The following is a 54,828-nucleotide window of genomic DNA, read 5'->3' on the forward strand; positions in this document are numbered from 1 at the left end:
TGAGACGGGAGCGTTCGGTAACCAGCCGGTCCGCCGTATCGGGTCGTACGGCGATGAGTTGCTCGGTCAGAATCATCAAGAAGGCTTGCGCCCGGTCGTCCTGCACATTCACTCCTGAAGCCTGAATATCCTCTGCCTGCGTGTGCCTGCCTGTGGGTACCGATGCTGGCCCCGGGCCCTGTAGTCCCGGTTGCGCCGACCGGCGCGAGCGGTTGCGCGTGCGGTACGGGTCAGGCCGTGGCCTGGCTCTCCCGGAAGCGGTCGACCAGTGCCCAGAGCGTCGCGGGGGACGTGAAGACCTCGGGCTCCAGGTCGTCGTCGGGGATGCTGATGCCGTAGGTGTTCTCGACGGTCATCAGCACCTCGACCATGGCCAGCGAGTCGAGACCCACCGCCTTGAGGCTGATGTCGGGCCCGACCTCGCCGCGCTCGGCCAGCCTGGGCAGGATCTCCTTCAGCAGGCCCTCGAACGCCGGGTCCCAGTGCTCACTCATGTCAGCTCCTTCGTTGTCGTTCCGGCCGTCCGGCGGGACGGCCCGGTGTCCGGCGCGACCTGGTGCCGGTGCAGGGCGAGGCGGGTGGCGGAGACCACGTCGTCGCCGTCGACGAGCACCTCGGCCGGCGTCCGGTGCCCGAGGAAGCCGAGCAGGCTGGCCGAGAGGCCGTACGCGCCGACGTTCGGGAAGGCGAGCACCGTGCCGGAGCGCACCCCGGCGATCTCCACCCCTCGGCCCAGCAGATCGGCCGGGGTGCACAGCGGGCCCGCCAGGGTGACCCGCTGGGCCGCCGCGTCGGGGTCGGTGTTCAGCGGCCGCGCCTTCATCGGCAGCAGCCGGCCGAGGCCGGAGAGCCCGCCGAGGTGGTTGATGCCCGAGTCGAGTACCGCGAAGCGGGAGCCCCGGCTGTCCTTGACATCGGTGACGGTGGTCAGCAGGGTGCCGCTGTCGCCGACCAGGTGGCGGCCGGACTCGAAGGCGATCCGGGGCGCGCCCTCGCGCCACCCGGGCAGGTGCTCGTCCAGGGCCTCGCTCACGGCGGCCCTCAGCCCGGGATAGCGGGGCCGTTCACCGGGCACGGCGTACGGTGCGGCGAAGCCGCCGCCGAGGTCGACCAGCCGCAGGTCGATGCCGAGCCGGTCCCGCAGTTCGGCGGCGGTCCGCACGGACTGGATGATCTCGGCACACAGCCCGGCCTCGTCGCGGGCGTTGGTCAGCGGGAAGAAGTGCAGCCCGACGACGCGTGCGCCCTCGGTCAGCAGCCGGTGCGGGGCGTCGAACAGGACGTCCAGGTCGAAGCCGAACTGCGAGGCGCTGCCGGTCATCCGCAGCCCCGCGTCACCCGGCGCGCCGGACGCGTTGATCCGCAGGACGCAGTCCAGGGTCACCCCGTGCGCGGCACCGGCCGCGCCGACGCGTTCGAGGTCGCCGAACGACTCGGTGGAGTAGGAGCGCACCCCGAGACGGACCGCCTCGTCGAGCTCGCCCGGCGTCTTGCCGGGGCCCGAGTACAGCAGCTCGTGGGGCGGGCAGCCCGCTTCGACGGCGGCCGCGAGCTCGCCGCGGGAGGTGATCTCCGCGCGGGCACCGGCCCGCGTCAGCTCGGCGACCAGACCGGGGTGCGGATTGGCCTTGAGCGAGTAGTAGAGGCGGGAGCCCTCGGGCAGGGCGGCCGTCAGGTCCCGGTAGGCCTGTCGCACCCGGTCCAGGTCGTAGACGTACAGCGGGCTGCCGTAGTCGCTCAGCAGCCGCCCGGCCAGCTCCTCGCCGGTGTCGGGCCGGGGGTCCCGCTGGTCATGCGTCACCGTCGGTCTCCTTCAGATACGCGATGAGCCGCTTGCGGTCGGTCTTGCCGTTGGGGGTCAGCGGCAGCGCCGGGAGTACGTGGCAGATCTCCGGCACCTTCGCCGGCTCCAGGCGTTCGGCGAGCCGGTCCACGGCCTCCTGCGCCGTCAGCTCACCGACCACGAACAGGACCATGTCGCGGTCCGTCTCCGGAACGAGCAGCGAAGCCTCCCGGACGCCTTCGACGTCCAGGGCGGCGGCCTCGATCTCGATGGCGCTCATCCGCAGGCCCCGCCGCTTGAACAGGTCGTCCCTGCGGCCCTGGAAGTAGAGGTGGCCGTCCTCGTCGAGCCGGCCGTAGTCCCCCGTGTGCAGGGTCGTCGTGCCGTCCGCCCCGGTGCGGAAGCGCAGTGCGGTGGGCTGCGGCGCACGCCAGTAACCGGCCATGAGGTGCGGCCCGCGCACCACGATCTCGCCCGTCTCCAGCGGCGGCAGCGGCCGGCCGTCCTCGTCCAGGATCAGCACCTGCGTGCCCGGCAGTGCGGGCCCGACCGAGCCGGGCCGGCCGATGTCGCCGTCCGGCTCCAGGATGGTGATGCGCTTGCACTCGGTGGTGCCGAACATCGCGGCCACCCGCGCGCCCGGGAACCGCTCGCGCAGTGCGGCGATCAGCGGGGCGTTGAGCGCGGCGCCCGTGTTGGTGAACAGGCGCACCTTCGTCGGCCGGGTGTCCCGGGTGGCGAGGCGGACCAGCAGTTCGCCGAGCGAGGGTACGAGCGGCACCACCGTCGCCCCGTTGTCGCGGGCGAAACCGAGCAGCCTGGCGTGCTCGTCGGCGTCGGAGAGCAGCAGTTCCGCCCCCGCGAGCGCGCAGAGCAGGGCCTGGTAGAGGCCGTAGTCGAAGGAGAGCGGCACCGCGGTGAGCACCACGTCGTCGGACCGGTAGCCGAGCCGGGCGGTGATCGCGCGGGCCGCGAAGGCGATCGGCGCGTGCGGGCAGGCCACGGCCTTGGGGGCCGCGGTACTGCCCGAGGTGTAGATGAGCAGGGCCAGCCGGTCGGCGGGCACCGGGCGGGCCGGGCCGTCCGCAGGGCCGGACGGCGTGTAGTCGATCTCGTCGAAGACCAGCACGGGTGTGTCCTGCGGCCAGGTCACCCCGTCCGCCGCGACCCGTTCCGCGCCGTCCACCACGATGAGGGACGGCCGGGAGTCGGCCAGTACCGGGCTCAGGTGGTACGCCTTCATCGCGGGGCTGACGGGCACGAGCGTGGCGCCGTGGCGCCAGGTGCCGTACAGCAGCGCGAGGAACTCCTTGACGCTGCCGATCCGGGTGAGCACGCGGTCGCCCGGACCGATCCCGAGCTCACCGAGGCGCTGCTCGAACCCCCGTGCCGCCCGGTCGAGTTCGGCGTAGCTCCACACGCCCCGGCGGTCGCGGACCGCAGGCGCGTCGCAGGCCGCGGCGACCGCGCGGCCCAGGAAGGTCTCGGCGACGTTCTCGATGTCGCTGGCCACGAAGGTGGTGTCGGGGAGCACCTCGGCGGGAGGGCTTGCGAAGGTGGTCACGGTGCCTCCGTGTGTCGCGTGCCGTCCTGGGGGAGCCACTGCGGCGCCTCGGTGATCTCGACCACCGCACAGGTGCAGCTGAACCCGGAGCCGCCGCCGACCAGCAGCACCTTGTCCCCCGGGGACACCTGTCCGGTCTCGACGAGGTGGTTGAGACCGGCGGCCTGGTCACCGGCGCCGAGGTGGCCGGCCCGGCGTGCGAAGTCCCAGCTGGACTTGGCGAGCGGGATGCCGAGCAGCGAGTCGACCTGCCAGTCCATCCGGCTGCGCCCGCTGGCCGGGACCACCACGCGTGCGATGGATTCCATGTCGGTGTCGGCGTCCGCGAGAGCCCGGCCCACCACGTCCCGCACGACGGCCGCGAGGCGCTCGGTCGCCGACCGGAAGCTCCCGGTGTTCTTGATGAAGTACTCGACCCGGCCGGGAAGATCGAGCGGTTCGGCGGTCGGGTGGGGCACGAATCCCGCACCCCGGACCACGGCTTCGAGGGAGTTGTCGGCGCCGGCGGCCGTCGAGAGCAGCCGGGCGAAGCCTCCCCGGCGCGAGAGCAGCAGGGCGCTCGCCCCGTCGCCGTAGACGAATCCGGGCTCGCTGCTCCACCGCTGGATCACCGGCTCGCCGAAGCGGTCGGCGGTGGTGACCACGGCGGCAGCCGTGTCCGGGCCCGACGCCACGTGCCTGGCGGCGACTTCGAGCGCGGCGAGGCCCGCGTTGCACTCCTGGCGCAGCCCGAAGGCCGGGATGTGCCGGCCGAGGGCCTGCCCGGCGATGTAGGAGGCGGCCGGCCACATCTCCACGCCCTGGAACCAGATGCTCGCGTGCACGAGCAGCTCGATGTCCTCGACGTCGACGCCGGACCGCTTGAGCGCGGTGGTCGCCGCGTGCACGGCCATATCCGGCGGTGCCATGTCATCGGGGGCGACCCGGACCTCGATCAGGTCGTCGGCGGCGCACTGCTCGGGGTCGTACCGGCCCGCCTCCACCGCCGAGCGGGCGGTGACCGGCCCTGGCAGCCAGACTCCGGCACCCGCCACATGAACGCTTTCCCAGCGCATGTTCCTCCCATCGTCACGTCGTTGCCGCCATCCGCCGGTACGAGAAAGCCTTCGTGACCGCATCCGGGCTGCGCCTGCATGCTCGGGGCCCCAGCTTTGGCCCTGCTAAAGACGACGGCGCCGTGAGCTCCGGGCGGGGGCTGTGCCTCCTGCTCAAGCGGGGCTTCAGCAGTCCCGGCGAAGGTGACGGACGGAGCGCACGCACGTGCCGCTGCCTTCACGACGGCAAGGGAAGGACCCCGATGCGGGAGTTGCGTACGGACAGGGGCTCGGCCGGCCCGGACCCGCGGCGTTGGCCGGTGCTCGGGATCCTCTCGCTCGCCCTCTTCGTGATCATCCTCAACAACGGCCTGCTCCATGTGGCGCTGCCCAGCCTGATGCGGGACCTGCACGCCGGAATCGGCCTGACGCAGTGGATCGTCGACGGCTACGCGCTGGTGTTCGCGGCGACGCTGCTGACCGCGGGCACCCTGTCCGACCGGTACGGCCGCAAGCGGGCCACGCTGTTCGGCGTGGCGCTCTTCGGGGCCGGATCACTGGTGGCACTGGCCGCGGACGGTGCCGGGCAGCTCATCGCGGCACGGGCGGTGATGGGGGTGGCCGCGGCGTTCGTCATGCCGGGCACGCTGTCGATCCTCGTCGACGTCTTCCCCGAGGAGGAACGGCCGAGGGCCATCGCCGTGTGGGGCAGCACCTCCGCGCTGGGCGTCGCCGCGGGCCCGGTCGTCGGCGGGGCACTCGTCCAGCACTTCTGGTGGGGCTCGGTCTTCCTGGTCAACCTGCTGCCGGTGGCCGCGGTGCTCGTCGCCGGAGCCGTCCTGCTGCCGGAGTCCGCGGCGCCGGTGCCCCGCCCGGCCGATCCGCTGGGCGCGGTCCTGGGCTCGGCCGGCATGGTGGGCCTCGTGTACGGCGCCATCCACGCGGCGGACCGGGGCTGGACGTCCGCGACCGTGCTCGCCTCGTTCGGCGCGGCCGGGGTGGCGGGGGCGCTCTTCGTGGCCTGGGAGCGGCGGCACCCGTATCCGATGGTGGACTTCGTCCTGCTGCGCAGACCCGCGTTCCTGGGGGCGAGCGTGGGCAACATGCTGCTCTTCCTGGGGCTCGCCGGCACCCTCTTCGTGCTGACCCAGTACCTGCAGTTCGCCCTCGGCTACGGGCCGTTGCGGGCCGGTCTCGCCGTCGCGCCGCTGGCTCTCGCCGTCGGGCTCGGCTCGGCCGCCGCGCCCTGGCTGGCCCGCCGTGCCGGGCCGCGCGGTGGTGTGGCGGGCGGTCTGGCGGTCACCGCGACCGGCATCTGGACGCTCGGGACGGTGCCCGAGGGCTACCCGGGCGTGCTGTCCGGGCTCTGCCTGTGCGGGATCGGAGTCGGCCTGGCGCTCGCGCCGGCGACGGACACCGTGATGGGCCTCGTACCGCCGGAGCGCTCGGGCAACGCGGCGGCGCTCAACGACACCATGCAGGAGCTGGGCAACGCCCTCGGCGTGGCCGTGGTCGGCACCGTCCTCGCCCACGGATACAGCACGGCTGCGGGCGCCGCACCCCTCTCGGAACGGACCGGGCACCTCTTCGAGCAGGCGGCGTCCGACGGTTTCCGGGTGGCGGCCGCCCTGGTCGCCGCCGGAGCCGTGCTCAGCGGCCTGCTGCTGCCCGGCCCCGCGCCCACCGTTCTGAGCGAGCCGGATCCGGGCAAGGATGTGGAGGATCACCGCCCGCCCGGCGCCGACTCAGCCCGCCAACGAACCGCCTGAGCACCACCCGAGAGCCGGTCGAGAGCCACCCGAGAGCAACTCGAGAACCGCCTGAGACCACTTGGGGACCGAACTCACGTCCCCGTTGCACCAGTTCGCCCGTCCCGATCAACCTGGAGCAAGGTAAACACCATGTCTGTCGCATCGCGTTCATTACTCAGCCGCGCCCTGTACGTGGGACCACCGCTGGCGACCCTGCAGGAGCAGTACGCCAAGGGCGGCATCATCGACGACAACGCCCCGGTCCTCGCCTCCAGCAGCGTGCGGATCGCGGCCCCGGCCGACCGGGTGTGGCAACTCCTGCACGACTTGCCCGACTGGCCGTCCTGGGTGCCGGGTGTGTCGTACGTACGCCAGTCCCCCGGCGGCCTGGCCCCCGGCGGGCGGTTCACCTGGAAGCTCAACGGCATCACCATCAAGTCCACCCTCGCCGTGGTCGAACCGGAGCGGGAGCTGTGCTGGACGGGCGTCCTGGCGGGCACCCGCGCGGTGCACCGCTTCCGGCTCACCGAGGATGCGCGGGGCCACACCGAGGTGGTCTCCGAGGAGTCCATCGGCGGCCCGCTGATCGCCCTCTACTTCCCCAGTTCCAAACTGCGCAAGGTACTTGAGGGCTGGCTGGGCGCGCTCAAGTCCACGGCAGAGACGGAGACGGCCCGATGAACACGCTCGCGTTCGCCAACAACGACGGCATGCTCGCCGTCCGCTTCCTCCTCGAACTGACCGCGCTGGTCTGCTTCGCCATCTGGGCCTGGCGCAAGACCCCGTCGCCCTGGCGCTGGGTGACGGTGGTGGTCCTGCCGGTGCTGATCGGCTGGGCGTGGGGCGCGTTCGCCGTCTCGGACGACCCCTCGCGCTCGGGCGAGACAGACTTCGAGACCCCGGGCCCGCTGCGGCTGCTCCTCGAATTCGCGGTCCTCTTCGGCGCGGTGGCCGCGCTCTACCACGCCGGGTTCCGCCGGGCCGCGAAGTGGCTGCTGGCCATCATGGTCCTCTACCAGATCCTCGCGTACGACCGGATCGGCTGGCTGCTCAGCCACTGACCGCCGGGCGGGCATCAGTACCGCCCGGACCGGACGGGAACGCCCGGCCCGCCACCCCGCGGTGGTGGGCCGGGCGTTCCCGTCCGACCTCAGGAGACTCCGACCGGGGCGCCCTTCACCAGCTCCTCCACGGCCGGCTCGACGACGGCCAGCAGGGGTTCGAGCCGCCCCTCCAGGAACAGCTTCCGCATCAGGGTCCGCTGGACCTTTCCGCTGGTGGTGCGCCGTACCGTCCCGGCGGCGACCAGCAGCACGTTGCCCACCGGCACACCGGCCTCCTCCGAGACCGAGCGCTGCACCCCGTCCAGCAGGGCCTGGTGGTGCGCCGCCTCCGTGTCCGGTCCGCCGGCGGCGCCCCTGACCTCCAGGACGGCCACCAGCCGTTCGCGCACGTCTCCGCCGGGCCGCACGGCGAACACCGCGCCCGTGCCCAGCGAGGGGTGCGCCGCGCGGGCTGCGGTCTCCACGTCGTGCGGGTAGATGTTCCGGCCGTTGATCACGACCATCTCCTTGAGCCTGCCCGTCACGTAGAGCTCACCGCCGCTGAGGGCACCGAGGTCCCCGGTGCGCAGCCAGCCGTCCGTCACCGCCCCGTCCGCGCCGGTGAGCCGCGCCCCGAAGGCCTCGGCGGTCGCCCCGGGGCGGGACCAGTAGCCGGTCGCCACGCTCTCCCCGCGCACCCAGATCTCGCCGACCCCGTCCTGCCCGAGGTCCCGCAGGGTGGCGGGGTCGGCGATCCGCACCTCGAAGTCCTCGGCCCGCACCACACCGCTGCTGACCAGCGTACGAGTGGCCCCGCCCGGCACGGGCCCGGCGAGCTGCCCGGTCTCCAGGGCGCAGGTGTCGACGGTGCGGGTGACGGCCGGGCGCCCGAGCGGGGTGCCCGACACCAGCAGCGTCGTCTCCGCCATTCCGTAACAGGGGAAGAAGGTCTCGGGCCGGAAGCCCGCCGGGGCGAAGCGTCTCGCGAAGGCGTCGATGGTCTCCGCCCGTACCGGCTCCGCCCCGTTGCACGCCTGCACCCAGCGGGAGAGATCGAGCGAGGACAGCTCGGTGTCCTTCACCCGGCGTACGCACATGTCGTACCCGAAGTTGGGACCGCCCCCGATCGTGACCCCGTGGTCGCCGATCATCTCCAGCCAGCGCACCGGGCGGCGCAGGAACGTCTCCGGGGCCATCAGCGCGGCCCTTGCTCCGAGCCAGAGCGGGTGCAGCACGTGCCCGATGAGCCCCATGTCGTGGAACAGCGGAAGCCAGCTGCCCAGGCAGGAGTCGGCGTCGGAGCCCAGGGAGCGCTGGATCGCGGCCTCGTTGGCCATCAGGTTGCGGTGCGAGACCATCACTCCCTTGGGCTCGCTCGTCGACCCCGAGGTGTACTGGAGGAACGCCAGGCCGTCGAGTTCCGGTTCGGGCTCCCGCCAGTGCGCGGCGTCTCCCACCGGTCCCCCGTCCGTGGCCACGCACGGGACGGCGTCCGGGCTGTCGCCCACCAGCCAGGACTCGACGGCCGGAGCGTGCTCGCGGGTCGTGAGCACCGCCCCGACCCGCGCGTCGGCGGCGATGCGCGACAGCCGCTGGAACTGCCGCTCTCCGGCGGGGAGCGGGGCCGGAACGGCGACGGCGCCGGCGTACTGGCAGCCGAGGAAGGCCGCGACGAACGGCAGGCCCGACGGGTACAGCAACAGGACCTGCCGGCCCGCCAGTCCGCGCTCCTGAAGCCAGGAGGCGATGTCCTTGGCCTGTGCGTCGAGCTCCGCGTAGGTCAGCCGCTCCACCCAGCGTTCCGAGTCCGTCTCGTGCACGAAGGCGAACGCCTCCGCCGTGCCCCGTGCCTGTGCCCTGGCCAGCACGCGCTGGGAAAATGTCTCTTGGCTCATCGTCGTCTCTCCACTCCTGAGCACTGCTTCAGACCGGCAGGGACCCCGCGAGTACCGGGGCTTGGGCATAGCGACGCAGCAGGGCGGCGAGTTCGTGCAGGAAGGTGTCCTCGTGGGCGCGGATGAAGAAGTGCCCGCCGGGCATCTCCCGCACCTCGCAGCCACGCCCCGCGTGCCGCCTCCAGGCCACCACCTCGGGTACGGTCACCAGCCGGTCCCTGCCTCCGACGAACAAGTGCAGGGGCACCTTCACGGGTTCGGCGGCCGGCGTCACCGAGGAGGCGCACAGCAGCAGGTCGTCCCGGGCCACGGGCAGCAGCGCCGACAGGAACTCCGGGTGCTTCAGAATCACCCGGGGTATCCCGCCCAGCGCCGCCAGGCCGCTCACCAGCTCCTCGTCGCTCGCGTGGGGGTTCGCGATCGTGGGTGCGGGCAGATGGGGCGCGCGGTAGGAGCTGAGCACCAGGCCGAGCGGGAGCGGGGCACCGCGCCGCTGGCGGCGGACGGTCAGCCGGTAGGCGATGAGCGCCCCCATGCTGTGGCCGTAGAGCACATACGGCTGCCGCAGTTCCTCGTCGAGCTGCTCGTCCAGGTCCTCGACGAGTGCGTCGAGATCGGTGAACCTGGGCTCGTTGATGCGGCCTTCACGTCCGGGGAGCTGCACCGGCAGCACACGCGCACCGGCTCCGTGCTCGTCGAGTCCGCGCTGCCAGCGCCGGTACGCCGATGCCCCGCCGCCCGCGTACGGGAAGCAGAACAGCCGCACGCCGGCTCCGGTCGGAGCGTCCGTCGGTAACTGGGGCGTCTGGGAAAGGTATCGCGTCATTCTGCTCCGCCTCGGGTTCGTCCGGCGACTGTGTGCCGGCCGGGCCCGGCCGCACGACGCGGTCGACTGCGGCCGTCGGAGCGGGCCGCACCCGCCCGGCCCTGGTGAACGGGTCCGGGCGGCGCGCCTGCCCGCCCGGCAGCACACCTTTCGGCCATCGGTGGAGCGGTACCCGGCCGACACGCATCGAGGGTGCGGGCGACCGCTAAAAGACGGCCAAATCGTAGGCGGGAGAGGCGAGGGAGGGGTCGTCGGCGAGAATGGCGTGATGCAGCCGCTGGAGCCGCTGCGAGGGCTCGATGCCGAGCTCCTGCACGAACGACGCGCGCACCTTGCGGAAGACCTCCAGTGCCTGCCAGGACCGCCCGCAGCGGCAGAGCGTCAGGATCAGCTGGGCGTGCAGGTTCTCCTGAAGCGGGTAGCGGGTGGTGAGCACGGTGAGTTCGCTGACCAGCTCCGCGTGCCGGCCCAGCCGCAGGTCCGCCGCGATCCGGCTCTCCAGCGCACCCCGGCGCACCTCGTCCAGGCGTCTCACCTCGGTCTCCAGCACCGGCCCGGTCCGTACGTCGGCGAGCGCGGGGCCGCGCCACACCGTCAGCGCCTTCACCAGGAGGCGGGCGGCGAGCGCGACATCGTCCTCGGCCAGAGCCCGCTGCCCGCGCAGGGCGAGCCGCTCGAACTCCCTGGCGTCCACGTCGACGTCGGCCTCGGGCGGGTCCAGGATGTAGCCGGTGTGGCTGCGGATGAGCACCTCTTTCCCCTCGGGTCCGCCGACCGGTTCGAACGCCGCGGAGAGTCCGTGCCGCAGTTGCTTCACATAGGTCTGCACCACACCCGAGGGCCGCCCAGGAGGAGCTCCGTCCCACAGCTCCTCCGCCATGGCGGCCATGCTCACGTGACGTCCGAGGTTGGCCGCCAGTAAGGCCAGCACCTGCCTCGGCTTCGCCGCGCTGGGCACCACGGACGTGCCGTTGACGGTCACGACCAGCGGTCCGAGGACACCGATCACCATCGCCCTGCTCCCTCCGCTAGCTCTATCGGAGACAGTGGCAGCTCACGGTCGCGCGCAGACAGGGACAGGTACACGTACCGGCCGTGAACCCACGGGGGTGCGCCGCATGACATCTTCATACGCCGAGGTCAGGGGCGTGCGGATGACGGCGGGCGGCCGGAACCGCTCGACGGACCCGGAGCGGGGTGCGGGGTACGGAGAGCAGGGGGCGAGGTCGGGCGTGGGCGTCAACTCCTCGTTCACACCGTCCTGCGCGGTGCACTGGAGCACGATCGTCACTTTCTGTCGCCTATGCCATACAGTGCGTAACGCCAGTCATGATCATCATGGCTCCTACCCCCTCGTGGAGACCCTCGTGCGCCGCATGTTCACCAAGCTCACCGGCCTTGCCGCCGTGACCCTGCTCGGCTTCACGCTCGCCCAGCCCGCCCAGGCCGGACAGCACACCCCCGGCACCGGCCGGACGGCAGCGGTGGCCCCTGCCTACTTCGAGATGACGGACGGCTACAGCGAGCGGAACCTCGTGGTGAAGCTGGTGAAGGAGGAGCAGATCCAGCACGCCAGGCAGCTGGTCGGCGGAGAGACCTCCGAGCGGCCGCACGTCATCGGCCGGATCGTCAAGCACCCGGCCGAGTACAACCGGCTGTACAGCTTCCACTACGACCCCGAGAGCGTCAGCTTCTTCGACTACGCCATCGAGGTCTGCGACGCGACACTGAGCTACACCGAGGACCACCTCGACGAAGTCGGCGGCCCGTTCCTGCCCGGCCGGATCCACTGCCCGTGGAACTCGCGACTCGTCAGGGAAGTCACCGCCCCGTAAGGCATCCCGTCGCCGGCTCGCAGCCGCGCCCCGTTCACCGTTCGGAGGCGGCCGGTTCGACCGGTCCGGGCGGTTCGGCCGGTCCAGCCGGTTCGGCCGGTCCGGGCGAGCGGGCCGGCCGCACGGTCACCAGCGCGATCCCCGCGCAGCACACCGCCAGCAGCAGGAGTTCGGCGGGCGAGGGGGCGGGCGCGGTGTCCAGGGCCCAGTCACCGAGCCGGACCGTGAAGGGGACGGCCAGTTGGGCGGCCGCCGTGAAGACCGGGCCCCGGCGCAGGATGAGGCGGTGCTGTACGAGGTAGGCGGGGGCGTAGACGACCGCGCCGAGCACCACGATCCCGCCCGTCGCGGCGAGCGTCGGAGGGTGGCCGATCAGCGCGGGCAGGGCCATCGGCAGCAGCAGGCAGGTGGCCGCCGCCAGCAGTACGGGCAGCACGGCCAGCGGCGGCAGGCCGGACAGCCGGTCCCGGTACAGGAACCCGTAGACCGCGAACGCCACCGTGGCCGCCGCGACCAGCAGCAGCCCCACCGCGTCCAGGTCCCCCGCGTCCGCGCCCAGCGCCGCGTATCCGGCGGCCGCCGCGCAGGCCAGGGCGGCCCCCACCGCCTTGCGGGGCCCGGACCGTTCGCCGAAGAACAGCGCGCCGACGGCCACCGAGGCGCACGGCATCAGCGCGACGACCAGGTTCGTGAGGGAGGTGCCGATGCGCGGGATCGCGAGCAGGGTCCCGGCGGCGTACCCGGCGAAGCCGAGCAGCCCGAGCAGCCAGACGGTCCCCGGCCGGGCCGCGGCCCGCCGCAGATCCGCCCGGCCGTGGGCGCTGGACGCGGCGACGGCGGTGAGCACCAGGCAGCACACAGCGGTGCGGCCGACCGCCACGATCAGCGGATCGGTACCGGTGACCAGCGCGCCGGACAGCAGCCAGGTGCCGGCGAGCAGCAGGACGAGAACGGCGGGCATCGCGCGTCCTTTCCACGGGCGCAGGGGAGCGGGCGGGCCCCTCCGTCGGCCGGGGGGCCGCCCGAACGGTACGGCAGCCGCCCGGCGCCGCCCCGGGCGGCCCGTGCCCCGGCACCGCCGCGAGCCGGGCGTGGCTCATCGAGCCGGTGCCGGGCCCATCGAGCCGGTGCCGGGCTCCTCGGGCCGCCCGCTGATCGCCTCCCCGGGGGCGCTGTCTCAACGGCGACGCGTCGTTCGAGCCACCGCCTCAGCCGACCCCAGATTCCTGATTCCTGATCATCTCCATGAGCAGGGCGTGCGTCTCCGCGTCGGCCGCCACCACCAGGCCGCCCGCCCCGGTGTGCGGCGGCAGGCCGTGCAGGTCGGTCACCACGCAGCCTGCGGCCTGGCAGATCGCGATGCCTGCGGAGAAGTGCACGCTGTCGCGTAGCCGCCCGTCGGTGACGTACGCGGCCCTGCGCCCGGCCGCGACCCAGGTCACCGCCAGCGTGCTGGAGACCACGCGGGGCCGGAAGTGCTCCGCGAATCCGGGGTCGGCCAGCAGCGTGACCGCCCGGAAGCCGGGGGCGTTGGGGAACGGCGGGTCGAGGTTGACGTCCACCAGCCGCGATCCGGACGAGGGTGCCAACTCCTCGTCCGTACCGTCCGTACCGCCGCTGCGGAGGCGGGCGCGCTCCCCGTCCGTCCAGAACACCTCTCCGCCGAACGGGTCGGCCGCCGCCGCTGCCGTGATGGACGGCCCTTCGCGCAGGGCGACGTTCACCGCGACCACCATGGTGTTCACGGCGTAGTTCAGCGTGCCGCACAAGGGGTCGACCAGCCACCTGCGTTCGGCGGCTTCCGCTCCGGTGCGGCCGCTCTCCTCACCCGTCACCGCGTCATCGGGCCGGGCGGTTCGCAGCACATCGAGGATGGCCTTCTCCGCGGCGACGTCGGCGGCCGTCGCGAAGTCACCCCCGCCTTTCTCGAACCGCTGCAGCGAGGTCCCGTACATCTCCCGGACCACCGCCGCACCCGCCCGTACCGCTCTGACAGCCAGTTGCGCGTCGCTTTCCGTGTTCATGCTCAGCATGAACCTCGGGCTATTCGCGCCCATTCCCGGCCCGCCGTGGCTGCCCTTCGAACCGTCACCGAGGCAGCTGCCCTTCCCGGTTGACCTCCGTCACCCGCGCCCGCAGGACGAGCCCAGGCGAGGCCGGCCGGACGGAATCGGGCGGGCATTCCCACTCCGAGCCCCCACCCGGCGGCCGCAGCTGCACGTACGGCCCGACGCGCCCCATCACCCGGCCCACCCGCCCGTCGCGCACATCCACGGCGAACGAACCCGGCTCCGGCGTACACGCCTCCAGCTCACTGCCCTCACCCACCATGACCTGCCGCCTTCCCGTCCAGCACACCGTTCAGCCGCCGCACCGTGTCGAGGTTGCAGCGCCCCAGTTCGACGAGCACGCCCGGCCCGCTCCCCGCCGACGAGACCGGGTCGACCCGCAGCGAAGGCAGGGTGATCCCGACCCCCGCGAGCCCTTCCCGCAGCCGCTCGACCGCCTCTTCCGCCTCCCGCACTCTGCCCGCCGTGACCCTGCGCCGCTCCGTTGTCGTCATGATCCATTCCTTCCACGCTGAGTAATGTCAATGCATACCCAGCGTGTCCAATCTCTCGTTAGCCTGGAAGAGGTGCAGTTCCAACAACCGCTGCTGCATCACAGGGAGTTGTCATGCCGGGTCCCAGAAAGCTCGATCCCTCCTCCTCACCCCGGGCCCTGTTGGGCGCCGAACTCCGCCACCGGAGAGAGGCGGCGGCAACTGCCTGGAAGTCGGCGCCTGGCGCAAGTCCACGCACAGTGGCGACGGCGGCAACTGCCTCGAAGTCCTCGACGGGCTTCCCGAGGTCGCCCCCGTCCGGGACTCCAAGGTGACCGACGGCCCGCTGCTGATGTTCCGCGCGGCGGCCTGGCAGCCGTTCGTCGACGACCTCGGGTGAGTTACTCGCGGACCTGGGCGTTCACCGCGGCCTGCGCGTTGCCGCTGTCCGCGCCCAGGGTCGCGAGCAGGCGCAGCCCGTCCTCGGCGGGGCTGCCGGGGGCGGCGGCCATCACCACGAGCTCCATGCCCGATTCGTCGGGCAGCGCGAAGTTCTCCTGGTGCAGCTCCAGCAGCCCGACCAGCGGGTGCCGGTACGCCTTGCAGCCGTGCGTGCGGGCGCGCACGTCCGCGCGGGCCCAGAGGCGGCGGAAGCGCTCGCTGCCCATCGACAGCTCCCCGATCAGCGAGGCCAGGCGGGGGTCGTCGGGGTATTTTCCGGCGGCCAGGCGCAGGTGGCCGACCGCGTCGAGGGTGCACGTCTCCCAGCCCGCGTAGAGGCCGCGCTCGGACTCCTCCAGGAAGATGTGCCGGGCGGTGTTCAGGCCGGGCAGCGGCCGTCCGTAGAGCAACTGGGCGAGGCGGTTCCCGGCGAGCACGTCCATCCGGTGGTTCATGATCATCGCGGGTGCGCCGGCGGTCAGGTCGAGGACCTGGAGCAGCTCCGGCCTGATCCGCGCGGCCGGGGCCTTCGCGGGGCGGCGGCGCTGACCGGCGAGCCGGCCGAGGTGGTCGCGTTCCGTCTCGTCGAGGCACAGGACGCGGGCGAGCGCGTCCAGGACCTGTTCGGAGGGCTGGGTGGCGCGGCCCTGCTCCAGGCGTACGTAGTAGTCGACGCTGACTCCGGACAGGTGCGCGACCTCTTCGCGGCGCAGTCCCTCGACCCGGCGGCGGCTGTCGACGGTGATGCCGACGGACGCCGGGTCGACGCGGGAGCGCCGGGTCCGGAGGAAGCCTGCGAGATCGTCCATGCTCTTCAGTATGGCCTCGCGGGGGCGGCGGGAGGGTGGCCCTGCCGATACCAGGAAGTCCGGTCCGACGGAAGAAGCGCCCCTGAACAGGGGGCGCCCGGGTGCGCAGAATCGAGGCATCCGACCGACCGCCCGACCGATCCGATGGAGTTCCCATGAAGACGCTGATCGTCCACGCACACCCGGAACCGGACTCGCTCAACGGTTCGCTGAAGGACCTCGCGGTGTCCACGCTGGAGGCGGCGGGGCACGAGGTGCGGGTGAGCGATCTGTACGCGATGGGCTGGAAGGCGGTCGTGGACGGATCGGACTACGGTCCCGCCGCATCGAGTCCGCTGCGGGTGGCCCGGGACTCGGGCCGGGCCTTCGACTCCGGGACACTCACCCCGGACGTGCTGGCCGAGCAGGAGAAGCTGCTGTGGGCGGACACGATCATCTTCCAGTTCCCGCTGTGGTGGTACTCGATGCCCGCGATCCTCAAGGGCTGGGTGGACCGGGTGTTCACGTACCGCTTCGCGTACGGCGTCGGGGAGCACAGCGACACCAAGTACGGCGAGCGCTACGGCGAGGGCACCCTCGCGGGCAGGCGGGCCCTGCTGTCGGTGACCGTCGGCGGTCCGCAGGCGCACTACTCGGCCCGCGGGATCAACGGCCCGATCGACGACCTGCTGTTCCCGATCCACCACGGCATCCTCTACTACCCGGGCATCGAGGTGCTCCCGCCGTTCGTGCTGCACGGCACCGACCGGATGGACGCCGAGGAGTACGCGGTCGCCGCCAAGGCCTGGGAGCAGCGGCTGCTCACCCTGGAGTCGGCCGAGCCGATCCCGTTCCGGCGGCAGAACTTCGGTGACTACGAGATCCCGTCGCTGCACCTGAAGGAGGGGCTGGAGTCCGCCGGCCGCCAGGGTTTCGCGCTGCATGTGCGCGGCTGAGGGATCCCGTGGTCCGAGGGCTCCCGTGCTCCCTGGCGGATCAGCGCGCGGCGTCAGCTGCGGTGCGTCGCGCGGCGGCGACGCTCGCATACGGGATGCATGCGGGCGTCGCGGCAGCGCACCGGCTCAGGCGAGGTGCTTCCCGAAGAACTCGACGAGCTTGTCGACGGCGGGAGTCACGTACGCGTCGCGGTCGTACAGATCGACGTGGGTGGCGCCCTCGATGAGGAACAGCTCGGCGTTGCCGGGGCTGTCGGCGACTGCCTTCTCCGAGAAGCCGCGGGTCACCGCCTCCGTACCGGCGATCATGAGCAGCGGGCGCGGCGCGATCTTGGCTACGTCGGCGAAGGAGTCGAACTGGTCGAGCAGGTCCGCGCTGCGCACGACCATGTCGCCGGTGGAGCGCGGGTGCCGGCCCCGGGGCGTCTTGTAGTAGTCGACGAATTCGGCCGTGGGAGCCGGGGTGTCGGCATCGGCCTTCTCCGGCAGCACGGCGAACGTGGCTGCGGGCCGGCCGGCGGCTTCGGCGCTGCGGAGGTCTCCGGAGTTCGCCACCATCTCCTGCCAGCCCTCGGGGTCGCCGCCCCGGAAGAAGCTGGGAACGTCGGTGCCGGAGACACCCGCGACGGCCTTCATGCGGTGGTCGGTCTGGGCGGCGTAGGGCACGTAGGCGCCCGAGCCGCAGACGCCCATGACGCCGATGCGGTCGGAGTCGACCTCGGGGCGGGTGGTCAGGTAGGAGACCGCCGCGCGGAAGTCCTCGGCGCGCTGGAAGGGGTCCTCCAGGCCGTGCGGCGTGCCCTCGGACTCGCCCTGGAAGGCGGCGTCGAAGGTCAGGACGGCGAAGCCTTCCCCCACCAGGCGCGTGGCGTATCCCGCCGGGGACTGTTCCTTGACGCCGGTCGTCGGATGGCCGACGACGACCGCGGCGAACGGGCCGTCGACGCCCTCGGGAAGGTAGAGGTGGCCGGCGAGCTGGAGGCCGTTGGTCGGGAAGCGGACGTCGGTCCTCATTCTGTCCTCCTGGGATCGTGGGTGGCCGCTGTCTGCGGGCTCGTATCCACTGTCCGCCCGCCGGCCGGGGCGCAGGAAGGTCGGGCTGCTTCCTAGGAAGGATCTTTCCCAGGCAGGGGCGTTGCCGGGGTGCCATCCTGGACGGGTGACTGGTTCCGCGCACCTCCGTGAGCTGGGTGAGTTCTTCAAGCACCGCCGTGGCGAGCTCACGCCGGCGCAGGTCGGGCTTCCCGATCACGGGCACACCCGGCGTCGCGTCCAGGGCCTGCGCCGCGAGGAGGTCGCCGAGCTGGCCACGATCAGCACCGACTACTACGTGCGCATCGAGCAGGGCCGCCTGGCGCCGTCACCGGCGGTGCTCGACGCTCTCGTACGGGCGCTACGGCTCGACGGCGACCAGCGGAAGTACGTGGACGGGCTGATGGGCCAGGCGGCCCGGTCCGGGCCCCGCAGGACGCCGCGCCGTCCGGCCCGGCCCAGGGTGCACCCGCACCTTTCGCGGTTGCTCGGGCAGCTCACCGATACGCCCGCCATCGTCTTCGGGCCACGGCTCGACATCCTCGCGTGGAACCCGCTGGCGGCGAGGCTGCTGTGCGACTTCGCGGCCGTGCCCGAACCCGAGCGCAACTACATCCGTATGGTCTTCACCGATCCGGTGATGCGCGAGATCTACGCCGAGTGGGAGGACGTGGCCCGCACGTGCGTAGAAGTCCTGAGGATGGAAGCGGGCACCCATCCCACCGACCCGGCTCTCACGGCTCTGGTGGGCGAGCTGTCCGTGGCCGATCCGCAGTTCCGGGTCTGGTGGGCCGAGCACCGCGTCGCGCATCAGGACTTCGGCAGCAAGCGCATTTCCCACCCCGCGCTCGGAGACCTCACCCTCGACTGGGACACCTTCCACTACGCCGGCGCACCGGAGCAGCAGCTCGTTCTCTGGTCTGCCGAACCCGGCACCCGGGACGCCGAACGGCTGGCCGAGCTGGCGCGCGGTACGGTGCCGCGTCCGTGACCGCCCTCTCGCCTGCCTGCCGGCCGGATCAGGCCGGGCTCAGGAGGCGGACGGCCCGATGCGGATGATCTGGATCAGGTTGCCGCAGGTGTCGTCCAGGACCGCGGTGGTGACCGGACCCATCTCCACCGGCTCCTGCGTGAAGCGCACGCCGAGTCCGCGCAGCCGGTCGAACTCGGCGTGGACGTCGTCCACGGCGAAGGAGGTGGCCGGGATGCCGTCCTTGACCAGCGCCGTCTTGTAGGGCTTCACCGCCGGGTGGCCGTCGGGCTCCAGGAGCAGTTCGGTCCCGTCGCGGTCGTCGGGCGAGACGACGGTGAGCCACCGGTCCGCGCCGAGCGGGACGTCGTTCTTCTTCACGAAGCCCAGCACATCCGTGTAGAAGCGGACGGCCTTCTCCTGGTCGTCGACGAAGACGCTGGACAGATGGATCCTCATGGGTGCTCCCCGGTGCATCGGCCCTGAGCCATCGGAGTGCGATGCGCTCAGGGGTAACGGTGGTCAGATCGTGGCACCCGCCTCTGACATCGCTCCCCTCAGCGCTGGTCGGCGCGGAACATCTCACTCTCACGCACCACGGCCAGGGCGAAGGCGAGACGCTTGTCGAGCGGGCCGCCGACCTTGATGAAGTACCAGCGCTCGCTCTGGGCGGTGCGCGGGAAGGTCAGCACCTCCTGCCCGTACTCCCCGTCCGTCGCTCCCAGCACCCAGACCAGGGGCCTGAGGCCGCCGCCCTCGGAGCCCGCCGTCTCGTCCGACCCGAAGGACAGCACGGAGTCGACGACGCCCTCGACGACATGCCCCACCCCGCGCCCCAGGGACGCCTTCGCGCCGCCCTTCGCCCACTCGCGGGGGGCCACGATGCCGGGGTGTCCGGGCTGTTCCAGCCACAGGCCGTGCTGGCTGAGCCGCTTGGTGACCGGGGTGCGGCGGACCGATCCGAGGTCCTGGCCGGCGGCATCCGTCACCCGGAAGCGGTCGGAGCCGTCCGGGAGGACCGTGCACAGCAGGCGGCGGGCGGCCTCGTCCTCGTTCTCGTCCTCGAAGAGCCGGAACCCGCCCTTGGTGAGCGCTGCGGACGGGTCGACGGGGACGATGTAGACGCCGGGCACCATGTACGTGTCGCCCCCGCGCATCCTCATGAACCGGACCGCGTGCGGGCCCTCGCCCCGCGTCGACTTCCGCATCGTGTGCCGCATCATCCGGCCCACCGTGAACTGGGTGATCGAGTCCCAGTGCACCGCCTCGAACGGCTCGGCCCGCCGGTTCCTCCCGAATGCCATGCGCTTCCCCTCCCCGTCCGCCGGAGCCCTCCCCGACGCCACGACGAGACGATACGAGAGGGGCCACCGCAGGCGCTCAGCCGCCTTCGAGTTCCCGGCGCACCGTGGCGGCGATGGGGGCGAGCGCCGCAGCGAGGTGGCGGCGCTGGGCGGCGCTGAGCGGATCGAACACCAGCCGCTTCACCTGGGCGACGTGTTCCGGTGCGCTCTCGACGAGCTTCTGCCGGCCCGCGCCGGTCAGGGCCGCGAGGGTGTAGCGGCCGTCGCCGGGGTCGGGGCGGCGGGTGACCCAGTCGCGGGCCTCGAAGCGGTCCATCAGCTTCGACAGGCGGGGCTGGGTGCTGTCGCAGACCCGGGCCAGGTCGCTGAGCCGCATCGTGGCCCCGTCGGACATCGACAGCTGGGCCAGCACCCCGTACTCGAAGTTGGAGATGCCCGCGTCCCGCTGCAGCTGGCGGTCGAGGGCTGCCGGGAGGGCGATGACGACCGTGAGCAGCGCCTGCCAGAGGTCCTGCTGGTCGTCGTCGAGCCAGGGTGACTGGGTGTCCATGAACCCCATCCTACTTGCCCCGGCAACTCACATCACTTGCTTGGGCAAGTGATTCCGGGTTACCTTCTGACTTGCCTCGGCAAGTGAAAACACTTGCCCAGGGAAGTGAAGGAGCTGCTTTCGATGACCGATACGAGCAAGCTGCCGCCCCCGGACGGCCTCATTTCCCCCTTCCCGTTACGCGCACCGGCCGCCGCTTATGACGACCTGCTCGCCCGGGTCCTGCCACAGGCCCGCGGGCAGCGGCTGTGGGACCCCTCCGACGGCCCCATGCCCAGCCTCTTCGTCAGCCACGGCGCCCCGTTCACCCTCGACGATCCGCAGTGGCTCGGCGACCTCTTCGACTGGGCCCGGTCGATGCCCAAGCCCCGGGCCGTCGTCGTCATCTCGGCCCACTGGGAACGGGCACCGGCCGCCATCTCCCGAGCGACGGCAGGCGGACCGCTGCACTACGACTTCACCGGCTTCCACCCCCGGTACAAGACCCTCACCTACGCGACCCCGGACGCCACCGGCCTGGCCCGGCGGCTCACGGGGCTGCTGGGCCGGACACCGGTGCACGAGTTCGCGGACCGGGGCCTCGACCACGGCGCCTACATCCCGCTCATGGCCATGTACCCCGCAGCCGACGTCCCGGTCGTGCAGCTGTCGATGCCCAGCCTCGACCCCGGCGCCCTGCTCCGGCTCGGGGCGCACCTGCGACCCCTGCGCGACGAGGGCGTCCTCGTTCTCGGCTCGGGCTTCATGACGCACAGCTTCGACGTGTTCCGCCGGCCGGAGCTCGCCGCCGCCACCGGGGCCTTCGACGAATGGGCCGCCGATGCCCTCGCCCGGGGCGACGCCGACGCCCTCACCGACTACCGCGTCAAGGCGCCGGGCGTCGCGGTCGCCCACCCGACGGCCGACCACTTCGTCCCGCTGCTGCTCGCCGTCGGCGCCGCCGACGACCCGGGCAGCGCCGTGAGCGCCATCGACCGGATGGTGATGGGCAATTCCATCCGCTCGGTCCAGCTGACCTGAGTGCCCCACCGCGATCACCGCAACAACTGCAATCACCGCAATCACCCCGGAGGAAATGCCATGAAGGCAGTACGTATCCACGAGTTCGGCGGCAGCGACGTCCTTCGCCACGAAGAGGTGGACCGCCCCGTCCCCGGTCCCGGGCAAGTGCTGGTCCGGGTGGCGGCCACGTCGTTCAACCCGGTCGACGACCACATCCGCGCCGGATTCCTGGCCGAGATGATCCCGATCACCCTCCCGTACGTGCCCGGGATCGACCTGGCGGGCACCGTCGCCGAACTCGGCGCGGACGTGACGGGTCCGGAGGTCGGCGACCGCGTCGTGGCGATGCTGCCCCTGGACTCCGCAGGCGGCGCCGCCGAGTACGCGATCGTCGCGGCCGACTCGCTGGCCCCGGCACCCCGGACGACCGAGCTGGCCGACGCCGCCGCGCTTCCGCTGACCGGCCTCGCGGCCTGGCAGACGACCTTCGAGCTGGCCGAGCTGAAGCCCGGTCAGACCGTCCTGGTCAACGGGGCGGGAGGCGCGGTGGGCAGCCTCGTGGTCCAGCTCGCCGTCGACGCGGGGGCACACGTGACCGCTGTGGACGCGCCTCAGCACGCCGACCGCCTCCGGGGTTACGGCGCGCACCGGGTCGTCGGCCCGCTCTCCCTCGCCGCCGGTCCGGCCGCCGTGGGCGGTCCGTTCCAGATCGTGGTGAACCACGTGCGCGTCTCCCCGGAGGAGCTGGCACAGCTGACGGACTACGTCGCCGACGGCGGGGTCGCCGCCAGCTCGGCCGGCCCGGTCCCCGAGGACCCCGACCGGGGGGTGCGCAGCGCGAACCTGTGGGTCCGCAGCGACGGACCCCAACTGGCGGAGCTGGTGGCCAAGGTGGATGCCGGCAAACTCCGGGTCCACGTCGCCGCCCACCGCCCGGTGAGCGAGCTGGCCGCCGTGCACGAGGAAGCGGGTGCCGGGCGGCTGCCCGGGAAGACGGTCGTGCTCGTTCCCTGATCACCCCGGCGGGCCCGCACGAGCACGTTCGCGCTGTGCACGTTCGTACCGAACAGGTTCGAACTTGTTCGACCCCAGGCCGTTCATGACGGTGGGCCGCATGGGAACTGACAGCGGCCCACCGCGACGCGGCCGCCACGAGCGGCCCGCCGAGCCCGCCCTGTCGCGGGACGGGATCGCGGCGACGGCGGCCGAGCAGGCGACGCGGGACCAGTCCGCCGACACGCAGGCCGAGTGGGGCTCCCTCACGGACACCCTGCACGGCACTTCCGCGCGCACGCACCCACCCGCACATCGCTTCCCTGGCCTCGCAGTTGGTCTCCGGCACGGCCGAACAGCGCATGTCGTGGGGTCTCGCCACCCTGATCAACTGCATCCGGGCCACCCTCGTACCTGCGGAGGACGTGTCGGCGGGAGGCGCGGGGATCTGACCGCTCCGGGGCTGCCCCGCAGCGCGCTCCCTCAGCACGCAGAACTCGTTGCCCCGGGGGTCTCCCACCACTCCGATCCGACGGTTCCGGAGTGCGGACATGGCAACGTAAGCCCTGGTCAGAGAGCACAACGGCAGCGGGATGTCCTCGGCTCCTTCAAGGAGAACCGGAGGCAACCCGCAGAGCTCACCGTCCGAGTCCCCGGGGGCGGGCACTCGAATCGCGGGACGGAGAAAGTTCGAGTCACTAGCGGCGAGCTAGTTGCCCGTGTGGTCGATGACGTTGCCGTTGGAGCAGTTGTTCGTGTGGTCACTCACGTAGTCGCCCATGACCGGGACAACGGCAACTTCCTGGAGACACACGGCGGCGGCCGTGAAGTTCCAGTTGTTGGCAGCGTTTACGCCGCCGCCAAAGTTGTCGTCGTTGTCGGCGTGAGCAGGCGCGGCGAGAGCGAGGCTCGCAAGGATGAGTGCTGCGGTGCTGATGGTCTTCTTCATGTGCTGGAAACGATCTACGTGGATCGGCGATACGGCAGATCACCCGAACTGACCATACGACCACCAGGTGACACGTAGCTCTTCGCGCTGCCTGCGCTGCCCGTTGGTGCTCTGCGGCACGCTCCACCGTCACGGTCACCGCGTTCGAGGCGGTGTCGATCACCGACACGGTCCGGTCCGACTCGTTCACGGCGCACAGGCGGCTCCCGTCCGGAGACACCGCGGCAGCATGGGAGCCCTTGCCGACCGTGATCGTGGCGAGGCGGCTCTTGGCCGCGGTGCTCATGACGGCGATCGCGCTCTTCGGTGTGAACGACTTCGACGCGTAGATGAGCCAACCAGGGCGGCAGGGAGCAGCCCCATGCCCGTTCACCGGCGAAATGTCCCGGGGCTCAAGCGTCGAGGTCCGAGCGCTCTTTCAGCGGAATGGGTGGTGGGTCTGAATGCCCACCCACCCACCCTGACCGGCAAGTTGACCATTTGTGACCGACTTGCGACGGACGGTAGCGACGCTCTAGCGTCAGCCGAACCACGTCGGCCCCCGCCGGTGCGATAACACCGAGCAGGGGCCTGACCACTTCGATCGTCAGGACCGATCTGATGGCTGCCAGCCAGCTTAATGCTGCCTCCTCCCCCGCGCCCGTACCGCCGCCCACGCTTGACCACCCGATGGCCAACCCCGGGTACGGCAAGCGCTCCGCACCGGGCCAACGTCCCCGTACCGCATCGGATTTCGCCCATCTGCTCCCGCGTGACGCCGCAGTCGCCGCGTACATCGACGGACTGTGCGACGGCGCCGACATCTCCGTGAAGACCCTGGCCAGGACGCTCCCGTACGGCCAGTGCGCCCTGCGGACCACCCTGAACCGGCTCCAGGAAGCCGGTCATCTGCGAAGGGGCAGCGAGTGCGTCGCCACCGAGGAAGTGCTGATCTGGGTCACACGCACCTTCTTCTCCCGCACCGCACGCGGCGACGAGTGGTGGGACGCCTTCACCCGGGGCGACGTACCCCCGGAACCCGCCACCCAACGCCCCACCCGCTCAAGGTCGTTCATCCTGCTCGCCGCCCTCGGGCGCGAGAGGCCCGCACTGAGCCTGTCCCAGGCCGACTGCGTGACGCTCGAACCACAGCTCAGCGAATGGTTCGAGCGCGGAGCCACCGAACCGGAAATCCTGTACGCCCTGACCGAGGGCCTCCCACCCCGCATCCACCACGCCGCCGCCCTCGTACGCCGACGCCTGCTGGACAAGCTCCCACCCGTACGCGAAGCCTCCCCCGCCCCACGGGTCGTCCTGCGAACCCTGGAATGCGCCGAATGCCGCGCACCCGGCAACGCGACAGCCATGCCCGGCGGCCTCTGCGGAAACTGCCGCGGCAACCCCGACCCCACCCCCAACCGCCCCGCAGACGCCGTACCCGAACACGGCGTACGGGCCAGGATGAGCGCCGTACGCGCCGGACTGGTGCCACGCGCGGAACGACGCGGGCGGTAGGCGTCGGCAGTGAGGGCGGGGTGCTGACTGCCCACCGCCGTGGCAGCGGCAAACCACTGGCGGTCGCGGGCCCTGCGGACGACCATGGAACGCATGAGCGACCAACCCGCACGATGGAGCCAGGCCACCGTCTACCCCGACATGTGGGCCGACCCCGACGACGACCCCCGCAACAGCGAAGGAGTCAGCCCGGACGGCGAACTGGCCACACTCCAGGACTTCCTGAAGGACTACCGGCTCACCCTGCGGATGAAGTGCGAGGGACTGGACGCCGAACAGCTCGCCCGCAGGGCCGTTCCGCCATCGACCATGTCGCTCCTCGGCCTGGTCCGGCACCTCGCCGAGGTCGAGCGGGACTGGCTCAACTGGATCAGCGACGGCGACCCCCGGCCGAAGCTCTACGGCAAGCGCGACGCCGACTTCGAGGGAGCCGTGGCCGACCCGGGCGTGGTCGACGCCGCCTACGCCGACCTGGCCCGCGAACAGGCCGCGACCGACGCCGCACTGTCCGTACACCCGGACCTGGGCACCCGCCTGGGCAAGGACGGCATCGCCGTACGGGAGTTGCTGGTCCACCGGATCGAGGAGTACGCCCGCCACTGCGGCCACGCCGACCTGCTGCGCGAGTGCGTCGACGGGCGGGTGGGGCAGTGAGGCCCGGCCGGTAGCGGCCGGTCGGCGGACGGGGCCCGGCGCGGCGTCAGCCCTCGTTGATGGCGCAGGCGAGGTAGAGGTCCACCCGGTCGCGGGCGACGGCGAGATCGCGGCCGGTCAGCTGCTGGACGCGGCCGATGCGGTAGTGCAACGTGCTCACATGCAGGTGGAGTTCGGCCGCCGCCCGGCGCCAGGACCCGTTGGTCTCCAGGAAGACCCGCAGGGTGTGGACGAGGTCCGCGCCGTGCTCCGCGTCGTACGCCGCGAGCGGGCCGAGCAGCCGCTGCCGGTACGCGGCACGGACCTCGGCCGGGACGCCCGCAAGCAGCAGCAGGTGCGAGTCCAGCTCGTACGCGGTGACCAGCGCGAGCCGCTCCGGCCGCAGCGCCGCGAGCCGGGCGGCGTGCTGGGACTCCTCGACCGCGCGTGCCAGCCCCGCCGCGTCCGGGGTCAGGGCGCCGAGGCCGAAGGCGATCCGCCCTCCGTCCACGGCCGGTTCGAGCCGGGCGAGACGTACCCGGAGCCGCTCGGCCAGTCGTACGTCGTCCAGCCCCGGGGCGGGTGAGGCGAGGATCGTGAGTCCGTGTTCGCCGCCCGCCACGACGGTGGTGGTGCCGGGGTCCTCGTCCAGGGCGCTCTCCACGAGGTCGGACGCCAGGTCCCAGGGCAGCGGCGCGCCCCTGGTCAGCGCGGTGACGGCCAGCAGCGGCCGGTCGGGGGCGAGCCCCGCGGTGCGCAGCCGGGCGGCCAGGGCGGCGGCCGGGACGCCCTGGCCGATGAGCTCGACGAGCTCGGCGTGGAATTTCTGCTCGGTGCGCCGCCGTTCGTCGCGCCGGGCCCCGCCCAGGGCCATGAGCTCCGCCGTCTGTTCGGCGGATTCGCGGGCGGCCGGGTCGGTGAGCGGATCGCGGACGACGAGGAATCCTGCCCCGGCGCTGCGGCGGCCTATCGGCAGCACGGTGCAGCCGTCGGCGGCCTGCTCACCACGGCGCAGCGCGGCGGGGAGCGAGGCGGCGGGACCGGCCAGCGGGCGGCCCGCGATGCTCACGGCCCAGCAGTCGTGGCCGAGTTCGGCGGAGAGCATCGCGACGAGCCCGCCGAGGTCGGCGCCCTCCACCAGGGCGGCGACGAGCCTTCGGTGCCGGCCCAGCACATCGACGAGTTCCTGGCCGCGCTCGCGGTTGATGCGCTCGATGACCGTGCGGGACAGGGTGCTGTAGCTGATCTCGGGCGCGGCGGCCAGCACGGGGATACCGAACCCGGCGCAGGCATCCACCAGGGCGGGCGGCACCTCGCCGAGCAGGATGTCCCCGGCCACCAGGGCGACGGCGCCGCCCGCCGCGAGGGAGGCGGCGAAGGTCGCGCAGTCGGCGGGCGTGCGGTACCAGCCCTCGCTCGTCAGCACGAGCTCTCCGCCGTTGAGGAACGCGGCGGGCTCCAGCAGATCGGTGGCGTACACCCACCGCAGCTCCCGCTCCAGCGCATCGACGGTGTCCCCGCCTCCGTCGCCGCCGGTCCCGGTCCCGCCGCCCTCCGTACCGCCCGCCCCCGTCAGCAGGGTGAGTCCCAGCTCCGGCATGCCCAGCACATCGGCCACACGCATACGTCACCCTCCTCCGGCTCTCCGACGATCGTACGAAGCCACGGTGTGATTCCGCCGCCGTTTCGCATTCTGCACGCCTGCCTGTGAGCGGCAACAGGGGTGTGTACTGCCGTTGCTGCAGCATTCCCGCCTTCCCAGGCTTCCTACGAATGATGGGAGGGGGCTCGTCGTGACCCAGCCCCAGACCCAGCCCGAGAGCCAGACCCACCCGCCCACCTCACCGCGCACCCACACCGGCCGGCTCGTCCGAGTCCTGCGGAACGCCACCGCCGTGGAGACCTCCGGGATCGAACCCATCGCCGCCGACGCCCGCAGCGGCGGGCCCGGATCGTCCTTCACGCTCTGGTTCAGCTCGAATGTGCAGTTCTCCAGCCTCTCCAGCGGCATGCTCGCCACCGCGGCCTTCGGCCTCGGCTGGGTGCAGGCGCTGCTCGCGATCATGCTGGGCAGCGCGGTCGGCGCGGCCGCGATCGGGGCCATGTCGACCTTCGGCCCGCGTTCCGGCGTGGGCCTCCTCGTACAGACCAAGGGCCCCCTCGGGCGGATCGGGGCCGCCGTCCCGGCCGTCCTGGTCTTCTTCAAGGCGTGCGCCTGGTTCGCCGTGAACTCGGTACTCGGCGCGTTCGCCGTGCAGACGCTGCTCGGTACGGGCTTCGGCCCGGCGTTCGCCATCGTCACGGTCAGCCAGGTCGCCATCGCGCTCGTCGGCTACGGCTTCATCCACCTCGTGCAGAAGACGATGGCGGTGGTGCTGCCGCTGCTGTTCATCGTCGTGTCCGGCTACGCCCTCACCAAGAGCGACCTCGGATCGGCCTTCGACGCCGACCGGGCCGGGGCGCTCGGCTTCGCCGGAGCCTTCGCCCTCACCATCGCCGTCCAGGCGGCACAGGCGCTGAGCTTCTCCTCGTACGCCGCCGACTACACCCGCTACATGCCCGTCGACACCTCGCCGCGCAGACTCTTCACGTACGCCTTCACCGGCACCTGGCTCGGCTCCGTGTGGATCGCCGGACTCGGGGCCGCGATCGGCACCATCGCGTTCATCGGCACCCCGACCGACCTGGTCGGTCAGGTGCTGCCGGGACTGTTCGCCACCGTCACCATGCTGGCGCTGGGCATCTCCACCATCACCTCCAGCTGCCTCGACTGCTACTCCGGCGCTCTGGCCTGGCTCATCGCGGGCGTCAGGATGCGGCGCTGGCAGGCCGTCCTCGTCGTCGGCGTACTCGGCGGGACCCTCGGCTGGCTCGCGGGTCAGGGCGACTACTGGAAGTCGTTCGAGAACTTCCTGATCCTGCTCGGCAACTGGATCGCCCCCTGGCTCGCCGTGATGCTCGTGGACCGCTACCTGGCCAGGCGCCCCGCCGGAGCGGCCGCCCCCGCCGAACCTGCCGCCAGGTTCGGCCCCGGCTTCGCGTCCTGGCTGCTCGGCCTGGCCGCCGCGGTCCCCTTCATGAGCCAGCCGGGCATCCTCGTCGGCCCCGTCGCGAAGGCACACCCGCCACTCGGCGCGGCCGCCGCCGCGGTCGCGTTCCTGACCGCCGGACTCATCCACTACCTGCTCACCCGCCGCCCCGGCGGGCGGGCTGTTCCCACCGGACGGACCACGTCCCGCACCACCACAGAGGAGATCACCGCATGACCAGCACCACCGCCACCCCCCGGACCGCCGCCACCGAGGCCGACACCGCCCATCTGCACACCGCCGTCGCCGTCGCCCGCCGCTCCCGCGCCGCCGGCAACCACCCCTTCGGCGCGCTGCTCGCCGGCCCGGACGGCACGGTCCTGATCGAGGCCGAGAACACCGTCACCACGGGCCGGGACGCCACCGGCCACGCCGAGACCAACCTCGTCCGGCTCTCGACGGCGAAGTACGACACCGAGTTCCTGCGCACCTGCACCCTCTACACCAGCACCGAGCCGTGCGCGATGTGCTCCGGCGCCATCTACTGGTCCGGCATCGGCCGGGTCGCCTACGCCCTGGGCGAGGACGAGTTGCTCGACATGACGGGCGCCAACGAGGAGAACCCGACCATGGCGCTGCCCTGCCGCGTCGTCTTCGCGGCCGGCCAGCGCGACCTCCCCGTCGTCGGCCCGGTGGACCTCCCGGAGGCCCGCGAGGTCCACCAGGGCTTCTGGAACTGACGCGAACGGAGCGGGGAACGGAAACGGGACCCCGGCCCCGACAGGGGTGAGCGGCGCGGCCGGCGGAATCCGCCGGCCGCGCCGCTCCGCCGCAGGGCGTTCAGTCCTGTCTCACCACGCGCCCGGCGCCGGCGGCGGGACGACGTCCGGCCGGTCGTTGCAGGTGATGGTGTTGGGGAGCAGCCAGGGGGCCAGCCAGCCGCCGTCGTTGCCGCCCAGGTCCGTCAGGGCGAACTCCGATCCCGTGGAAGGGAAGTTGAACGAGCCGCAGTTGTTGACGCCGACCGCGCCCACGTTGCGCGCGTCCACGTTCTCGAACGTGGCGCCGCCCGCCGCGCGGGCGCTCAGCACCGAGGTGCCGGTGCCGTCCACCTTGATGTCCTTGAAGTGGACGCCCTTGATGACGTACTTGTCCTTCACGGCCCAGTCGGAGACGAGCATGATCGCGTTGTAGGTGCTGTCGAGGAAGTTGTTGCCGGTGACCCGGATGTCCGCGTCGATGCTCTTGTCGAGGGCGAAGATCCAGAGGGCGCCGAGGCCGATGTTCCAGTTGAGCTCGTACGTACCGGCGCGGACGGTCGTGTTGGCCGTGAGGTCCAGCTTCCCGGCGAACGGCTCGGCGCCGAAGCGGGAGCCGACGTGCAGCGCGCTGCCCTCGCGGATCGGGTCGGCCACCAGGTTGTTGGAGACGGTGTTGTCGGTGCCGCCGTAGATCGCGATGCCGTTGGCCAGGACCGGGGTCTGGACGGTGTTGTGGTCGAAGGTGTTGCGGGCGTTGGCCGTCTTCTCGGACCACATGGCGAGTCCGTCGTCGCCGGAGTTGCGTACGAAGGTGTGGGCGACGCGTGAATCCGTCACGCCCGTATGGAAGTTGATGGCGTCCGCGATCTGGTCGACGATGATGTTGCCGGTGATCCGCAGGTTCTTCATCGGACCGTCGAACCACATGCCGACCTTGGTGTGGCTGATGTGCAGGCCCTCGATGGTCGAGTCGCTGAACGCGCCGCCGATGCCGTTGACCTGGTCGGTGTCTATGCGCTCGCGCACGTCGCCCTCGATGGCGAAGCCGGACAGGTGGACGTTGCGGCTGCCGCCGTCCGCCGTGTCCTTGCCGTAGAAGCCGACGCCGGTGTGGACCGAGCCGTCGGCGGCCGGGGTGTCGAGTGCGACCTCGTGGCCCTTGATCCTGGTGTACCAGTTGCCCGCGCCGACGATCGTGACGTCGTCGACCACGATGTGCCGGTTGACCTGGTACGTGCCCGGCGGGATGTACACCTTGAGGTGGGTGCGCCTGGCGAAGGCGATGGCCTTGTCGATCGCGGTCGCCGAATCGCGGCGGCCGGTGGGATCGGCTCCGAAGGCGAGGACGTTGGCGGCGAGCGGTTCGATGCGCGGGAGGCCGACCAGCTCCGAGTCCATCAGGTCGACGGTCGTCGCGGCGGCCCGGCTGCCGGCCGGGACCGTGAGCCGTACGGTGTCGCCCGCGCGGTAGGTGCGGCCGAGCAGGAGGCGCTGCTCGTCGTAGAAGTGGCTGGGCCGGTACGGCTTGGCGATGACCGGGGCCGGGGTGGTCTCGCTGGGTACGCAGGAGCACTCGGTGATCCACCAGTCGGGGTGGAGCAGCCCGGCGCCCGGGTCGTTGGAGAACGGGTACTGGTTGTACAGCCAGGAGTACTGCGAGGTCAGCGTCATGGTGGAGCGCTTCTTGCCGTTCACCGCGACGTCCAGCGGTGCGGTGATCCCGCCGCCGTTCGGAGCGTCCGGGATGCTGTAGCGCACGGTGATCGCGTTGGCGGCGCGCGGCAGCCGGAACTCGACGTGCCGGCCCGGCTCCAGGCTGACCGCCTTGCGGCCGGACGCCTCGGCGGGGAGCGTGTACGCGGCCCGGCCTGGGCCGATGACCGTGCCGTCGGTCGCGGCGTTCTCGGCCTCCTGCTCGACGAACGGCACGTCCGCGCCCCGGCCCGCCACGAGCGCCGGGTCGAGGGCGGCGCGGGTGACGGCGGGAGCCGCGGCGGAGGCGGCGGTGGCGGGACCGGCTGCGGGGCTGCGCTGGGCGGCCGGTGCGGGCGTGCCCGTCAGCACGCCCAGGCCTATGGCGGCGACGGTCATCGAGGCGACTGCCGCCGTGTGCCACGCCGTTCGCCGCGGTCTTCGCGGGCTCACTTCAGTACCGGTGATCTTCCGTGACATCGCAGGCCCGTTTCTCTGAGGAGCGGCCGGACTGGCCGGAGTGGCCGGAGTGGCCGATTTCGGCCGGAGCAGCCGCCGGGGAGGTGAGGCGACAGTAGGACCCGGACATCGCGGGCCACAAGACTCCTGCGATACGTTTCCGTCAGATTGCTGTTCAAGTACAGATCTTCGTAGGATTTTTGCGTAGCCAGGGCATTTCATTGCGAGATCTCGCGTTGCCGTTCGACGCCCGCCATAGCCCGGGACCCAGAACCCGAGGCCCATGAGCCGTAGCCCATGACCCGACGGGCCGGGCTCAGCGAGCCGCCGCCTCCGCACCGCCCCGCACCGCCCCGTGCGCACCGGCTCGGGGCGCCGAACCAGGGCCGTCCTACTGCTCCTTGAGGCGTTCGCCACCGCCCACATGCGGCCGCGCGGGGGGGCACGCCCGGGGCCGGCCTGCCTCGGGCACTCCCGTCACGCTTTCCAACTTTATGGTTGGAGTTTCACGGCTGCGCGTGCTAACTTCCAACCCATCAGTTGGAAATGGTCAGTGATCACCGCCCCGGCAAGGAGTTTCGACATGTCCCACGCGCATCCCACCGCACCGTCCCGGCTGTCCGAGGGTCTGGACGTACTGAAGGTGATCGGCGGCTCCGCACCCACCCCACTGGAGGCGGTGTCCGACATCGCTCCGGACCTCGCCCGCTACGCCGTCGAGTTCGCGTACGGCGATCTGTACACCCGGCCCGGACTGACCCTGCCCCAGCGCCAGTTGGCGACCGTCGCGGCGCTGGCCGCCCTCGGGAACGCCGAACCGCAGCTGCGCTTCCACATCGCGGGCGCGCTCAATGTCGGCTGCACCCGGCGCGAGGTCGTCGAGGTGCTCATGCACACCCTCGTCTACGCCGGATTCCCCGCAGCCCTCAACGGGATCACCGCCGCACGCGCGGTGTTCGCCGAGCACCCGGCCGCGCCCGGCCCCCCTGAAGCCTCTGACGCTCCTGCCGCCTCCGGCCCGGCCACCGCAGGCGCGTCCGAGCGCTTCGCCCGGGGGCTGCGCGCCCTGTCGGAGGTCGACGGGCACTCGGGGCAGCAGGTGGTGGACTCGCTCAACGACATCGCCCCCGAACTGGGCCGCTACCTCATCGAGTTCGTCTTCGGTGACGTCTACCAGAGCACCGGGATCGACCTGAAGACCCGCGAGATGGCCTCGGTCGCGATGTGCACCGCCCTGGGCACCGCGGGACCCCAGCTGCGCGTACACATCCACGGCTTCCTCAACACCGGCGGCACCCGGGAGGAGGCGGTCGAGGTGATCACCCACCTGGCCGCCTATGCCGGTTTCCCCGCCGCCCTGAACGGCAGCACCGCCGCACGCGAGGTCTTCGCGGCACGGGACGCGGCATAAGGACACGGCACAGGACGCCCCGTAAGAACACGGACACAGACACAGACACAGACACCGACACCGACACCGACACCGACAAGGATCCCGACATGGCCTGGGACACCGCACGCACCAAACGCCTTCTGCTCGAAGCCGCCGTCGAGGAGTTCGCCGAGCACGGCCCGACCGGCGCGCGCGTCGACCGCGTCGCCGCGGCGGCGAAGGTCAACAAGGAGCGCATCTACCAGTACTTCGGCGGCAAGGAGAAGCTGTTCACCGCCGTACTGGCATCCGAACTGGCCAAGGCCGCCGAGGCCGTGCCCCTGCCCGCCCCGGGGGAGGGCGACCTCGGCGACTTCGCCGGACGGCTGTACGACTACCACGGCGCCCACCCGCACCTGCTCCGACTCCTGTCGTGGGAAGGGCTGCGCGACGGACGGGCACCGGTGGCCGCCGAGGAGGAGCGCACAGCCCACTACGCCGACAAGGCCGCGCAGATCGCCGCCCTCCAGCTCGACTCCACCGTCACCGCGGACTTCGAACCGGGCCGGCTGTTCGGGGCCGCCTTCGCCCTCGCGACCTGGTGGCTCACCATGCCCCAGCTCGCCCGCATGTCCCTGAGCGGCGCCGACGGATCCCCCGAGGCGACGCGGGACGCGCTCGTCCGGATGGTCCGGGCCCTCACCGAGCCCGGTTCGCCCGCGCGGTGACCGCCCGGACCGGCGGAACGCCCGGTATCCGGGGCAAACCCGCAGCTCAGGCGTTTATGCAGGTCAGGATGGGTGGCGTAACTTCGGCGTAACCTCGCGTGGGACGCTCGGCGGGTAGCGTGGAGTCCGAGAGGAGGTGACGGACACCCATGCGCGACGAACCGCCGCCGCACCGCGAGAGGCCACCGCTTCCCCGTGCCGAACGAGCGCGGCAGATCGCGGACACCCTGCGCCAGCGGATCACCTCCGGCCGCTACGAGGACGGCATGCTGCCCGACGAACGCGCCCTGAGCCAGGTGCTCGGCGCCTCCCGCAACACCGTCAGACAGGCCCTCGGACTGCTGCGCGACGAGGGGCTGATCACCCGCAGGCGGGGCATCGGCACCCAGATCGTGACGGCGAAGTACGGGCACGGCCTCGACCGCCTCACCGGTCTCGCGGAGACCCTCATCGACTACGGCACCGTGGCGAACACGGTCCGCGCGGCCCGGGTCGTACCGCAGGCGCCGAAGGCCGTCACCGAGCGGCTCCAACTCCCCGACGGCTCCGAGGCGGTGTACCTGGAGCGGCTGCGCAGCCTGGACGGGCGGCCGCTCTCCGTCGACTCGACCTGGCTCGCCCCCGACATCGGGCGCCCCCTCCTCGACTGCGACCTCGCCGGCCGGGACGTCTTCACGCTCATCGAGGAGACCACCGGGACCCGGCTCGGCAGCGCCGAGATCACCGTGCACGCCGTCACCGCCGAACCGGACACCGCGCGGCTGCTCGGCATCCCCGCCGGCGCGGCCCTGTTCGTGATCGACCGGCTCACCCGGCTCGCCGACGGGCGCCCCGTGGACAGCGAGTCCCTGCGGGTGCGCGCCGACCGGTTCGCCCTGCACACGCTGCTCCGGCGAGGCGACGCCCCGCCGCGCGCCCTCGCCTGACCGAGGCGACCTCCCACCCCTCGCACCACCCTCGGAGGCACCCCCATGTCCTGGACCCCCGACACGCTCACCCTGGTTCTGCTCGCCCTGTTCGGCCTCGCGGGAGGCATCGGGATCACCGCGATCGGGCCCGGCGGGGTGCTGCCCACCATCGGCATGTTCCTGCTGACCGGGCTCACCCCGGCCGGCGTCGCGGGCACCGCCATCGTCACCCATGTGGCGACCGGCGTCCTCGGCACCGCCGCGTACACCAGGTCCGGGCAGCTGCGGGACCCGGACACGCGGCGCACCGCCGTCGTCCTCGCGGCGAGCGCGCTCGTCGGCACCCCCGTCGGCGTACTGCTCAACACCCACGTGTCGGGGCGGCTGTTCGGGATCCTGCTGGCGTGCGCCGTCACGGTGACCGGCCTGCTGGTGTGGCTCCGCGAGCGCCGCGCGGCGACCGCGCCGACGCCCGGCACCCCGGTGCGGGTGCCGCTCGCGCTCACCGTCGCGGTGGGGGTCACGGTGGCCGTCGCGGCGGGGCTGTTCGGGCTGGGCGGGCCGATGCTGAGCGTGCCGCTCCTGGTCGTCTGCGGGCTCCCGGTGCTGTCCGCGCTGGCCGCCGCGCAGGCGCAGTCCGTGGTGATCGCGAGCGTGGGTACCGTCGGCTACGTCCAGCACGGCTCCGTCGACTGGACGCTGGCAGTTGTGGTCGGCGTGCCGGAACTGGTGGGGGTGATCGTGGGCTGGCGCATCGCCCGTTCGGTCCCGGCCCGCCGCCTCAAGTACGCCATGGCCGCGATGCTCCTGGCGCTGGCCCCCTACCTCGCGTTCCGCTCCTGAAGGGGCAGCATCAGCTCGGAGTCCTCGCGCAGGCTCACCCGTACCGGCACGAACTGCGTCGCCTGCGAACGGGGTTGGCCCGTGCCCGGGTTGCGCGCGTAGCGGGGGTGCGCGCCGCCGCTGATCTGCCAGCGGATCCGGTGGCCGGCGCCGAAGCGATGGGCGGTGTCACCCATGGGGACGGTGACCCGGACCTGTTCACCGGCGGTGCTGCGGAGTTGGGCCAGGCCGTCGCAGACGTTGGTGGAACGGCCCCGGGGGTCCACGTCGCACAGTCGGGCGAACACGTCCGCGTGTCCGGTGTCCGTGGCGGCGCTGATCCGTGCGGAGACCGGGCCGAGGACGGTGACGGGTTCGGTCAGGACCGGGCCGGTGAACGTGAGGACGTCGTCCCTGGACTCCAGGGGCCCGTTGTCCCGGGCGCCCGCGGTACGGGAGAGGAGGGCGCCGCCGAGGGAGGGCGTGGGGGCGGCCGGGTCGTAGCGGAAGGACGTCAGGGGCGCGGTGCCCGTGGGGGGCTGCCGGGTGAGGTGGCCTTCCGCGGTGGGGTACCAGGAGGTGGTGGCGGGGGCGAGGGGCCACTCGCCGAGATCCCGCCATGCCGCGTCCGCGCCGCCCAGGTGGACGCGTACGGGGGTGGGGCGCAGAGCGGCGGGGTCCTCGCACAGGTGGGCGCGGAGCCAGCCGAGGCTTTCGGCGAAGACCTCGGGCCAGCCCTTCTGCAGGGCCGAGGTGTGGGTCCAGGGGCCGACGAGCAGCGCGGTCTCGGCTCCCGCGCGGCGCAGCCGGCGGTACTGCTCGAAGGCCTGGCCGGCCAGGACGTCGTAGCGGCCGGTGATCAGCGAGGTGGGGATGCGCGCGCGTGCCGCCGCGCCCGCGTCCGCGCCCCGCCAGTGCGGATCGTCCGCGTCCGGATGCGCGATCACCTCGTCCAGCCAGGGCACTTCGGCCCCGAGCGCGGGTGCGATCGCCCCGCGCAGCGGCTGCGCCGAGCCGGTCGCGCGCATCCGGCGCTGCACACGCATCGCCGCCCGCCCGAAGGCCATCACGCCCCGGTGCTGGTACGTCATACCGGCGCCGACGAGGAGTGCCGCCTCCAGGTGGAGCACCCCGTCCGTGTGGAAGAGGGCGTGCGGGTCCTGGAGGCCCACCTGGAGCACCATCGCCTTCAGCTCGGGCGGCGGGTCCAGCGCGAGCGCCGACTGCACGTAGCCGAGGTAGCTGGGGCCGACCGTGCCGAGCGTGCCGTTGAACCAGGGCTGTTCGCGCAGCCAGGACACGGTGGCGTGGCCGTCGGCGGCCTCGTTGCGCCAGAGGTCGAAGCGGCCGCCCGAACCGCCGGTGCCCCGGCAGCTCTGCAGGACCACGTGAAAGCCCTGCTCGGCGAAGAGGATGCCGTACTGGGGCGACCACGGCACGCCCCGCCCGTAGGGGGAGCGGACGAGGAGGGTGGGGAAGTCCCCCTCCGCTCGCGGGAAGTAGTGGTCCGTGATCAGCGGGCTGCCGTCGGCCGCCGGCACCACGAGGCCGGGCTCCCACCCCGCCTCGTGCCGTCGGGCCGGAAGGCCGCGCCAGGTGGCCCGCATCAGCCGGGAGGCCGGCGGCGGCTTCGCCTTCCGGGCGCGCCTCGTCCGGGCCTCGTACGTCGGTGGTGCCATGGTTCGCCTCCGTCGCTACGCATCGCATCGCTCATGCGTGTCCGTCACTCATTCATTCTCGTACTGTGTACGAGAATAGTGGATGCTTGGATGGGACCCACAGGCAGCAGTCACGAGGGGAGGCACCGGACCATGACCCGCAACGACGGGCCCGGCGCCGCCGGCGTCGATCCCCGGGAGCTCTGGCTGAGCCCGGACCGCCCCCGCCGGGGCCGCAGGCCCGCCTTCAGCCGCGAGGCGATCACGGCGGCGGCCGTCGTCCTGGCCGACACCGAGGGGATCGACGCGGTCACCATGCGGCGGGTCGCCGCAGAGGTGGGCGCGGGGGTCATGTCCCTCTACAGCTACGCCCCCGACAAGGAGACCCTGCTGGACCTGATGGTCGACCACGTCGCCGCCGAGCTGCCCGCGTCGGCCCCGCTCACCGGCGACTGGCGCACCGACCTGAAGGCCGTCGGACACCTCCAGCGCGACCACATGCTCCGCCACCCCTGGCTGCCCGCCGCCGTGTCGGCCCGCCGGACCCTCGGCCCCCACACCCTGGCCTTCCTGGAACACGCCCTGGCCGCGCTGCGGCCCAGCGGGACGGACGGGCCGACGCGGCTGGAGATCTTCGCCCAGCTCACCGCGTTCGTGGCCGGGCACGTCGCCCACGAGGTCGCCCAGGCGCAGGCCGCGCAGTCGCCCGACCGGGCCGCCGCCGAGGCGCTCTACCTCGCGGCCGTCGCCGCGGACGGCCGCCACCCGGAGCTGGCCGAGGCGCTCACCGCGGCGCCCCGGCCACTGACCCCGGACGCCAGGTTCAGCCGCTTCCTCACCCGGCTGGTCGACGGCCTCGACGCCGGCTGACCCGGGGCCCGGCGGCCATCCCCTACCCGGGTGCCAGCCGCACGCCTCCGAATGAGCACCTGGGTATCACGCGCCGGGCGGCAGCCGGGAGGCATCGTGGAGGCGTTCGCACACGTCGCCCGCGACCCGCGGCACCGCAGACCGTGCCGTGCGTGCCGCACCGCCCGAACGGGGAGTTCCAGGTGCTCGCTGTCCCGCGTACCCGTACCCACAACCGCCGGCAGGTCCTCACCACCGCCCTCGCCGCGTCCGCCCTGCTGGCCACCGGCGCCATCCCGTCCTTCGCGGCCGGCAACAGGCGGGCCCGCACCCCCCTGCCGACCGCACGACTGCCCCGGCCCACCGGGCCGTTCGAGGTCGGCACCACCGTGCACCACCTCGTCGACCCCTCCCGCGCGGAGCCCTGGCTGCCGGGCACCGCGGCCCGCCGCGAGCTGATGATCAGCGTCCGCTACCCGGCCGCGCCCGGCGGACCGGCCCGGCGCGAGCCGCAGATGACAGAGGCGGCCGCCGCGCACTTCGGCGGGCCGGACGGGGCCGCCGCCCTGAACCTGGGCATGGCACCCGGGTCCGTCGACTGGGCCGCCACGCTCAGCCACGCCCGCCGCGACGCACCCGTCGCCGCACGGGCCGGCCGGCTGCCCGTCGTGCTGTACTCCGGCGGGCTGGGCGACCCGCGCACCTGGAACACCGCCTTGGTCGACGACCTCGCGAGCCACGGGTACGCCGTCGTCACGATCGACCACACCTACGAGGCGACCGAGGTGGAGTTCCCCGACGGACGCCTCGCCACCATGCGGATCTTCGACGGGGCGCCGCCCAGCGATCCGGACGCGATCAGCGCCCTGCTGCGCAAGGTCATGGCGGTCCGGGTGGCCGACACCCGGTTCGTGCTGGACCGGCTCCCGGAACTGAACCGGACGCGCTTCGGGGACGTACTCGATCTGCGCCGGACCGGCATGTTCGGCCACTCCGCGGGTGGCTTCACCGCCGCCCAGACGATGCACGACGACCGGCGGATCCGGGCGGGCATCAACATGGACGGGCAACTGGACTACGTGGGCGGCGCGCAGCCGGACGGCAGCCGGCTGAGCACGGTCGCCACGGACGGGCTGGACCGGCCGCTGCTCCTGATGGGGACGGCCGGTGAGGGCTCGGGCGACTACCGGCAGCAGCCGTCCTGGGCGGCGTTCTGGAAGAACACCCGGGGCTGGCGGGCCGACGTCACCCTGACCGGCTCGCGCCACGCCTCCTACACCGACGCCGAGTCGCTGCTCCCGCAACTGGCCCGCCAGGGCGCGGAACCGGCCGGCGGACTGGCCGGGGCCGTCGGGACGGTACGGCCGGACCGGGCGGCGGCCGCGAGCCGCGCGTACGCGGCGTCGTTCTTCGGACGGTGGCTGCGCGGACACGACGACTGCCTGCTGCACGGCCCCTCGGACCGCTTCCCCGAGATGGTGTTCACGCCGTAGCGAAGGAGCCCGAGCCCGGGAGCCGTGTGGCGCGGGTCACCGGAACCATCCGCCCATAGCGGAGAGGTAGAGGGTGTGAGATGTGATGAACAGCGAGATCGGGAGCGCATGCGCGCACGGATCAGAGCCGGCGACCACGAGGCGTTCGCCGAGCTCTACGAGGAATACGCGCGGATCGTCTACAACCACGCCTACCGGCTGTCGGGCGACTGGTCGACGGCCGAGGAGGTGCTGTCCGACACCTTCCTGGCCGCCTGGCGCAACCGCCACTCCGTCGAGCCCGAGGGCGATTCGCTGCGGCCGTGGCTGCTCGGGATCGCCACGAACAAGGCCCGCAACGCCGGGCGCGGCACCGGACGGCGCCTCGCCTTCCTGGCACGCCGCCCCGCCCCGGAACCCGTGGCGGACATCGCGGACGCCGCGGCCGCCCGCGTCGACGACGCACGGCGGCTCGCCGAGGTCCGGCAGGCGCTGAACGGGCTCCGCCGCCAGGAACGCGAGGTGCTGGTCCTCTGCGTCTGGTCCGGCCTCGACTACGCGGAGGCCGCCGAGGCGCTCGGCGTCCCGGTGGGCACCGTGCGCTCACGGCTCTCCCGCGCCCGCACCCGGCTGCGGCGCCTCACCGACGAGAAGCCCGGCCGGACGGCGGACGGTGGAGCGGGCCGGGCGGCCGACGGGGGATCGGCCCGGCCCGCGCGGGAAGCACGGCCGGCGGAAGCGGACCGGTCCGGCCGGGAACCGCGCCCCGGCCGCGGAGAGGTAGGGAGCAGGGCCGCGTTCGTGGCCCTGCCCATCCAGGAGGAAGCCCGATGAACGACCGCACCTCCGGCCCCGACCGGGCCGAACACGAGGAACTGGCCCGGCTGTTGCCGGCCCCGGCCGAACGGGACCTGCCCCCGGGCCGATATCTCCACCACAAGGACACCCTGATGCGTCAGATCGACCACGACGGCGACCGCGCCACCGCTGCCCCTCGCCCCCGCCCCCGCCTGCTGCGCCCCGCCCTTCTGCTGCCCGCCGCCGGCGCCGCCCTCGGCGCGGTGCTGCTCACCACCCTCGCCGTGACCGATCAGGACAGCGCCCCGGCGCCGTCCGCAGCGGGCACCCGTTCCGGGGCCACGGCCCCGCGCGGCGCGGCCGTGCTGCTGGACCGGATCGCGTCGGTCGCCGCGAAGAGCGACGCGGCGACGGTCACCGACGACCAGTTCGTGTACGTCAGGACACTGCAGGCCGAGCAGGAGGGCGAGTACGGCGGGCCCATGAAGCTGACGAAGCCCGTTGAGCGTGAGGTCTGGATGACTCAGAAAGCCCGGCCGGTGATCAATGAGGGCCTGATTCACCAGGACGGCAGGTACTTCCCGATCACCGTCGGGGTCCCGGACGGCGAGACCCCCGTCGGCTACCCGGCGGGCCTCAACCGGCCGACGTACAACTGGCTGGCCTCGCTGCCCACCGACCCCGACGTCCTGCTGCGGCGGCTCGCCACCGAGATCACCCGGGACCAGGACACGCGCCAGACCCCGGCGAAGGACCGGGACCCGGCCCAGGACGCCTTCGACGCCATCGGTGAGCTGTTGCAGGAGACGGTGATGCCGCCGAGGACCGCGGCCGCCCTCTACAAGGCCGCCGCGAAGATCCCCGGTGTGAGCGTGGACGCCGACGTGGTGGACGCGGCAGGCCGGCACGGGATCGGCGTGGCCCGCGACAACACCCGGCCCGGCTGGCGCACCGCTTGGATCTTCGACCCGGCCACCCTGGAGTACCTGGGCGAACAGAGCTCCCTCATCAGGGACACCGACATGGGCAAGAAGGGCGCCCTGATCAGCCGGTCGGCGGTGATGGAGCGCGCGGTGGTCGACGCCCTGCGCGAGAAGCCGTCGACGAAGGCCTGATCCCGCGCCCGGCTCACGGAACGACGCCGGCCCCCGGGGAGCGATCCCCGGGGGCCGGCGTCGTGCTGCTGTGCTGGAGCTACCGATCCGTGAGGATCAGAAGTCCATGTCACCGCCCGGCATGCCGCCCGGAGCGCCGCCGGCAGCGGCCTTCTCCGGCTTGTCGGCGATGACGGCCTCGGTGGTGAGGAAGAGCGCGGCGATGGACGCGGCGTTCTGCAGGGCGGAGCGCGTGACCTTCGCCGGGTCGAGAATGCCCTCGGCGATCATGTCGACGTACTCGCCGGTCGCGGCGTTGAGGCCGTGACCGATCGGCAGGTTGCGCACCTTCTCGACGACGACTCCGCCTTCGAGACCACCGTTGACGGCGATCTGCTTGAGCGGGGCCTCCAGCGCCAGCTTGACGGCGTTGGCGCCGGTCGCCTCGTCACCCGAGAGCTCGAGCTTCTCGAAGACGGCCGAGGCCTGGAGCAGAGCCACGCCACCACCGGCGACGATGCCCTCCTCGACGGCGGCCTTGGCGTTGCGCACCGCGTCCTCGATGCGGTGCTTGCGCTCCTTGAGCTCGACCTCGGTGGCGGCACCGGCCTTGATGACGGCCACGCCGCCGGCCAGCTTCGCCAGGCGCTCCTGGAGCTTCTCGCGGTCGTAGTCCGAGTCGGAGTTCTCGATCTCGGCACGGATCTGGTTGACACGACCCTGGACCTGGTCGCTGTCACCGGCGCCGTCGACGATCGTCGTCTCGTCCTTGGTGATGACGACCTTGCGGGCACGGCCGAGCAGGTCGAGACCGGCGTTCTCCAGCTTGAGGCCGACCTCCTCGGAGATGACGGTGCCACCGGTGAGGATGGCGATGTCGCCGAGCATGGCCTTGCGGCGGTCACCGAAGCCCGGGGCCTTGACGGCGACGGACTTGAAGGTGCCACGGATCTTGTTGACGACCAGGGTCGACAGGGCCTCGCCCTCGACGTCCTCGGCGATGATCAGCAGCGGCTTGCCGGACTGCATGACCTTCTCCAGCAGCGGAAGGAGGTCCTTCACGTTGCTGATCTTCGAGTTCACGATCAGGATGTACGGGTCGTCGAGCGACGACTCCATGCGCTCCATGTCCGTGGCGAAGTACGCCGAGATGTAGCCCTTGTCGAAGCGCATACCCTCGGTGAGCTCGAGCTCCAGACCGAAGGTCTGGGACTCCTCGACGGTGATGACGCCTTCCTTGCCGACCTTGTCCATCGCCTCGGCGATGAGCTCGCCGATCTGGGTGTCAGCGGCGGAGATGGAGGCGGTCGAAGCGATCTGCTCCTTGGTCTCCACGTCCTTGGCCTGCTCCAGGAGGGCGGCGGAGACGGCCTCGACGGCCTTCTCGATGCCCCGCTTGAGAGCCATCGGGTTCGCACCCGCGGCCACGTTGCGCAGGCCCTCGCGGACGAGCGCCTGAGCGAGAACGGTGGCGGTGGTCGTACCGTCGCCGGCGACGTCGTCCGTCTTCTTGGCGACCTCCTTGACCAGCTCCGCACCGATCTTCTCGTACGGGTCCTCCAGCTCGATCTCCTTGGCGATGGAAACACCATCGTTGGTGATCGTGGGGGCGCCCCACTTCTTCTCAAGGACGACGTTGCGGCCCTTGGGGCCGAGGGTGACCTTGACGGCGTCGGCGAGCTGGTTCATGCCGCGCTCAAGACCGCGCCGGGCCTCCTCGTCGAACGCGATGATCTTGGCCATATGAAGTGGTCCTCCCGGACAGGGGTGGATTTCTCCGGACCGAGTGGCGCCCGCGACGGACGGCCTGCCGCCTGCCGGTTCCTTGCCCCGACAGACCTGCGGGCCTCACCGGCCCGGTCCAAGTTTCTGTCACTCTCACCCGGAGAGTGCTAAGCCCAATGATTAGCACTCGACCCCCGAGAGTGCAAGCGCCCCCCTCCGGAGTGTGGACAACGAGCACCCCCTCCGCAGGCGGACGACCGGACAGCGCGTGCGAACGGTTCCGGACGCACGGAGGGCCCGTACCCCTGGGGTACGGGCCCTCCGTGCGTGAGTAGTGTCGTTGGCCGACCGCGCCGAACTCAGCCGACGGCGAGCTTGACCATGTCCGCCTGCGGCCCCTTCTGGCCCTGCGAGATTTCGAATTCAACTCGCTGACCCTCTTCGAGGGTGCGGTATCCGTCCATCTGGATCGCGCTGTAGTGGACGAAAACATCCGCACCACCGTCGACCGCGATGAAGCCGTACCCCTTCTCCGCGTTGAACCACTTGACGGTGCCCTGAGCCATGCCTAACTCCCCTATTACTGGCCCTTGCACAGGACCGCACTTCGCGGGCCCGGGTCAGAACTCACCCTCCGACAGGAGAGGGTGCGTGCGCCGGAACGCGTCGACCGCGGCCGAATGTATCTGCCCAACTGCCCTCTGCAACAGGTCAATCGGACGAGAATTCTGGGCAGCGCCGAACGCCCGAATATGAGGAACTCATAAGATTCCAGGGCAAGTCGGGCCAGGCAAAGGCGACTTATGGCGCAAGAGGCTCAGGCACTTTGGCTGCATCTTGTCGTGGCCGGGCGCATTCTCATATGCGGGCGGCACGGGCAGCGGAGGGGTCTTCCCACACTCTACCGCGCTCAACCATGCAGAATTGCCCCCTCCGCTTCTGTCGCGGAGAGGGCAATCGCGGTGACTCGTCGAAGCGGGACCGCTCGGGTCCCGGGGCTCAGCAGCCGCCGGCGACGGCCGGGATGATCGAGATGCCGGCGCCGTCCGGGGTGACCGCTTCCAGGCCGCCCTCGAAGCGCACGTCGTCGTCGTTGACGTACACGTTGACGAAACGGCGGAGCTTGCCCTGGTCGTCCAGGACACGGGCGGCGATGCCCGGGTGGTCCTTCTCCAGGGACTCGATGACCTGGGAGAGGGTCGCGCCCTCGGCCGGGACCTCGGCCTGGCCGCCCGTGTAGGTGCGGAGGATGGTGGGGATACGGACCTTGACGCTCATGGTGGGTGCCCTTCCTGGAGTCACGGGTGGTCGGAGGCTGCGGCAGCCTCTCAGCTGGTGCGGCGGACCGCTCAGGCGGTGCCGAGGCCGGCGGCGCGGAAGGCGTCCAGGCTAGGCCTGATCGTCGCCGTCGCCTGCGAGGTGGCGGCCACCGCGTCCAGCGTCTTGAGGCCGTCACCGGTGTTCAGGACGACCGTCGTGAGCGACGGGTCGAGCAGACCCGCCTCGATCAGCTTCTTCGTCACTCCGACGGTCACCCCGCCCGCGGTCTCGGCGAAGATGCCCTCGGTGCGCGCCAGCAGCTTGATCGCGTCGACGACCTGCTCGTCGTTGACGTCCTCGACGGCACCGCCGGTGCGGCGGGCGATGTCCAGGACGTACGGGCCGTCGGCCGGGTTGCCGATCGCCAGGGACTTGGCGATCGTGTTCGGCTTCTGCGGCCGCACCACGTCGTGACCGGCCTTGAAGGCGGCGGAGACCGGCGAGCAGCCTTCGGCCTGGGCGCCGAAGATCTTGTACGGCCGGTCCTCGACCAGACCGAGCTTGATCAGCTCCTGGAGGCCCTTGTCGATCTTCGTGAGCTGCGAGCCGGACGCGATCGGGATGACGATCTGGTCGGGCAGCCGCCAGCCGAGCTGCTCGCAGATCTCGTACGCGAGCGTCTTGGAACCCTCGCCGTAGTACGGGCGCAGGTTGACGTTGACGAAGCCCCAGCCCTCGCCGAGCGGGTCGCCGATGAGCTCCGAGCAGAAGCGGTTGACGTCGTCGTAGTTGCCCTCGATGCCGACCAGCTCACCGCCGTACACCGCGGCCATGACGACCTTGCCCTGCTCCAGGTCGTGCGGGATGAACACACAGGAGCGCAGGCCGGCGCGGGCTGCGGCGGCGCCCACCGCACCGGCGAGGTTGCCGGTGGAGGAGCAGGAGAGCGTGGTGAAACCGAAGGCACGGGCGGCCTCGACGGCGATCGCGACGACGCGGTCCTTGAAGGAGTGCGTCGGGTTGCCGGAGTCATCCTTGACGTACAGGCCGCCGGTGACGCCCAGCTCACGGGCGAGGTTGTCGGCCTTGACCAGCTTGGTGAAGCCGGGGTTGATGTTCGGCTTGTCCGCGACGTCGGAGGGGACCGGCAGCAGCGGCGCGTAACGCCAGATGTTGTCGGGTCCGGCCTCGATGCGCTTCTTCAGCTCGTCCGGGGAACCGGTCGGCAGGTCGTAAGCCACTTCGAGCGGTCCGAAACAGCTCGAACAGGCGAAAAGGGGACCGAGTGCGAATCGCTCTCCGCACTCGCGGCAGGAAAGTGCCGCGGCGGGACCGAGGTCCACAGAAGATTCGGTAGATGCTGCAACAGTCTCAACAGCCATGATGGCGAGGCCCTTTCTCCTCATCTTCCTCGTGACGCGTTTCGCCACGAGACGGAATTGGCACCTTCCCCACCCGACCTCGCGGAAGGGGGTCCCCCCTGCTCGAGCGAAGTCGAGAGCTTGGGGGTGGGATGGTTGCCGGGACTTCAACGGGCCGTTCCCTCTGTCCCTCTGGATGAGCGCTATGGCACTGGATCATCGATCCAGGCGTTTATCGGCGGACGGACCCCGGCATGCCACGGCCGTCTGCGTTGTTCAAGACTGTAACCGAAGCACCGGACTGTTGAGATAGTCGTCCGAACCGCGAGATGGATCACATACAGGGAGTATCGACCGTGCTGGAAGAGGTCGAACGCTGGCTGACCAGGCGTTCCTGGTCGTGCGCCGACCGCCCGCTGGAGCAGCTCCTGGCCGCCCGGGGAGGCGACCCGAGGCGCAGCCGCGTGAGTGTCGTACTGCCCGCGCTCAACGAGGCGGCGACGGTCGGGGACATCGTCCGCACGATCCGGCGCGAGCTCATGGAGAAGGTCCGGCTGGTCGACGAGCTCGTGGTGATCGACTCCGGCTCCACGGACGCGACCTCCGAGGTCGCCCGCGAGGCGGGCGCCCGGGTGATCCACCGGGACGAGATCCTGCCCCGGCTGCCTGCCGTCCCCGGCAAGGGCGAGGTGCTGTGGCGGTCACTGCTGGTGACCGGCGGTGACATCGTCTGCTTCGTCGACGCGGACCTGAAGGACTTCTCGGCCGACTTCGTCTCCGGCATCGTCGGCCCGCTGCTGACCGACCCCTCGGTGCAGTTCGTCAAGGCGATGTACGACCGTCCCCTCGGGGACACCGCCGGTCAGGGCGGGCGGGTCACCGAACTGGTGGCACGGCCGCTGCTCAATCTGCACTGGCCGCAGCTGGCCGGCTTCGTCCAGCCGCTGGGCGGCGAGTACGCCATACGCCGCTCGCTGCTCGAACAGCTGCCGTTCCCGGTCGGTTACGGAGTGGAGCTGGGGCTGCTCGTCGACGCCCTGCACACCGTCGGCCTGGACGCGCTCGGCCAGGTCGACGTCGGCGTCCGCGTCCACCGCCACCAGGACGGCCGGGCGCTCGGCCGGATGGCGGCGGCCATCTACCGGACCGCCCAGCTGCGGCTTTCGCGCGGCCATCTGGTCCGCCCCGCGCTGACCCAGTTCGAGCGCGGCGAGAACGGCTTCGTGCCGCACACGTACCCGGTGGACACCGAGGAGCGGCCGCCGATGCGCGAGATCGAGGAGTACGTCGCGCGCCGGGCGGCATGACGCGGGGCGGCACGGAGCGGAGGCGGTGCGGCGAGACGCCGCCGTACGCACGTTTGGACAGTTCGGGATCGGGCTAGATTCCGCGCATGGTCTCCGAGCACGCCCCCCAGTCCGCCGCCCAGGTACTCGTCGCGTCCAACCGCGGCCCGGTCTCGTACACCCTGCGGGAGGACGGCTCGCTCGACGCGAAACGGGGCGGCGGCGGGCTCGTCTCCGGGCTGAGCGCGGTGGACGACAAGATGTGGGTCTGCGCCGCGCTCGGTGACGGCGACCGCGAGGCGGTACGGCGCGGGGTCGGGGAGCCGGGCGTACGGATGCTCGACATCGACGCGGACGTGCACGCCGACGCGTACAACGGCATCGCGAACTCGGTGCTCTGGTTCGTCCACCACATGCTCTACCAGACCCCGGTGGAACCCGTCTTCGACGCGGAGTTCCGCCGCCGGTGGGCGTCCTTCGAGGCCTACAACCTGGCCTTCGCCCAGGCGCTCGCCGAGGAGGCGGGCGAGGGCGCGGCGGTCCTGGTGCAGGACTACCACCTGGTGCTGGTGCCCGGCATGCTCCGCGAGCTCCGCCCCGACCTGCGGATCGGCCACTTCTCGCACACCCCGTGGGCGCCCGTCGACTACTTCCGGATGCTGCCCGACGACATCGCGGAGCAGGTGCTGCGCGGCATCCTCGGCGCCGACCGGGCCGCGTTCCTGACCCGCCGCTGGGCGGACGGCTTCATCGGCTGCTGCACGGAGATCCTGGGCGGCACCGGCCGCACCCGCGTCGGCGTGCACGGGCTCGGCGCCGACGGGGACTTCCTGCGCCGGCGCGCGCACGAGGCGGACGTGGACGAGCGGATGGCGGCGCTGCGCGAGCAGGTGGGCCCCGGCCGCAAGACGGTCGTGCGGGTGGACCGCACGGAGCTGTCCAAGAACATCGTCCGGGGGATGCTCGCCTACCGCTCCCTGCTCGACGAACGGCCCGAGTGGCGCGGCCGGGTCGTCCACGTCGCGTTCGCCTACCCCTCGCGGCAGGACCTGGCGGTCTACCGGGAGTACACCGCCGAGGTCCAGCGTGTCGCCGACGAGATCAACTCGGTGTACGGGACGGCGGACTGGACCCCGGTCGTCCTGCACGTCAACGACGACTTCGCCCGGTCGCTGGCCGCCTACCGGCTGGCCGACGTGGCGCTCGTCAACCCCATCCGCGACGGGATGAACCTGGTCGCCAAGGAGGTGCCCGTCGTCTCCGACCACGGCTGCGCCCTGGTGCTGTCGCGGGAGGCGGGGGCGTACGAGGAGCTGGCCGACGACGCCATCGCGGTGAACCCCTACGACGTGTCCGCCACCGCCGACGCCCTGCACGAGGCGCTGACGATGGCGGACGACGAGCGCGCCGAGCGCACGGAGCGCCTGGCCGAGGCGGCCACCGCGCTGCCGCCGCAGCAGTGGTTCCTGGACCAGCTAGAGGCGCTGCGCCAGGGCTGACAGGAATTCGACGACCGCTCCCGGCCCCGGCAGCAACAGGTCGGCGCGTGAGGCCAGTTCGGGCACCTCCGCCTCGCCGCTGCAGATCAGCAGGCCGGGGGTGCCGTCGGGGCCCTCGGTGCGGAGCTTCTCCACGGCGGCGTACGCGGCCAGGTCTCCCAGGTCGTCGCCGGCGTACAGCACGGACTCGGCGCCCGTCTCGCGCACGTACCGCGTGAGGGCGACGCCCTTGTCCATACCGGCGGGCCGCAGTTCCAGGACCATCCGGCCCGGTTCGACGATCAGGCCGTGCCGGGCGGCGAGCTCACCGAGGGGGCCGCGCAGTGCGTCGAACGCGGCCTGCGGGTCCTGGGCGCGGCGGGTGTGGACGGCGAGCGCCTGCCCCTTCTCCTCTATCCAGGTGCCGTGCCAGGAGTCGAACCTGTCGAGGAAGCCGGGGAGTTCGGCCCGCACGGCTGCGACGCCCGGGTGCGGGGCGGGGGCGTGGACGGTGCCGGACACGGCGTCCCAGCGTTCGGCGCCGTAGTGGCCGAGGACGACGAGGTGGTCGAGGCCCGGCACTCCGGCGAAGCCGCCGTAGCGGACCGCGACGCCGGCCGGGCGGCCGGTGATCACGGCGATCGACGCGACCTTGGGGGCCAGTGCGGCGAGCGCCTCGACGGTCCCGGCGTGGGCGCGGGCCTGTTCGGGGTCGGGAACGATGTCCGCGAGGGTGCCGTCGAAGTCGAGTGCGATGACGGCGCGGTCGGGGCGGCCGAGGAGAGCGGCGAGGCCCTCCCGGCCGGCGGGGGTCGTCGGGGTCGGCAGGGGTGGGGTGTGCGGGTGGCTGCCCATGGGCCGAGCCTATAGGCGTCACCGCCCCGGGGGTCAGCGGCGGCCGCGGCGGGCCTCTCGTACCCGGCGCAGACGGTTGACGGTGACCGGGTCCTCCGCCAGCGCCCGCCGGTCGTCCAGCAGGGCGTTCAGCAGCTGGTAGTAGCGGGTCGGGGAGATGCCGAGCCGCTCCCGGATCGCCCGCTCCTTCGCCCCCGGGCCCGCCCACGACTGCCGCTCGACCGCGAGCACCGCGCGGTCCCGGTCGGAGAGGCCGGGGGCGGGCGGTCCTGGTTCGTCGGGGGTGTCCGGGGGGAGGGCGGTCATATCAGCCAATATATGGGGCGCCCGGCGGACCGCTACTCCGCGCTCTCGGCCGCCGTGGACTCCTGGGCTATGCGCTCCAGCACGCTCTCCGGCTTCGCGCCCGGCTCGACCGCCTCACCGATGTTCTTCTTGATCGACTCGCTGGCCTTGGCCCAGGACGTCTTGCCGACCGGGTAGAACTGCGCGTTCGGCAGCGCGTCCAGGAACTTGTACAGCGGCTTGTACTTGGGGTTGGTCTCCATCGAGGCCGAGGCGCTGTCGGTGACCGGCAGCAGGTCGTACGTGTCCGCGAATTCGATGACGTTCTTGTCGCTGAACATGAAGTCGAAGAACTTGCCCAGCTCGACCCGGTGGTCGTTCTGCTTGAAGCCCATGATCCAGTCGGCGACACCCATCGAGCTGTTGGTGGGCCCGGTGACGCCGGGCAGCGGCACCATGCCGACGTCCACGCCCTTCTCCTGGGCCTCCTGCATCAGCGTCGGGTGGCCGTTGAGCATGCCGACGTCACCGCTGGTGAACGCCGCGAAGGCCTTCGCCCGGTTGAGCTTGCCGGGGGCGACGGGGCCGACGAGGTCCTTGTCGACGAGGTGCGACTTCAGCCAGTCGAACGTCTTGATGTTCTCTTCCGAGTCGATGTTGTACGAGCCGACGTCGTCGGTGTAGCCACCGCCGCCGCTGAGGAGCCACATCAGCGTCTCGGCCTGGGACTCCTCCTGGCCGAGCGGCAGCGCGAACGGGTACTTCACGCCGTGCTGCTTGAGCGCGGCGGCGTCGGTGGCGATGTCGTCCCAGGTCTTCGGGGCGTTCAGACCGGCCTGGCTGAACAGCTTCTTGTTGTAGAAGAGCAGCCGGGTGCTGGCCACGAACGGCAGCCCGTACTGGATCTGGTTGACCCGGCCCGCGTCCGCGAGGACCGGCAGGAAGTTCGCCTGGGTGCGGACGCTGAGCATCTGGTCGGCGGAGTAGAGCTTCCCGGCCTTGGCGTAGTCCGCGTACGCGCCGATCTGCGCCATGTCGGGGGCGTTGCCGGCCTTCACCATCTCCGCGACCTTGCGGTCGATGTCCGTCCACGGCAGGACGGTCACGTCGACCTTGATGCCGGGGTGGGACGCCTCGAAGCTCCTGGCGACCCCGTCCCAGTACGTGTCGGACTTGTTCGCCTCGCCGGTGCCGTAGTCGGCCGCGACCAGCTTCAGCGTGACATCGCCCCCGCCGCTCCCGCCGCCGCAGCCCGCCAGCGTTGCCGTCATCCCCAGAGCGGCGACAGCCGCCGTAAGTCCCAAGTAACGCCGCTGCACAGCCCAGTCCGTCCTCGTCGATCGCGTCATCCGTGGCACCCACGTCCGCGCGGGTGCGCTCCGGATGAGCTGCGATTTTGCCCCACCGCTTCCGAGGAGGTCTACACCACCCCGGTATCGCTTCGGCAACGCAGCAGCATTGCACGGGACGCTGAGTCACTGCTAAGTAGGTCTCGGTCAACCAGGGCCCGGCACAAGGCCCTTACCCCCCTAATGGTCCAGACCTTTATACGCGCCCACGCCGCGAGGAGCCGTACCGCATGTCCCGTACCGCATCAGAAATTGCCACCCAGCCCAGCTGCTGGCGTCGTGCCGCCGAGGCGGGCGCGGTGGCCGAGGGGCTGCCGCGTCCGGGCGAGCGGGTCGCCGTCACCGGGTGCGGCACCTCGTGGTTCATGGCCATCGCCTACGCGGCGCTGCGCGAGGCGGCCGGGCAGGGCGAGACGGACGCGTACGCCTCCTCGGAGTTCCCGGCCGGGCGGTCCTACGACCGCGTCGTGGCGATCACCCGCTCCGGCACCACGAGCGAGGTGCTGGCGCTGCTGGCCGGGCTGCGCGGCAAGACACCCACCCTCGCGCTGACCGCCGACCCGGCGACCCCGGTCATGGACGCCGCCGACACCGTGGTGGTCCTGGACTGGGCCGACGAGGAGTCGGTCGTGCAGACCCGGTTCGCCACCACCGCGCTCGCCTTCCTGCGGGCCGGCCTCGAAGCGGCCGGCCCGCTCCCGGCCGGCGTGAAGACGGTGGCCGAGGCCGCCGTGGACGCGGAACTGGCGGTGACCGAGCCGCTGGACGAGGCGGTGGTCGCGGCCGAGCAGTGGACGTTCCTGGGGCGCGGCTGGACCTACGGCCTGGCGCAGGAGGCCGGGCTGAAGATGCGCGAGGCGGCGGGCGCCTGGACGGAGTCCTACCCCGCGATGGAGTACCGCCACGGACCGATCGCGATCACCGGGCCGAACCGGGTGGCCTGGGTGTTCGGCACCCTGCCGGAGGGGCTGGCGGGCGAGGTCACGGGGGTCGGCGGGACGCTCGTGGCCCGTACCGGCACCGACCCGATGGCCGACCTGATCCGGGCCCAGCGGCTCGCGGTGGCGCTCGCGGAGTCGAAGGGCTACGACCCGGACCACCCGCGCAATCTGTCGCGCAGCGTGATCCTGCCGGGCAACCCGTAGGGGCCGTGGGCCCCTGCCGCCGGCGGGCTGCGGGGCCGATTTTGTATGGATGCGCAACAAACAGCGATAGTGGACTAGACCTTTTGGGGTCCGTCGGGCGAAACTGTTTCCCGTGAAACACGTCATCGCCCTCGATGTGGGCGGCACCGGAATGAAGGCCGCACTGGTCGGGGCCGATGGCGCCCTGCTCTACGAGGCACGGCGCGCGACCGGCAGAGAGCGCGGCGCCGACGCCGTCGTGGAGTCGATCCTCACCTTCGCGGCGGATCTGCGCGCGTACGGCGAGGAGCACTTCGGCGAGAGCGCTCTCGCCGCCGGTGTCGCCGTGCCCGGCATCGTCGACGCCGACAACGGCATCGCGCTCTACGCGGCCAACCTGGGCTGGCGCGACGTCCCGCTGCGCCGGCTGCTCGGCGAGCGGCTCGGCGGCGTCCCCGTCGCCCTCGGCCACGACGTCAGGACCGGCGGACTCGCGGAGGGCCGGATCGGGGCGGGCCGGGGCGCCGACCGCTTCGTCTTCATCCCGCTCGGCACCGGGATCGCCGGGGCCATCGGCATCTCCGGCTCCATCGAGGCGGGCGCCCACGGCTCGGCGGGCGAGATCGGCCACATCGTGATCCGGCCGGACGGCCCGGACTGCCCCTGCGGCCAGCGCGGCTGCCTGGAGACACTGGCCTCCGCAGCCGCCGTCAGCCGGGCCTGGGCCGCCGCGTCCGGCGACCCGAAGGCCGACGCCGCGGACTGCGCCAAGGCCGTGGAGTCGGGCGACCCGGCGGCCCTGGCCGTCTGGCGCGACGCGGTCGACGCCCTCGCCGCCGGGCTGGTCACCGCGCTCACCCTGCTGGACCCGCGCACGCTCATCATCGGTGGCGGTCTCGCCGAGGCGGGGGAAACCTTGTTCACACCACTCCGTGCGGCCGTCGAGGAACGCGTCACGTTCCAGAAGCTGCCCCACATCGTCCCCGCAGCCCTCGGGGACACCGCCGGATGCCTGGGCGCAGGGCTGCTCGCCTGGGATCTTCTCTCCACGGAGGTATCCGCCTGATGGCCGGACGCGAAGACAGCACGGTTCTCGCAGGTGCCCGGGTGGTACTCCCCACCGGCACCGTCGAGAACGGCCGGGTGATCGTCGAGGGCACCCGCCTCGCCGGCAGTGCGGCGGACGACGCACCGAGCATCGACCTCTCCGGCCACTGGATCGTCCCCGGCTTCGTGGACATGCACAACCACGGCGGCGGCGGCGGTTCCTTCACCTCCGGCACCGTGGAGGACGTCCTGACCGGCGTCCGCACCCACCGCGAGCACGGCACCACCACCCTGGTCGCCTCCACCGTCACCGGCGAGATGGACTTCCTCGCCGAACGCGCCGGCATCCTCTCCGAGCTCGTCGAGCAGGGCGACCTGGCCGGCATCCACTTCGAGGGCCCGTTCATCTCGCCGTGCCGCAAGGGCGCCCACAGCGAGGACCTGCTGCGCCACCCGGACCCGGCCGAGGTCCGCAAGCTGATGGACGCGGCCCGGGGCACCGCGAAGATGTTCACGCTCGCCACCGAACTGCCCGGCGGCATCGAGTCCGTACGGCTGCTCGCCGAGCACGGCGTCATCGCCGCCATCGGGCACACCGACGCCACCTACGAGCAGACCGTCGAGGCCATCGACGCGGGCGCCACCGTCGCCACGCACCTCTTCAACGCGATGCCGCCCCTGGGCCACCGCGCGCCCGGCCCGATCGCCGCCCTCCTGGAGGACGAGCGGATCACGGTCGAGCTGATCAACGACGGCACGCACCTGCACCCGGCCGCCCTGCAACTGGCCTACCACCACGCGGGCGCCCACCGCGTCGCGCTGATCACCGACGCCATGGACGCGGCCGGCTTCGGCGACGGCCAGTACCAGCTGGGCCCGCTCGCCGTCGAGGTCAAGGACGGCGTCGCCCGGCTCGTGGAGGGCAACTCCATCGCCGGTTCCACACTCACCCTGGACACCGCCTTCCACCGGGCCGTGACCGTCGACCGCATCCCGGTCGCCGACGTGGTGCGGTCCATCTCCGCCAACCCGGCCCGGCTGCTCGGCGTGTACGACCGGGTCGGCTCGCTGGAGCCCGGCAAGGACGCCGACCTGGTGGTTCTGGACGCCGACTTCACGCTCAAGGGCGTCATGCGCAAGGGCGAGTGGGTCCGCCAGCCGGTGCCCGTGGCGGTGTGACGGCCACCGGCCCGAGTCACTGACCCGCCGGCGGACCGCGCCGGCAGGCCGGAAGCGGCGGGCCCGTGGTGCGGTACGTAACGAAGAGACGGCGGTTGTCCCCCGGGTCTGGGCCCGCCGCCGGCTCTTTGGCATGATCGTCCGCGAACCAACCAGGAACAGCGCATTCCGCAAAGGAAAGCGCGCGCAACACGTATCGAGGGGGCGGCCGAGGTGATCCTCACGGTCACGCTGAACACGGCACTCGACCTGACGTACGGCGTTCCCGCCCTCGTCCCGCACGCCAGCCACCGGGTCACCGATCTCTCCGAGCGCCCCGGCGGCAAGGGCATCAACGTCGCCCGGGTCCTCACCGCCCTCGGCCACGACAGCGTCGTCACCGGCTTCGCGGGCGGCGCCAACGGCTCCGTACTGCGCCGGCTCCTCGCGGACCTCCCGGCCGGCCGGGCCAAGCTCACCGACGCGCTCGTCCCGGTGGCCGGCGACACCCGCCGCACCCTGGCCGTCGTCGACGGGACCACCGGCGACACCACCCAGTTCAACGAGCCGGGCCCGCACGTCACCGCCACCGAGTGGACCGCCTTCCTGCGCAGTTACGAGGACCTGCTCACCGGCGCCGACGCGGTCGCCCTGTGCGGCAGCCTGCCCCCCGGCATCCACGTCGGCGCCTACGCCGAACTGATCCGGCCGGCCCGCGCCGCCGGCGTCCCGGTCCTCCTGGACACCAGCGGCGAACCGCTGCGCCGGGGCATCGCCGCGCGCCCCGACCTCATCAAGCCGAACGCCGACGAGCTCGCCCAGCTCACCGGCTCCCGCGAACCCACCCGCGCCACCCGCGACGCCCGCCGCCGC

General features: G+C 72.0%; 55 protein-coding genes, 1 pseudogene and 1 riboswitch (2 of these 57 only partly in view). Of the genes and pseudogenes, 28 read left to right on the forward strand and 28 right to left on the reverse strand.

Features of this window, described 5'->3' with window-relative positions:
• The 5 genes from EDD93_RS07895 to EDD93_RS07915 all read right to left on the reverse strand — a co-directional run.
• On the reverse strand, positions 1–76 hold the start of the coding sequence (locus EDD93_RS07895) for a hypothetical protein (protein WP_148083842.1). It extends 203 nt beyond the left edge of the window; the window shows 76 of its 279 coding nt (coding positions 1–76); it begins with the start codon at positions 74–76; its stop codon lies beyond the left edge, outside the window.
• Between the two features lie 154 nt (positions 77–230).
• Positions 231–494, reverse strand: coding sequence for an acyl carrier protein (locus EDD93_RS40120; RefSeq protein WP_123524479.1), 264 nt, complete (start codon positions 492–494; stop codon positions 231–233).
• Positions 491–1,801: a type III PLP-dependent enzyme gene (locus EDD93_RS07905; protein WP_260255657.1), complete on the reverse strand. Its 1,311-nt coding sequence runs from the start codon at positions 1,799–1,801 to the stop codon at positions 491–493. Before EDD93_RS07905 ends, EDD93_RS40120 begins: the two co-directional genes overlap by 4 nt.
• Positions 1,791–3,347: a class I adenylate-forming enzyme family protein gene (locus EDD93_RS07910; RefSeq protein WP_123524480.1), complete on the reverse strand. Its 1,557-nt coding sequence runs from the start codon at positions 3,345–3,347 to the stop codon at positions 1,791–1,793. The genes EDD93_RS07905 and EDD93_RS07910 overlap by 11 nt, the downstream gene beginning before the upstream one ends.
• On the reverse strand, positions 3,344–4,402 hold the full coding sequence (locus tag EDD93_RS07915) for a ketoacyl-ACP synthase III family protein (protein WP_123524481.1): 1,059 nt from the start codon (positions 4,400–4,402) through the stop codon (positions 3,344–3,346). The genes EDD93_RS07910 and EDD93_RS07915 overlap by 4 nt, the downstream gene beginning before the upstream one ends.
• A gap of 242 nt (positions 4,403–4,644) precedes the next feature.
• On the opposite strand from EDD93_RS07915, the gene EDD93_RS07920 reads away from it, so the two are divergent.
• The 3 genes from EDD93_RS07920 (at position 4,645) to EDD93_RS07930 (ending at position 7,193) form a co-directional block, all read left to right on the forward strand.
• Entirely contained in the window at positions 4,645–6,150 is a 1,506-nt protein-coding gene (locus EDD93_RS07920) for an MFS transporter (protein ID WP_123524482.1), read from the forward strand.
• A gap of 132 nt (positions 6,151–6,282) precedes the next feature.
• Positions 6,283–6,813 (forward strand): SRPBCC family protein, encoded by a 531-nt coding sequence (locus tag EDD93_RS07925; protein ID WP_123524483.1) that lies wholly within the window; start codon positions 6,283–6,285, stop codon positions 6,811–6,813.
• The gene (locus EDD93_RS07930; protein WP_123524484.1) at positions 6,810–7,193 is read left to right on the forward strand and encodes a YrdB family protein; all 384 of its coding nucleotides are present in this window, start codon (positions 6,810–6,812) and stop codon (positions 7,191–7,193) included. The genes EDD93_RS07925 and EDD93_RS07930 overlap by 4 nt, the downstream gene beginning before the upstream one ends.
• Before the next feature lie 89 nt (positions 7,194–7,282).
• Here the strand turns inward: EDD93_RS07930 and EDD93_RS07935 are convergent, their stop codons facing one another.
• The 3 genes from EDD93_RS07935 to EDD93_RS07945 form a co-directional block, all read right to left on the reverse strand.
• Positions 7,283–9,070 (reverse strand): fatty acyl-AMP ligase, encoded by a 1,788-nt coding sequence (locus EDD93_RS07935; RefSeq protein ID WP_123524485.1) that lies wholly within the window; start codon positions 9,068–9,070, stop codon positions 7,283–7,285.
• Positions 9,071–9,098: 28 nt separating this feature from the next.
• The gene (locus EDD93_RS07940; RefSeq protein ID WP_260255658.1) at positions 9,099–9,836 is read right to left on the reverse strand and encodes a thioesterase II family protein; all 738 of its coding nucleotides are present in this window, start codon (positions 9,834–9,836) and stop codon (positions 9,099–9,101) included.
• Between the two features lie 265 nt (positions 9,837–10,101).
• On the reverse strand, positions 10,102–10,908 hold the full coding sequence (locus tag EDD93_RS07945) for an AfsR/SARP family transcriptional regulator (RefSeq protein ID WP_123524486.1): 807 nt from the start codon (positions 10,906–10,908) through the stop codon (positions 10,102–10,104).
• 343 nt (positions 10,909–11,251) lie between these two features.
• Between EDD93_RS07945 and EDD93_RS07950 the strand changes: the two genes are divergently transcribed.
• Positions 11,252–11,731: a calmodulin-binding protein gene (locus tag EDD93_RS07950; protein ID WP_260255659.1), complete on the forward strand. Its 480-nt coding sequence runs from the start codon at positions 11,252–11,254 to the stop codon at positions 11,729–11,731.
• A gap of 34 nt (positions 11,732–11,765) precedes the next feature.
• Here EDD93_RS07950 and EDD93_RS07955 read toward each other — a convergent pair whose 3' ends face one another.
• The 4 genes from EDD93_RS07955 to EDD93_RS07970 all read right to left on the reverse strand — a co-directional run bounded on the left by EDD93_RS07955 (position 11,766) and on the right by EDD93_RS07970 (position 14,294).
• Positions 11,766–12,692: a DMT family transporter gene (locus tag EDD93_RS07955; protein WP_123524487.1), complete on the reverse strand. Its 927-nt coding sequence runs from the start codon at positions 12,690–12,692 to the stop codon at positions 11,766–11,768.
• 247 nt (positions 12,693–12,939) lie between these two features.
• Positions 12,940–13,764, reverse strand: coding sequence for an inositol monophosphatase family protein (locus tag EDD93_RS07960; protein WP_123524488.1), 825 nt, complete (start codon positions 13,762–13,764; stop codon positions 12,940–12,942).
• A 55-nt stretch (positions 13,765–13,819) separates the two neighbouring features.
• Positions 13,820–14,062 (reverse strand): hypothetical protein, encoded by a 243-nt coding sequence (locus EDD93_RS40125; RefSeq protein WP_123524489.1) that lies wholly within the window; start codon positions 14,060–14,062, stop codon positions 13,820–13,822.
• Entirely contained in the window at positions 14,052–14,294 is a 243-nt protein-coding gene (locus EDD93_RS07970; RefSeq protein WP_123524490.1) for a hypothetical protein, read from the reverse strand. The genes EDD93_RS40125 and EDD93_RS07970 overlap by 11 nt, the downstream gene beginning before the upstream one ends.
• Before the next feature lie 113 nt (positions 14,295–14,407).
• Between EDD93_RS07970 and EDD93_RS40130 the strand changes: the two are divergent.
• A pseudogene (locus EDD93_RS40130) lies at positions 14,408–14,491 on the forward strand (transcriptional regulator); the annotation flags it as partial.
• Between the two features lie 8 nt (positions 14,492–14,499).
• Positions 14,500–14,673, forward strand: coding sequence for a DUF397 domain-containing protein (locus tag EDD93_RS07975; RefSeq protein WP_398905009.1), 174 nt, complete (start codon positions 14,500–14,502; stop codon positions 14,671–14,673).
• 1 nt (position 14,674) lies between these two features.
• Here EDD93_RS07975 and EDD93_RS07980 read toward each other — a convergent pair whose 3' ends face one another.
• Complete coding sequence (locus EDD93_RS07980) at positions 14,675–15,523, reverse strand: helix-turn-helix transcriptional regulator (protein WP_123524491.1); 849 nt, start codon at positions 15,521–15,523, stop codon at positions 14,675–14,677.
• Positions 15,524–15,678: 155 nt separating this feature from the next.
• Between EDD93_RS07980 and EDD93_RS07985 the strand changes: the two genes are divergently transcribed.
• On the forward strand, positions 15,679–16,458 hold the full coding sequence (locus tag EDD93_RS07985) for an NAD(P)H-dependent oxidoreductase (RefSeq protein ID WP_123524492.1): 780 nt from the start codon (positions 15,679–15,681) through the stop codon (positions 16,456–16,458).
• 126 nt (positions 16,459–16,584) lie between these two features.
• Here the strand turns inward: EDD93_RS07985 and EDD93_RS07990 are convergent, their stop codons facing one another.
• A complete protein-coding gene (locus EDD93_RS07990; protein ID WP_123524493.1) occupies positions 16,585–17,472 on the reverse strand; it encodes an alpha/beta hydrolase in 888 nt (295 codons plus the stop codon).
• A gap of 145 nt (positions 17,473–17,617) precedes the next feature.
• On the opposite strand from EDD93_RS07990, the gene EDD93_RS07995 reads away from it, so the two are divergent.
• Positions 17,618–18,481, forward strand: a complete 864-nt coding sequence (locus EDD93_RS07995) for a helix-turn-helix domain-containing protein (protein ID WP_123524494.1) — start codon at positions 17,618–17,620, stop codon at positions 18,479–18,481.
• 39 nt (positions 18,482–18,520) lie between these two features.
• Here the strand turns inward: EDD93_RS07995 and EDD93_RS08000 are convergent, their stop codons facing one another.
• From EDD93_RS08000 to EDD93_RS08010, 3 genes are all read right to left on the reverse strand, one after another.
• On the reverse strand, positions 18,521–18,919 hold the full coding sequence (locus EDD93_RS08000; protein WP_123524495.1) for a VOC family protein: 399 nt from the start codon (positions 18,917–18,919) through the stop codon (positions 18,521–18,523).
• Positions 18,920–19,017: 98 nt separating this feature from the next.
• Positions 19,018–19,764 carry a hypothetical protein gene (locus EDD93_RS08005; protein ID WP_123524496.1) on the reverse strand — a complete coding sequence of 249 codons (747 nt, stop codon included), beginning with the start codon at positions 19,762–19,764 and terminating at the stop codon, positions 19,018–19,020.
• A gap of 76 nt (positions 19,765–19,840) precedes the next feature.
• The gene (locus EDD93_RS08010) at positions 19,841–20,314 is read right to left on the reverse strand and encodes a MarR family winged helix-turn-helix transcriptional regulator (protein WP_123524497.1); all 474 of its coding nucleotides are present in this window, start codon (positions 20,312–20,314) and stop codon (positions 19,841–19,843) included.
• A gap of 270 nt (positions 20,315–20,584) precedes the next feature.
• On the opposite strand from EDD93_RS08010, the gene EDD93_RS08015 reads away from it, so the two are divergent.
• Positions 20,585–21,334 (forward strand): DODA-type extradiol aromatic ring-opening family dioxygenase, encoded by a 750-nt coding sequence (locus tag EDD93_RS08015; protein WP_398905012.1) that lies wholly within the window; start codon positions 20,585–20,587, stop codon positions 21,332–21,334.
• Between the two features lie 60 nt (positions 21,335–21,394).
• Positions 21,395–22,330 (forward strand): NADP-dependent oxidoreductase, encoded by a 936-nt coding sequence (locus EDD93_RS08020; protein WP_123524499.1) that lies wholly within the window; start codon positions 21,395–21,397, stop codon positions 22,328–22,330.
• Positions 22,331–23,018: 688 nt separating this feature from the next.
• On the opposite strand, the gene EDD93_RS08025 is transcribed toward EDD93_RS08020, so the two are convergent.
• On the reverse strand, positions 23,019–23,258 hold the full coding sequence (locus EDD93_RS08025; RefSeq protein ID WP_123524500.1) for a hypothetical protein: 240 nt from the start codon (positions 23,256–23,258) through the stop codon (positions 23,019–23,021).
• A 669-nt stretch (positions 23,259–23,927) separates the two neighbouring features.
• Here EDD93_RS08025 and EDD93_RS08030 point away from each other — a divergent pair.
• Together EDD93_RS08030 and EDD93_RS08035 are read left to right on the forward strand one after the other, a co-directional pair.
• Positions 23,928–24,752 carry a hypothetical protein gene (locus tag EDD93_RS08030; protein WP_123524501.1) on the forward strand — a complete coding sequence of 275 codons (825 nt, stop codon included), beginning with the start codon at positions 23,928–23,930 and terminating at the stop codon, positions 24,750–24,752.
• Between the two features lie 84 nt (positions 24,753–24,836).
• Positions 24,837–25,406 (forward strand): DinB family protein, encoded by a 570-nt coding sequence (locus EDD93_RS08035; RefSeq protein WP_123524502.1) that lies wholly within the window; start codon positions 24,837–24,839, stop codon positions 25,404–25,406.
• Between the two features lie 46 nt (positions 25,407–25,452).
• Here the strand turns inward: EDD93_RS08035 and EDD93_RS08040 are convergent, their stop codons facing one another.
• Positions 25,453–27,009, reverse strand: coding sequence for a helix-turn-helix domain-containing protein (locus EDD93_RS08040; RefSeq protein ID WP_123524503.1), 1,557 nt, complete (start codon positions 27,007–27,009; stop codon positions 25,453–25,455).
• 169 nt (positions 27,010–27,178) lie between these two features.
• Between EDD93_RS08040 and EDD93_RS08045 the strand changes: the two genes are divergently transcribed.
• Together EDD93_RS08045 and EDD93_RS08050 are read left to right on the forward strand one after the other, a co-directional pair.
• A complete protein-coding gene (locus EDD93_RS08045) occupies positions 27,179–28,651 on the forward strand; it encodes a cytosine permease (RefSeq protein ID WP_185092242.1) in 1,473 nt (490 codons plus the stop codon).
• On the forward strand, positions 28,648–29,154 hold the full coding sequence (locus tag EDD93_RS08050; protein ID WP_123524505.1) for a nucleoside deaminase: 507 nt from the start codon (positions 28,648–28,650) through the stop codon (positions 29,152–29,154). Before EDD93_RS08045 ends, EDD93_RS08050 begins: the two co-directional genes overlap by 4 nt.
• A 111-nt stretch (positions 29,155–29,265) precedes the next feature.
• Here EDD93_RS08050 and EDD93_RS08055 read toward each other — a convergent pair whose 3' ends face one another.
• Positions 29,266–31,266 carry a glycosyl hydrolase family 28-related protein gene (locus EDD93_RS08055; RefSeq protein WP_260255660.1) on the reverse strand — a complete coding sequence of 667 codons (2,001 nt, stop codon included), beginning with the start codon at positions 31,264–31,266 and terminating at the stop codon, positions 29,266–29,268.
• A 643-nt stretch (positions 31,267–31,909) separates the two neighbouring features.
• Here EDD93_RS08055 and EDD93_RS08060 point away from each other — a divergent pair.
• From EDD93_RS08060 to EDD93_RS08075, 4 genes are all read left to right on the forward strand, one after another.
• A complete protein-coding gene (locus EDD93_RS08060) occupies positions 31,910–32,737 on the forward strand; it encodes a carboxymuconolactone decarboxylase family protein (RefSeq protein ID WP_123524507.1) in 828 nt (275 codons plus the stop codon).
• Between the two features lie 89 nt (positions 32,738–32,826).
• A complete protein-coding gene (locus EDD93_RS08065) occupies positions 32,827–33,426 on the forward strand; it encodes a TetR family transcriptional regulator (RefSeq protein ID WP_123524508.1) in 600 nt (199 codons plus the stop codon).
• A 149-nt stretch (positions 33,427–33,575) separates the two neighbouring features.
• Positions 33,576–34,352, forward strand: a complete 777-nt coding sequence (locus tag EDD93_RS08070; RefSeq protein WP_123524509.1) for a GntR family transcriptional regulator — start codon at positions 33,576–33,578, stop codon at positions 34,350–34,352.
• A gap of 45 nt (positions 34,353–34,397) precedes the next feature.
• On the forward strand, positions 34,398–35,177 hold the full coding sequence (locus EDD93_RS08075) for a sulfite exporter TauE/SafE family protein (protein WP_123524510.1): 780 nt from the start codon (positions 34,398–34,400) through the stop codon (positions 35,175–35,177).
• On the opposite strand, the gene EDD93_RS08080 is transcribed toward EDD93_RS08075, so the two are convergent.
• Positions 35,156–36,835 (reverse strand): CocE/NonD family hydrolase, encoded by a 1,680-nt coding sequence (locus tag EDD93_RS08080; protein WP_123524511.1) that lies wholly within the window; start codon positions 36,833–36,835, stop codon positions 35,156–35,158. The two genes, EDD93_RS08075 and EDD93_RS08080, sit on opposite strands and share 22 nt — an antisense overlap.
• Before the next feature lie 132 nt (positions 36,836–36,967).
• On the opposite strand from EDD93_RS08080, the gene EDD93_RS08085 reads away from it, so the two are divergent.
• The 4 genes from EDD93_RS08085 to EDD93_RS08100 all read left to right on the forward strand — a co-directional run bounded on the left by EDD93_RS08085 (position 36,968) and on the right by EDD93_RS08100 (position 41,048).
• Positions 36,968–37,684 (forward strand): TetR/AcrR family transcriptional regulator, encoded by a 717-nt coding sequence (locus EDD93_RS08085; RefSeq protein WP_123524512.1) that lies wholly within the window; start codon positions 36,968–36,970, stop codon positions 37,682–37,684.
• A gap of 152 nt (positions 37,685–37,836) precedes the next feature.
• Entirely contained in the window at positions 37,837–39,156 is a 1,320-nt protein-coding gene (locus EDD93_RS08090; protein ID WP_260255661.1) for an esterase, read from the forward strand.
• A gap of 108 nt (positions 39,157–39,264) precedes the next feature.
• Entirely contained in the window at positions 39,265–39,969 is a 705-nt protein-coding gene (locus tag EDD93_RS08095) for an RNA polymerase sigma factor (RefSeq protein ID WP_123524514.1), read from the forward strand.
• A complete protein-coding gene (locus tag EDD93_RS08100; RefSeq protein ID WP_123524515.1) occupies positions 39,966–41,048 on the forward strand; it encodes a CU044_5270 family protein in 1,083 nt (360 codons plus the stop codon). The genes EDD93_RS08095 and EDD93_RS08100 overlap by 4 nt, the downstream gene beginning before the upstream one ends.
• A gap of 96 nt (positions 41,049–41,144) precedes the next feature.
• On the opposite strand, the gene groL is transcribed toward EDD93_RS08100, so the two are convergent.
• The 4 genes from groL to thrC all read right to left on the reverse strand — a co-directional run bounded on the left by groL (position 41,145) and on the right by thrC (position 45,394).
• Complete coding sequence (gene groL, locus EDD93_RS08105) at positions 41,145–42,770, reverse strand: chaperonin GroEL (protein ID WP_123524516.1); 1,626 nt, start codon at positions 42,768–42,770, stop codon at positions 41,145–41,147.
• Between the two features lie 341 nt (positions 42,771–43,111).
• Positions 43,112–43,318, reverse strand: coding sequence for a cold-shock protein (locus tag EDD93_RS08110; RefSeq protein WP_003967346.1), 207 nt, complete (start codon positions 43,316–43,318; stop codon positions 43,112–43,114).
• 433 nt (positions 43,319–43,751) lie between these two features.
• On the reverse strand, positions 43,752–44,030 hold the full coding sequence (locus EDD93_RS08115) for a MoaD/ThiS family protein (RefSeq protein ID WP_123524517.1): 279 nt from the start codon (positions 44,028–44,030) through the stop codon (positions 43,752–43,754).
• A gap of 71 nt (positions 44,031–44,101) precedes the next feature.
• The gene (gene thrC, locus EDD93_RS08120) at positions 44,102–45,394 is read right to left on the reverse strand and encodes a threonine synthase (RefSeq protein ID WP_123524518.1); all 1,293 of its coding nucleotides are present in this window, start codon (positions 45,392–45,394) and stop codon (positions 44,102–44,104) included.
• Between the two features lie 17 nt (positions 45,395–45,411).
• A riboswitch (SAM riboswitch) is annotated at positions 45,412–45,576 on the reverse strand.
• A gap of 153 nt (positions 45,577–45,729) precedes the next feature.
• On the opposite strand from thrC, the gene EDD93_RS08125 reads away from it, so the two are divergent.
• Together EDD93_RS08125 and EDD93_RS08130 are read left to right on the forward strand one after the other, a co-directional pair.
• A complete protein-coding gene (locus EDD93_RS08125) occupies positions 45,730–46,680 on the forward strand; it encodes a glucosyl-3-phosphoglycerate synthase (protein ID WP_123524519.1) in 951 nt (316 codons plus the stop codon).
• Between the two features lie 86 nt (positions 46,681–46,766).
• Positions 46,767–48,158 carry a trehalose-6-phosphate synthase gene (locus tag EDD93_RS08130; protein WP_123524520.1) on the forward strand — a complete coding sequence of 464 codons (1,392 nt, stop codon included), beginning with the start codon at positions 46,767–46,769 and terminating at the stop codon, positions 48,156–48,158.
• Here the strand turns inward: EDD93_RS08130 and otsB are convergent.
• The 3 genes from otsB to EDD93_RS08145 are packed head-to-tail and all read right to left on the reverse strand — an operon-like array spanning position 48,135 to position 50,548.
• Positions 48,135–48,992, reverse strand: coding sequence for a trehalose-phosphatase (gene otsB, locus EDD93_RS08135; RefSeq protein ID WP_123524521.1), 858 nt, complete (start codon positions 48,990–48,992; stop codon positions 48,135–48,137). The two genes, EDD93_RS08130 and otsB, sit on opposite strands and share 24 nt — an antisense overlap.
• Before the next feature lie 33 nt (positions 48,993–49,025).
• Positions 49,026–49,298 (reverse strand): DUF3263 domain-containing protein, encoded by a 273-nt coding sequence (locus EDD93_RS08140; protein WP_123524522.1) that lies wholly within the window; start codon positions 49,296–49,298, stop codon positions 49,026–49,028.
• A gap of 32 nt (positions 49,299–49,330) precedes the next feature.
• Entirely contained in the window at positions 49,331–50,548 is a 1,218-nt protein-coding gene (locus tag EDD93_RS08145; protein ID WP_260255663.1) for an extracellular solute-binding protein, read from the reverse strand.
• Positions 50,549–50,856: 308 nt separating this feature from the next.
• On the opposite strand from EDD93_RS08145, the gene EDD93_RS08150 reads away from it, so the two are divergent.
• From EDD93_RS08150 to EDD93_RS08165, 4 genes are all read left to right on the forward strand, one after another.
• Positions 50,857–51,771 carry an SIS domain-containing protein gene (locus EDD93_RS08150; protein WP_123524524.1) on the forward strand — a complete coding sequence of 305 codons (915 nt, stop codon included), beginning with the start codon at positions 50,857–50,859 and terminating at the stop codon, positions 51,769–51,771.
• 112 nt (positions 51,772–51,883) lie between these two features.
• Complete coding sequence (locus EDD93_RS08155) at positions 51,884–52,816, forward strand: ROK family protein (protein ID WP_123524525.1); 933 nt, start codon at positions 51,884–51,886, stop codon at positions 52,814–52,816.
• Positions 52,816–53,976 carry an N-acetylglucosamine-6-phosphate deacetylase gene (gene nagA, locus EDD93_RS08160; RefSeq protein WP_123524526.1) on the forward strand — a complete coding sequence of 387 codons (1,161 nt, stop codon included), beginning with the start codon at positions 52,816–52,818 and terminating at the stop codon, positions 53,974–53,976. The genes EDD93_RS08155 and nagA overlap by 1 nt, the downstream gene beginning before the upstream one ends.
• A gap of 213 nt (positions 53,977–54,189) precedes the next feature.
• Positions 54,190–54,828, forward strand: partial view of a 1-phosphofructokinase family hexose kinase gene (locus tag EDD93_RS08165; protein WP_123524527.1) — the 5' portion only. Its footprint extends 306 nt past the window's final position; the window shows 639 of its 945 coding nt (coding positions 1–639); the start codon lies at positions 54,190–54,192; the stop codon falls past the right edge of the window.

Origin of the sequence: Streptomyces sp. 840.1 (assembly GCF_003751445.1) — a bacterium.
Lineage (GTDB): Bacteria > Actinomycetota > Actinomycetes > Streptomycetales > Streptomycetaceae > Streptomyces.

Coding starts and splice junctions, on each gene's coding strand:
- EDD93_RS40120 (WP_123524479.1), bottom strand. CDS start 494: ATGAGTGAGCACTGGGACCCGGCGTTCGAGGGCCTGCTGAAGGAGATC.
- EDD93_RS07915 (WP_123524481.1), bottom strand. CDS start 4,402: ATGCGCTGGGAAAGCGTTCATGTGGCGGGTGCCGGAGTCTGGCTGCCA.
- EDD93_RS07920 (WP_123524482.1), top strand. CDS start 4,645: ATGCGGGAGTTGCGTACGGACAGGGGCTCGGCCGGCCCGGACCCGCGG.
- EDD93_RS07925 (WP_123524483.1), top strand. CDS start 6,283: ATGTCTGTCGCATCGCGTTCATTACTCAGCCGCGCCCTGTACGTGGGA.
- EDD93_RS07930 (WP_123524484.1), top strand. CDS start 6,810: ATGAACACGCTCGCGTTCGCCAACAACGACGGCATGCTCGCCGTCCGC.
- EDD93_RS07935 (WP_123524485.1), bottom strand. CDS start 9,070: ATGAGCCAAGAGACATTTTCCCAGCGCGTGCTGGCCAGGGCACAGGCA.
- EDD93_RS07945 (WP_123524486.1), bottom strand. CDS start 10,908: ATGGTGATCGGTGTCCTCGGACCGCTGGTCGTGACCGTCAACGGCACG.
- EDD93_RS07955 (WP_123524487.1), bottom strand. CDS start 12,692: ATGCCCGCCGTTCTCGTCCTGCTGCTCGCCGGCACCTGGCTGCTGTCC.
- EDD93_RS07960 (WP_123524488.1), bottom strand. CDS start 13,764: ATGCTGAGCATGAACACGGAAAGCGACGCGCAACTGGCTGTCAGAGCG.
- EDD93_RS40125 (WP_123524489.1), bottom strand. CDS start 14,062: ATGGTGGGTGAGGGCAGTGAGCTGGAGGCGTGTACGCCGGAGCCGGGT.
- EDD93_RS07970 (WP_123524490.1), bottom strand. CDS start 14,294: ATGACGACAACGGAGCGGCGCAGGGTCACGGCGGGCAGAGTGCGGGAG.
- EDD93_RS07980 (WP_123524491.1), bottom strand. CDS start 15,523: ATGGACGATCTCGCAGGCTTCCTCCGGACCCGGCGCTCCCGCGTCGAC.
- EDD93_RS07985 (WP_123524492.1), top strand. CDS start 15,679: ATGAAGACGCTGATCGTCCACGCACACCCGGAACCGGACTCGCTCAAC.
- EDD93_RS07990 (WP_123524493.1), bottom strand. CDS start 17,472: ATGAGGACCGACGTCCGCTTCCCGACCAACGGCCTCCAGCTCGCCGGC.
- EDD93_RS08000 (WP_123524495.1), bottom strand. CDS start 18,919: ATGAGGATCCATCTGTCCAGCGTCTTCGTCGACGACCAGGAGAAGGCC.
- EDD93_RS08005 (WP_123524496.1), bottom strand. CDS start 19,764: ATGGCATTCGGGAGGAACCGGCGGGCCGAGCCGTTCGAGGCGGTGCAC.
- EDD93_RS08010 (WP_123524497.1), bottom strand. CDS start 20,314: ATGGACACCCAGTCACCCTGGCTCGACGACGACCAGCAGGACCTCTGG.
- EDD93_RS08015 (WP_398905012.1), top strand. CDS start 20,585: ATGCCCAGCCTCTTCGTCAGCCACGGCGCCCCGTTCACCCTCGACGAT.
- EDD93_RS08020 (WP_123524499.1), top strand. CDS start 21,395: ATGAAGGCAGTACGTATCCACGAGTTCGGCGGCAGCGACGTCCTTCGC.
- EDD93_RS08025 (WP_123524500.1), bottom strand. CDS start 23,258: ATGAAGAAGACCATCAGCACCGCAGCACTCATCCTTGCGAGCCTCGCT.
- EDD93_RS08030 (WP_123524501.1), top strand. CDS start 23,928: ATGGCCAACCCCGGGTACGGCAAGCGCTCCGCACCGGGCCAACGTCCC.
- EDD93_RS08035 (WP_123524502.1), top strand. CDS start 24,837: ATGGAACGCATGAGCGACCAACCCGCACGATGGAGCCAGGCCACCGTC.
- EDD93_RS08040 (WP_123524503.1), bottom strand. CDS start 27,009: ATGCGTGTGGCCGATGTGCTGGGCATGCCGGAGCTGGGACTCACCCTG.
- EDD93_RS08050 (WP_123524505.1), top strand. CDS start 28,648: ATGACCAGCACCACCGCCACCCCCCGGACCGCCGCCACCGAGGCCGAC.
- EDD93_RS08055 (WP_260255660.1), bottom strand. CDS start 31,266: ATGACCGTCGCCGCCATAGGCCTGGGCGTGCTGACGGGCACGCCCGCA.
- EDD93_RS08060 (WP_123524507.1), top strand. CDS start 31,910: ATGTCCCACGCGCATCCCACCGCACCGTCCCGGCTGTCCGAGGGTCTG.
- EDD93_RS08065 (WP_123524508.1), top strand. CDS start 32,827: ATGGCCTGGGACACCGCACGCACCAAACGCCTTCTGCTCGAAGCCGCC.
- EDD93_RS08070 (WP_123524509.1), top strand. CDS start 33,576: ATGCGCGACGAACCGCCGCCGCACCGCGAGAGGCCACCGCTTCCCCGT.
- EDD93_RS08075 (WP_123524510.1), top strand. CDS start 34,398: ATGTCCTGGACCCCCGACACGCTCACCCTGGTTCTGCTCGCCCTGTTC.
- EDD93_RS08080 (WP_123524511.1), bottom strand. CDS start 36,835: ATGGCACCACCGACGTACGAGGCCCGGACGAGGCGCGCCCGGAAGGCG.
- EDD93_RS08085 (WP_123524512.1), top strand. CDS start 36,968: ATGACCCGCAACGACGGGCCCGGCGCCGCCGGCGTCGATCCCCGGGAG.
- EDD93_RS08095 (WP_123524514.1), top strand. CDS start 39,265: ATGCGCGCACGGATCAGAGCCGGCGACCACGAGGCGTTCGCCGAGCTC.
- EDD93_RS08100 (WP_123524515.1), top strand. CDS start 39,966: ATGAACGACCGCACCTCCGGCCCCGACCGGGCCGAACACGAGGAACTG.
- groL (WP_123524516.1), bottom strand. CDS start 42,770: ATGGCCAAGATCATCGCGTTCGACGAGGAGGCCCGGCGCGGTCTTGAG.
- EDD93_RS08110 (WP_003967346.1), bottom strand. CDS start 43,318: ATGGCTCAGGGCACCGTCAAGTGGTTCAACGCGGAGAAGGGGTACGGC.
- EDD93_RS08115 (WP_123524517.1), bottom strand. CDS start 44,030: ATGAGCGTCAAGGTCCGTATCCCCACCATCCTCCGCACCTACACGGGC.
- thrC (WP_123524518.1), bottom strand. CDS start 45,394: ATGGCTGTTGAGACTGTTGCAGCATCTACCGAATCTTCTGTGGACCTC.
- EDD93_RS08130 (WP_123524520.1), top strand. CDS start 46,767: ATGGTCTCCGAGCACGCCCCCCAGTCCGCCGCCCAGGTACTCGTCGCG.
- otsB (WP_123524521.1), bottom strand. CDS start 48,992: ATGGGCAGCCACCCGCACACCCCACCCCTGCCGACCCCGACGACCCCC.
- EDD93_RS08140 (WP_123524522.1), bottom strand. CDS start 49,298: ATGACCGCCCTCCCCCCGGACACCCCCGACGAACCAGGACCGCCCGCC.
- EDD93_RS08145 (WP_260255663.1), bottom strand. CDS start 50,548: ATGACGGCAACGCTGGCGGGCTGCGGCGGCGGGAGCGGCGGGGGCGAT.
- EDD93_RS08150 (WP_123524524.1), top strand. CDS start 50,857: ATGTCCCGTACCGCATCAGAAATTGCCACCCAGCCCAGCTGCTGGCGT.
- nagA (WP_123524526.1), top strand. CDS start 52,816: ATGGCCGGACGCGAAGACAGCACGGTTCTCGCAGGTGCCCGGGTGGTA.